The sequence below is a fragment of the Reyranella soli genome (assembly GCF_007992495.1).
Classification (GTDB): domain Bacteria; phylum Pseudomonadota; class Alphaproteobacteria; order Reyranellales; family Reyranellaceae; genus Reyranella; species Reyranella soli.
Genome location: NZ_BKAJ01000031.1, coordinates 110,785 through 167,077, shown reverse-complemented (window position 1 = coordinate 167,077; position 56,293 = coordinate 110,785). Strand labels below are relative to the sequence as shown.

Annotated in this window: 54 protein-coding genes (2 of these 54 running past the window's edge); 23 read left to right on the top strand and 31 right to left on the bottom strand. The window is 67.2% G+C overall.

Translation table 11 applies throughout. The features are described 5' to 3' along the window. Both RSO01_RS09070 and RSO01_RS09065 read right to left on the bottom strand, forming a co-directional pair. Positions 1–2,875, bottom strand: the 5' portion of a protein-coding gene (locus RSO01_RS09070) for a beta strand repeat-containing protein (protein WP_147148374.1). It extends 1,931 nt beyond the left edge of the window; 2,875 of the gene's 4,806 nt are visible here — the first part of the coding sequence; its start codon is at positions 2,873–2,875; the stop codon falls past the left edge of the window. Between the two features lie 886 nt (positions 2,876–3,761). After that, the gene (locus tag RSO01_RS09065) at positions 3,762–3,962 is read right to left on the bottom strand and encodes a cold-shock protein (protein ID WP_147148372.1); all 201 of its coding nucleotides are present in this window, start codon (positions 3,960–3,962) and stop codon (positions 3,762–3,764) included. Between the two features lie 217 nt (positions 3,963–4,179). Between RSO01_RS09065 and RSO01_RS47165 the strand changes: the two genes are divergently transcribed. Continuing rightward, positions 4,180–4,353, top strand: coding sequence for a hypothetical protein (locus tag RSO01_RS47165; protein ID WP_170302949.1), 174 nt, complete (start codon positions 4,180–4,182; stop codon positions 4,351–4,353). An 83-nt stretch (positions 4,354–4,436) separates the two neighbouring features. On the opposite strand, the gene RSO01_RS09060 is transcribed toward RSO01_RS47165, so the two are convergent. Then, positions 4,437–4,844, bottom strand: a complete 408-nt coding sequence (locus tag RSO01_RS09060) for a GFA family protein (RefSeq protein ID WP_147148370.1) — start codon at positions 4,842–4,844, stop codon at positions 4,437–4,439. 333 nt (positions 4,845–5,177) lie between these two features. Here RSO01_RS09060 and RSO01_RS09055 point away from each other — a divergent pair, with 333 nt between their 5' ends. The 7 genes from RSO01_RS09055 to RSO01_RS09025 all read left to right on the top strand — a co-directional run bounded on the left by RSO01_RS09055 (position 5,178) and on the right by RSO01_RS09025 (position 8,968). Then, a complete protein-coding gene (locus tag RSO01_RS09055; RefSeq protein ID WP_147148369.1) occupies positions 5,178–5,705 on the top strand; it encodes a YidB family protein in 528 nt (175 codons plus the stop codon). A gap of 11 nt (positions 5,706–5,716) precedes the next feature. Continuing rightward, positions 5,717–5,977 (top strand): GlsB/YeaQ/YmgE family stress response membrane protein, encoded by a 261-nt coding sequence (locus tag RSO01_RS09050; protein ID WP_147148367.1) that lies wholly within the window; start codon positions 5,717–5,719, stop codon positions 5,975–5,977. A gap of 91 nt (positions 5,978–6,068) precedes the next feature. Then, on the top strand, positions 6,069–6,488 hold the full coding sequence (locus tag RSO01_RS09045; RefSeq protein ID WP_147148365.1) for a ribbon-helix-helix domain-containing protein: 420 nt from the start codon (positions 6,069–6,071) through the stop codon (positions 6,486–6,488). 58 nt (positions 6,489–6,546) lie between these two features. Next, on the top strand, positions 6,547–7,725 hold the full coding sequence (locus tag RSO01_RS09040) for an extracellular catalytic domain type 1 short-chain-length polyhydroxyalkanoate depolymerase (RefSeq protein WP_147148363.1): 1,179 nt from the start codon (positions 6,547–6,549) through the stop codon (positions 7,723–7,725). 120 nt (positions 7,726–7,845) lie between these two features. Continuing rightward, on the top strand, positions 7,846–8,049 hold the full coding sequence (locus RSO01_RS09035; protein WP_147148361.1) for a hypothetical protein: 204 nt from the start codon (positions 7,846–7,848) through the stop codon (positions 8,047–8,049). 88 nt (positions 8,050–8,137) lie between these two features. Then, positions 8,138–8,500 carry a hypothetical protein gene (locus tag RSO01_RS09030; protein ID WP_147148359.1) on the top strand — a complete coding sequence of 121 codons (363 nt, stop codon included), beginning with the start codon at positions 8,138–8,140 and terminating at the stop codon, positions 8,498–8,500. Between the two features lie 99 nt (positions 8,501–8,599). Next, positions 8,600–8,968: a PRC-barrel domain-containing protein gene (locus RSO01_RS09025; protein ID WP_147148358.1), complete on the top strand. Its 369-nt coding sequence runs from the start codon at positions 8,600–8,602 to the stop codon at positions 8,966–8,968. Between the two features lie 79 nt (positions 8,969–9,047). Here RSO01_RS09025 and RSO01_RS09020 read toward each other — a convergent pair whose 3' ends face one another. Further along, entirely contained in the window at positions 9,048–9,284 is a 237-nt protein-coding gene (locus tag RSO01_RS09020; RefSeq protein ID WP_147148356.1) for a hypothetical protein, read from the bottom strand. A 315-nt stretch (positions 9,285–9,599) separates the two neighbouring features. On the opposite strand from RSO01_RS09020, the gene RSO01_RS09015 reads away from it, so the two are divergent. Beyond that, positions 9,600–10,550: a hypothetical protein gene (locus RSO01_RS09015; RefSeq protein WP_147148354.1), complete on the top strand. Its 951-nt coding sequence runs from the start codon at positions 9,600–9,602 to the stop codon at positions 10,548–10,550. A 41-nt stretch (positions 10,551–10,591) separates the two neighbouring features. Continuing rightward, positions 10,592–11,500 (top strand): hypothetical protein, encoded by a 909-nt coding sequence (locus RSO01_RS09010; protein WP_147148352.1) that lies wholly within the window; start codon positions 10,592–10,594, stop codon positions 11,498–11,500. A 42-nt stretch (positions 11,501–11,542) separates the two neighbouring features. On the opposite strand, the gene RSO01_RS09005 is transcribed toward RSO01_RS09010, so the two are convergent. From RSO01_RS09005 to RSO01_RS08995, 3 genes are all read right to left on the bottom strand, one after another. Further along, positions 11,543–12,025, bottom strand: a complete 483-nt coding sequence (locus RSO01_RS09005; RefSeq protein ID WP_147148350.1) for a transposase — start codon at positions 12,023–12,025, stop codon at positions 11,543–11,545. A 31-nt stretch (positions 12,026–12,056) separates the two neighbouring features. Beyond that, on the bottom strand, positions 12,057–12,329 hold the full coding sequence (locus tag RSO01_RS09000; protein ID WP_147148349.1) for a hypothetical protein: 273 nt from the start codon (positions 12,327–12,329) through the stop codon (positions 12,057–12,059). Positions 12,330–12,532: 203 nt separating this feature from the next. Beyond that, positions 12,533–12,973: a hypothetical protein gene (locus tag RSO01_RS08995; RefSeq protein ID WP_147148347.1), complete on the bottom strand. Its 441-nt coding sequence runs from the start codon at positions 12,971–12,973 to the stop codon at positions 12,533–12,535. A gap of 249 nt (positions 12,974–13,222) precedes the next feature. On the opposite strand from RSO01_RS08995, the gene RSO01_RS08990 reads away from it, so the two are divergent. Continuing rightward, on the top strand, positions 13,223–15,355 hold the full coding sequence (locus RSO01_RS08990; protein ID WP_246158230.1) for an adenylate/guanylate cyclase domain-containing protein: 2,133 nt from the start codon (positions 13,223–13,225) through the stop codon (positions 15,353–15,355). Positions 15,356–15,370: 15 nt separating this feature from the next. Here the strand turns inward: RSO01_RS08990 and RSO01_RS08985 are convergent, their stop codons facing one another. The 3 genes from RSO01_RS08985 to RSO01_RS08975 form a co-directional block, all read right to left on the bottom strand. Next, positions 15,371–16,084 carry a hypothetical protein gene (locus RSO01_RS08985; RefSeq protein WP_147148345.1) on the bottom strand — a complete coding sequence of 238 codons (714 nt, stop codon included), beginning with the start codon at positions 16,082–16,084 and terminating at the stop codon, positions 15,371–15,373. Further along, the gene (locus RSO01_RS08980) at positions 16,081–18,984 is read right to left on the bottom strand and encodes an ATP-binding protein (RefSeq protein ID WP_147148342.1); all 2,904 of its coding nucleotides are present in this window, start codon (positions 18,982–18,984) and stop codon (positions 16,081–16,083) included. Before RSO01_RS08980 ends, RSO01_RS08985 begins: the two co-directional genes overlap by 4 nt. Before the next feature lie 74 nt (positions 18,985–19,058). Then, the gene (locus tag RSO01_RS08975) at positions 19,059–19,814 is read right to left on the bottom strand and encodes a sensor histidine kinase (RefSeq protein ID WP_147148340.1); all 756 of its coding nucleotides are present in this window, start codon (positions 19,812–19,814) and stop codon (positions 19,059–19,061) included. A gap of 201 nt (positions 19,815–20,015) precedes the next feature. Here RSO01_RS08975 and RSO01_RS08970 point away from each other — a divergent pair, with 201 nt between their 5' ends. Then, positions 20,016–20,636: a cysteine hydrolase family protein gene (locus RSO01_RS08970; RefSeq protein ID WP_147148338.1), complete on the top strand. Its 621-nt coding sequence runs from the start codon at positions 20,016–20,018 to the stop codon at positions 20,634–20,636. A 3-nt stretch (positions 20,637–20,639) separates the two neighbouring features. Here RSO01_RS08970 and RSO01_RS08965 read toward each other — a convergent pair whose 3' ends face one another. Continuing rightward, a complete protein-coding gene (locus RSO01_RS08965; protein ID WP_170302948.1) occupies positions 20,640–22,082 on the bottom strand; it encodes an ATP-binding protein in 1,443 nt (480 codons plus the stop codon). 275 nt (positions 22,083–22,357) lie between these two features. On the opposite strand from RSO01_RS08965, the gene RSO01_RS08960 reads away from it, so the two are divergent. Continuing rightward, a complete protein-coding gene (locus RSO01_RS08960; protein WP_147148334.1) occupies positions 22,358–23,254 on the top strand; it encodes an adenylate/guanylate cyclase domain-containing protein in 897 nt (298 codons plus the stop codon). A 1-nt stretch (position 23,255) separates the two neighbouring features. Here the strand turns inward: RSO01_RS08960 and RSO01_RS08955 are convergent, their stop codons facing one another. Both RSO01_RS08955 and RSO01_RS08950 read right to left on the bottom strand, forming a co-directional pair. Continuing rightward, positions 23,256–24,644 carry an FAD-binding oxidoreductase gene (locus tag RSO01_RS08955; protein ID WP_147148332.1) on the bottom strand — a complete coding sequence of 463 codons (1,389 nt, stop codon included), beginning with the start codon at positions 24,642–24,644 and terminating at the stop codon, positions 23,256–23,258. Between the two features lie 13 nt (positions 24,645–24,657). Continuing rightward, positions 24,658–25,110, bottom strand: coding sequence for a cupin domain-containing protein (locus tag RSO01_RS08950; protein ID WP_147148330.1), 453 nt, complete (start codon positions 25,108–25,110; stop codon positions 24,658–24,660). Positions 25,111–25,328: 218 nt separating this feature from the next. Here RSO01_RS08950 and RSO01_RS08945 point away from each other — a divergent pair, with 218 nt between their 5' ends. The 4 genes from RSO01_RS08945 to RSO01_RS08930 all read left to right on the top strand — a co-directional run bounded on the left by RSO01_RS08945 (position 25,329) and on the right by RSO01_RS08930 (position 31,574). Next, complete coding sequence (locus RSO01_RS08945) at positions 25,329–26,300, top strand: ABC transporter substrate-binding protein (protein WP_147148522.1); 972 nt, start codon at positions 25,329–25,331, stop codon at positions 26,298–26,300. After that, positions 26,297–28,042 carry a cache domain-containing protein gene (locus tag RSO01_RS08940; RefSeq protein WP_147148328.1) on the top strand — a complete coding sequence of 582 codons (1,746 nt, stop codon included), beginning with the start codon at positions 26,297–26,299 and terminating at the stop codon, positions 28,040–28,042. The genes RSO01_RS08945 and RSO01_RS08940 overlap by 4 nt, the downstream gene beginning before the upstream one ends. Before the next feature lie 29 nt (positions 28,043–28,071). Next, entirely contained in the window at positions 28,072–28,446 is a 375-nt protein-coding gene (locus tag RSO01_RS08935; protein ID WP_147148326.1) for a hypothetical protein, read from the top strand. 86 nt (positions 28,447–28,532) lie between these two features. Then, the gene (locus RSO01_RS08930; protein ID WP_147148324.1) at positions 28,533–31,574 is read left to right on the top strand and encodes a DUF4114 domain-containing protein; all 3,042 of its coding nucleotides are present in this window, start codon (positions 28,533–28,535) and stop codon (positions 31,572–31,574) included. A gap of 34 nt (positions 31,575–31,608) precedes the next feature. On the opposite strand, the gene RSO01_RS08925 is transcribed toward RSO01_RS08930, so the two are convergent. The 6 genes from RSO01_RS08925 to RSO01_RS08900 all read right to left on the bottom strand — a co-directional run bounded on the left by RSO01_RS08925 (position 31,609) and on the right by RSO01_RS08900 (position 36,991). Then, positions 31,609–31,854, bottom strand: coding sequence for a hypothetical protein (locus RSO01_RS08925; RefSeq protein WP_147148321.1), 246 nt, complete (start codon positions 31,852–31,854; stop codon positions 31,609–31,611). Further along, entirely contained in the window at positions 31,851–32,288 is a 438-nt protein-coding gene (locus RSO01_RS08920; protein ID WP_147148319.1) for a hypothetical protein, read from the bottom strand. The genes RSO01_RS08925 and RSO01_RS08920 overlap by 4 nt, the downstream gene beginning before the upstream one ends. Positions 32,289–32,430: 142 nt before the next feature. Further along, positions 32,431–32,640, bottom strand: coding sequence for a helix-turn-helix domain-containing protein (locus tag RSO01_RS08915; RefSeq protein ID WP_147148315.1), 210 nt, complete (start codon positions 32,638–32,640; stop codon positions 32,431–32,433). Between the two features lie 458 nt (positions 32,641–33,098). After that, the gene (locus tag RSO01_RS08910; protein WP_147148313.1) at positions 33,099–34,322 is read right to left on the bottom strand and encodes an FkbM family methyltransferase; all 1,224 of its coding nucleotides are present in this window, start codon (positions 34,320–34,322) and stop codon (positions 33,099–33,101) included. Then, positions 34,319–35,494: a class I SAM-dependent methyltransferase gene (locus RSO01_RS08905; RefSeq protein ID WP_170302947.1), complete on the bottom strand. Its 1,176-nt coding sequence runs from the start codon at positions 35,492–35,494 to the stop codon at positions 34,319–34,321. The genes RSO01_RS08910 and RSO01_RS08905 overlap by 4 nt, the downstream gene beginning before the upstream one ends. Positions 35,495–35,593: 99 nt before the next feature. Then, positions 35,594–36,991 carry an alginate O-acetyltransferase AlgX-related protein gene (locus tag RSO01_RS08900; protein ID WP_147148309.1) on the bottom strand — a complete coding sequence of 466 codons (1,398 nt, stop codon included), beginning with the start codon at positions 36,989–36,991 and terminating at the stop codon, positions 35,594–35,596. A gap of 96 nt (positions 36,992–37,087) precedes the next feature. Here RSO01_RS08900 and RSO01_RS47160 point away from each other — a divergent pair, with 96 nt between their 5' ends. Both RSO01_RS47160 and RSO01_RS08890 read left to right on the top strand, forming a co-directional pair. Next, entirely contained in the window at positions 37,088–38,227 is a 1,140-nt protein-coding gene (locus tag RSO01_RS47160; protein WP_170302946.1) for a tetratricopeptide repeat protein, read from the top strand. Beyond that, positions 38,224–38,487: a hypothetical protein gene (locus RSO01_RS08890; RefSeq protein WP_147148307.1), complete on the top strand. Its 264-nt coding sequence runs from the start codon at positions 38,224–38,226 to the stop codon at positions 38,485–38,487. Before RSO01_RS47160 ends, RSO01_RS08890 begins: the two co-directional genes overlap by 4 nt. 5 nt (positions 38,488–38,492) lie before the next feature. On the opposite strand, the gene RSO01_RS08885 is transcribed toward RSO01_RS08890, so the two are convergent. Further along, on the bottom strand, positions 38,493–39,164 hold the full coding sequence (locus RSO01_RS08885) for an FkbM family methyltransferase (protein WP_170302945.1): 672 nt from the start codon (positions 39,162–39,164) through the stop codon (positions 38,493–38,495). A 62-nt stretch (positions 39,165–39,226) separates the two neighbouring features. Next, complete coding sequence (locus RSO01_RS08880; RefSeq protein ID WP_218037285.1) at positions 39,227–40,807, bottom strand: ABC transporter substrate-binding protein; 1,581 nt, start codon at positions 40,805–40,807, stop codon at positions 39,227–39,229. A gap of 119 nt (positions 40,808–40,926) precedes the next feature. Here RSO01_RS08880 and RSO01_RS08875 point away from each other — a divergent pair, with 119 nt between their 5' ends. Continuing rightward, entirely contained in the window at positions 40,927–42,072 is a 1,146-nt protein-coding gene (locus tag RSO01_RS08875; RefSeq protein ID WP_170302944.1) for a serine hydrolase domain-containing protein, read from the top strand. Positions 42,073–42,417: 345 nt separating this feature from the next. After that, positions 42,418–42,801 carry a hypothetical protein gene (locus RSO01_RS08870; RefSeq protein ID WP_147148300.1) on the top strand — a complete coding sequence of 128 codons (384 nt, stop codon included), beginning with the start codon at positions 42,418–42,420 and terminating at the stop codon, positions 42,799–42,801. A gap of 108 nt (positions 42,802–42,909) precedes the next feature. On the opposite strand, the gene RSO01_RS08865 is transcribed toward RSO01_RS08870, so the two are convergent. The 4 genes from RSO01_RS08865 to dxs all read right to left on the bottom strand — a co-directional run bounded on the left by RSO01_RS08865 (position 42,910) and on the right by dxs (position 47,375). Next, positions 42,910–43,842, bottom strand: a complete 933-nt coding sequence (locus tag RSO01_RS08865; RefSeq protein WP_246158251.1) for a Bug family tripartite tricarboxylate transporter substrate binding protein — start codon at positions 43,840–43,842, stop codon at positions 42,910–42,912. Between the two features lie 166 nt (positions 43,843–44,008). Continuing rightward, on the bottom strand, positions 44,009–44,401 hold the full coding sequence (locus RSO01_RS08860; RefSeq protein ID WP_147148297.1) for a hypothetical protein: 393 nt from the start codon (positions 44,399–44,401) through the stop codon (positions 44,009–44,011). A 94-nt stretch (positions 44,402–44,495) separates the two neighbouring features. After that, positions 44,496–45,296 (bottom strand): EipB family protein, encoded by an 801-nt coding sequence (locus tag RSO01_RS08855; protein WP_147148295.1) that lies wholly within the window; start codon positions 45,294–45,296, stop codon positions 44,496–44,498. 144 nt (positions 45,297–45,440) lie between these two features. Beyond that, a complete protein-coding gene (gene dxs / locus RSO01_RS08850; protein ID WP_147148293.1) occupies positions 45,441–47,375 on the bottom strand; it encodes a 1-deoxy-D-xylulose-5-phosphate synthase in 1,935 nt (644 codons plus the stop codon). Positions 47,376–47,768: 393 nt separating this feature from the next. Here dxs and ispH point away from each other — a divergent pair, with 393 nt between their 5' ends. Both ispH and hpnH read left to right on the top strand, forming a co-directional pair. Next, a complete protein-coding gene (gene ispH / locus RSO01_RS08845; protein WP_147148291.1) occupies positions 47,769–48,731 on the top strand; it encodes a 4-hydroxy-3-methylbut-2-enyl diphosphate reductase in 963 nt (320 codons plus the stop codon). An 8-nt stretch (positions 48,732–48,739) separates the two neighbouring features. Further along, positions 48,740–49,903: an adenosyl-hopene transferase HpnH gene (hpnH, locus tag RSO01_RS08840; protein ID WP_147148289.1), complete on the top strand. Its 1,164-nt coding sequence runs from the start codon at positions 48,740–48,742 to the stop codon at positions 49,901–49,903. Here the strand turns inward: hpnH and RSO01_RS08835 are convergent. The 6 genes in view from RSO01_RS08835 to RSO01_RS08810 are tightly spaced (each overlapping or abutting the next) and all read right to left on the bottom strand, a layout consistent with a single transcriptional unit that may run on beyond the window. Further along, on the bottom strand, positions 49,811–50,488 hold the full coding sequence (locus tag RSO01_RS08835) for a phosphorylase family protein (RefSeq protein WP_218037284.1): 678 nt from the start codon (positions 50,486–50,488) through the stop codon (positions 49,811–49,813). The two genes, hpnH and RSO01_RS08835, sit on opposite strands and share 93 nt — an antisense overlap. Then, positions 50,488–52,419: a squalene--hopene cyclase gene (gene shc, locus RSO01_RS08830; protein WP_147148286.1), complete on the bottom strand. Its 1,932-nt coding sequence runs from the start codon at positions 52,417–52,419 to the stop codon at positions 50,488–50,490. Before shc ends, RSO01_RS08835 begins: the two co-directional genes overlap by 1 nt. Continuing rightward, positions 52,416–53,663, bottom strand: a complete 1,248-nt coding sequence (gene hpnE / locus RSO01_RS08825) for a hydroxysqualene dehydroxylase HpnE (RefSeq protein WP_147148284.1) — start codon at positions 53,661–53,663, stop codon at positions 52,416–52,418. Before hpnE ends, shc begins: the two co-directional genes overlap by 4 nt. After that, the gene (hpnD, locus tag RSO01_RS08820) at positions 53,660–54,502 is read right to left on the bottom strand and encodes a presqualene diphosphate synthase HpnD (protein ID WP_147148282.1); all 843 of its coding nucleotides are present in this window, start codon (positions 54,500–54,502) and stop codon (positions 53,660–53,662) included. The genes hpnE and hpnD overlap by 4 nt, the downstream gene beginning before the upstream one ends. Beyond that, positions 54,499–55,383, bottom strand: a complete 885-nt coding sequence (gene hpnC, locus RSO01_RS08815) for a squalene synthase HpnC (protein ID WP_147148281.1) — start codon at positions 55,381–55,383, stop codon at positions 54,499–54,501. Before hpnC ends, hpnD begins: the two co-directional genes overlap by 4 nt. Further along, on the bottom strand, positions 55,380–56,293 hold the 3' portion of the coding sequence (locus RSO01_RS08810; protein ID WP_147148279.1) for a glycosyltransferase. 247 nt of this gene lie beyond the right edge of the window; the window shows 914 of its 1,161 coding nt (coding positions 248–1,161); its start codon lies off the right edge, out of view; it ends in the stop codon at positions 55,380–55,382. The genes hpnC and RSO01_RS08810 overlap by 4 nt, the downstream gene beginning before the upstream one ends.

Sequence of the window (56,293 nt, the reverse complement as noted above, 5' to 3'; positions counted from 1 at the left end):
TGATCGAGAACGCCACCGCATTGTTCGCCGCCGTGGAATCGGCGTCGGTCGCCGACAGCGCCGTGACCAGCGTCGTGTTCTCGGCCACCGCCTGCGTCGAAGACGTGAGCCACACCGGCGCGTTGTCGTTCTGGTCCACGAGGTTGACCGTGAAGGCCTGGGCGACCGGGTGAGCCCCATCGCTCGCCGTCACCTCGACCGCGAAGCTCGTCTGGCCGGCCTCGTAATCCGGCGCCGACTTGAACACCAGGTTACCGCCGACGATGTCGAACAGGGCCATGTCCGCTCCGCCGGTGATCGAGTACGTCACCGTATCATTCGCGTCGGCGTCGGGTGCCGACAGCGCCGTGACCAGCGTCACGTTCTCCGCCACCGTCTGCGTCGCTGGTGTCGTCCACGCCGGCGCGTTGTCGTTCTGGTCCGCCAGGTTGACCGTGAAGGCCTGGGCGACGGGGTGAGTTCCGTCGCTCGCCGTCACCTCGACCGCAAAGCTGGTCTGGCCGGCCTCGTAGTCGGGCGCCGACTTGAACACCAGGTTGCCACCGACGATGTCGAACAGGTCCTTGTCAGCGCCGCCCGTGATCGAGAACGCCACCGTGCTGTTCGCCACCGTGGCGTCGGCGTCGGTCGCCGACAGCGCCGTGACCAGCGTCGCGTTCTCCGCCACCGTCTGCGTCGCTTGCGTCGTCCACACCGGCGCATTGTCGTTCTGGTCCACCAAATTGACCGTGAAGGCCTGGGCAACCGGGTTTGCCCCGTCGCTCGCCGTCACCTCGACCGCGAAGCTCGTCTGGCCGGCTTCGTAGTCCGCCGCCGACTTGAATACGAGGTTGCCGCCGACGATGTCGAACAGGTCCTTGTCGGCTCCGCCAGTAATCGAGAACGCCACCGTGCTGTTCGCCGCCGTCGCGTCGGCGTCGGTCGCCGCCAGTGCCGTGACCAGCGTCGTGTTCTCCGCCACTGTCTGCGTCGCTAGCGTCGTCCACACCGGGGCGTTGTCGTTCTGGTCCACGAGGTTGACCGTGAAGGCCCGGGCGACCGGGTGCGCCCCGTCGGTCGCCGTCACCTCGACCGCAAAGTTCGTCTGGCCGGCCTCGTAGTCGGGCGCCGACTTGAACACCAGGTTGCCGCCGACGATGTCGAACAGGTCCTTGTCCGCCCCGCCGGTGATCGAGAACGCCACCGTGCTGTTCGCCGCCGTGGCATCGGCGTCGGTTGCCGCCAGCGCCGTGACCAGTGTCGTGTTCTCCGCCACCGCCTGTGTCGCTTGCGTCGTCCACACCGGGGCGTTGTCGTTCTGGTCGACGAGGTTGACCGTGAAGGCCCGGGCGACCGGGTGCGCCCCGTCGCTCGCCGTCACCTCGACCGCAAAGTTCGTCTGGCCGGCCTCGTAGTCGGGCGCCGACTTGAACACCAGGTTGCCGCCCACGATGTCGAACAGGTCCTTGTCGGCTCCGCCAGTAATCGAGAACGCCACCGCATTGTTCGCCGCCGTGGCGTCACCGTCGACTGCCGCCAGCGCCGTGACCAGTGTCGTGTTCTCGGCCACCGTCTGCGTCGCGGGTGTCGTCCATACTGGCGCGTTGTCGTTCTGATCCACGAGGTTGACCGTGAAGGCCCGGACCACCGGGTGTGCCCCGTCGCTCGCCGTCACCTCGACCGCAAAGCTCGTCTTGCCGGCCTCGTAATCCGGCGCCGCCTTGAACACCAGGTTACCGCCCACGATGTCGAACAGGGCCTTGTCCGCCCCACCGGTGATCGAGAACGCCATTGTGCTGTTCGCCGCCGTGGCATCGGCGTCGGTTGCCGACAGCGCCGAGACCAGCGTCGTGTTCTCCGCCACCGTGTGTGTGGCGGGCGTCGTCCACACCGGGGCGTTGTCGTTCTGGTCGTTGATCGCGATCGTGAACGTCTGCACCGAAGACGAACCCGACGACGTCGCCGTCACCTCGATGGTCTTGGCGGGTCCGCTGGTCTCGCGGTCGATCGCGGCCGCGGTGGTCACCACGCCGTTCGAACCTATGGCGAACAGGCCCATGCCGCTGCCGCCGGTGATCGCATAGCTCACGCTGCCGGACCCGCCCGTCGCGTGCGCCGTCACCCCGACCGCCGTGCCGACGCCGGCGTTTTCGTCCACGGCGTTCACCGTGCCGTCGATGTCCGTCACCGCGCTGAGGCCGTCAGCCAGCCCGACGATCTTGCCGGTGAGGTGAGCCGACGACGTCGCCCAGCCGGCAACGGAGCCATCGCTCTCGAGGGCCGTCTGCCTGACCTCGTAAAGGACGTCGAAGGCGACCTTCTGGCCGGCGCCGAGGGCGTCGGCGTTCAGGGCGTCGACCGTGTAGGCACCGTTCGAACCGATCGTGAGGGTGGCGCCGATCGGCGTTCCTGTCGCGTCCTTCAGAGCGATCACCACCGGATCGGCGGCGGAGAACTGGTAGATCGTGCCCTGATAGGTAACGCTGGTCAGTGTCTTCAGGCCGCCGCAACCGGTGTCGTTGGTCAGCACGTTGCCGGCGGCCGTGGAATCCTCGTCGATGGATCCCGCCGAGTCGTTGGCCGCCTTGACCGGATCGAAGGCGCCATTGAAGGCGCGCTCGGCAATCTTCGCCCCGCCGCTGCGCGCCGTGTCGATCGTGCCGTTGCCGTCGAGGTCCTGACCGACAGAGGTGAGTCGGACGCCGAAATCGACATTGACGAAATCGTCCAGCGTCAGCCCGCAGCCGTGGCTTGTCGCGAGCGTGAAGTGCAGCTCGCGGATGTCGTCCTTGCCGACGCCTTCGCTGCCGATCTGGAAGCCGACGTCGTACCCGTTTGCTTCCGCGCCCGCCGTCTTGGAGGTCTTGCTGTCCGTCGCGTTGGTCAGCCCGTTCATGTTGGCGCCGCCGCCGACATCGGTAACGCTGTCGTTGCCCAGCAGCAGGTTGCTGACCGGCGCCGACGGCGAACGGACCTGCAGCTTGCCGATCAGCGCTTCGTTGGCGACATCGAAGAAGAAGCCGCGGAGATCGCCCAGATAAGCACCGGCCGTATCGAGCTGTACGACGTCGAACTTGAGCGTTCCGTCGCCGTTTTCGGTGATGGTGACCTGGACCTTCGGATTGGTCGTTCCGGTCGCAGCGTCATTAACGATGAAGGTCATCGACGACATGGATTGCTCTCCCCCGCAATGCGGCTGGTCTCTCAGCCAGCCGTGACATCCACCAAATCAGTGCACGCACCACTCGCGCGAGGCCGCCACAGACCATGTGCAATTGGCCAGGCCCCGCGATACAAACCAGATGTGTTTGCTGAAGCGAAAAAATCCCCCGAGAGCGGTCCGCCGGCATCCCTCCGTCAGACACGCACGCCCGCAGCCTACAGCATTCGATCATAGAGGCGAAAGCGAAGGTTGCATTCGCCAGACACGATGCACGCCGATGTCAGCTTGTGACACTGCAATAAGGTGGGCGTTGGCAGGAACCAGAGGGAACTTTGGTTCGAGCAAATGCAATCACGATCGCAGGCGGCGGAGCCCCCTGCCTCAGGAGATCAGCGAGCCGCTGCGCCTCCGAGAGGCCATCAGGCACGATCCCACATACATCACCAGCTGGTGGACGCGTTATCGGGATGACGGCGTCTGAGCATCGGGAGCCGGACGCGGTCGATCCTGGTCCCCTCGCTGCCGGCGAGCCCGTCGCGCTTCTCGCCACGCGGCAACATGCGATCGGCCATCGGAGACGGAGCGGACCCTGCCGCTCCTCCCCTTCGCCGATCGATTGTCAGGCCTTGAGGTTTGCAGCCGCCTCCTTGCCGCGCTCCACCTGGACGTCGTAGCTGATCTTCTGGCCTTCCTGGAGGCCTTGCAGCCCGGCGCGCTCGACGGCGCTGATATGGACGAAGACGTCCTTGCCGCCGCTATCCGGCTGGATGAAACCGAAGCCCTTCTGGGCGTTGAACCATTTGACCGTGCCTGTAGCCATTGTTCGTTTCCTAACGAGTGGGCGCCGGAGTGCGCCTCCCCCACGCTGCCGGATTTGTCCGACGGCGGCAACGCACGACAGCAGGTTTGCCCTGAAATGGTCCTCGACCACGCCGGCCCTCCCCTTCGTTGCCGGCGCGCAACAAACGTTGCGCGCTCACGTTGGCGTGGCAGCGATCGATGCATGCAGCGCTGCAGCGGCGGCGGAGGACACGTTCATGAAGATCTGGCCGATCCTGTCGTTTCTGGCCCCCGTCGGCGTCTTCGCAGTGATGGCCATGCGCCGGCTGCGCGGCCGGCGGGTCGTCGGTCGGGAAGTGGCGGCGCTGCAGGAATTGCGCCGGCCAGAATTGCGCCGACCCGGGCGTGAACCGCGCAAGATCAGGCGTTGAGGGCAGCCACGCAACCGAACGACCGGCGAACCCTTGACGCGCGCCCGACCGGCGTCAAAGCCGGCGCGGCATCCGTCCAGCCATCAGACTGCCGGGCGCGTCGTTGCATAGGCCGGCAGCTCATCGCCGATCACCGCCCATGACAGCTTGTGACTGGTCCACACGCGATAAGCCGGCGGCAGCCGGTCAGGGTCATCCAGGCTGCAGGTCATGATGTCGAGCCTGTCCGGCTTGCCGTTGTGCTGGTACGTGAGCGGCGAACCGCAGGTCCGGCAGAAGGTGCGCACCACCTCGGGAGAGGAGCGGTAGCGCGCCGGGTAGCCGCGCGTGATGGCGAAGGCCGATGTCGCGAACTGGGCGAACGGCAGCTCAGGGGCCGACGACGCGCGGCGGCACGTCCGGCAGTGGCACGAGCCGGTGTGCAGCGCGGGTCCGCTGACGGAATAGCGGACGGCGCCGCACAGGCAGCCCCCTTCAAGGTTGGTTTCCATGTCGAGCCAAACGCCGCGTGCCGCCGCCGAGTTTCCCCGTCGCGGAGCAGGGCAATCGCATATGACCAATTTTCCCGTCATCCCGAGCGGAGCCGCCTGAAGGGCGGCGCAGCCGAGGGACCTCTTCTTGTCGATGCATCAACAAAAAAAGGTCCCTCCGCTCCGCCTCGCTACGCTCGGCTCCGGTCGGGATGACGGGACTTTGCAGTCATACGCGATCGCCCTGCGTCGCGGAGGGAGGACTCTTACGGCGGCAAGCAACGCCAGCGGCGCGCGCGTGTTGTCCAGGCACGACAACGCGACACGCCACCAATCACCAATGCGGAGGTCACAATGGGATTGCTCGATGTGCTGACGGGAATGCGCAATGGCCCGCGCGGTGGCGGCGGTGGCGGCGGCGGCATGTCGCCGATCACCATGGCCCTGCTGGGGCTGCTCGCCTACAAGGCGGTCAAGGGCTTCAGCGGCAACACCGCCAAGCCGGGATCGGGCATGGCGGCGCCCGGCGGCGGCCTCGGAGATCTCCTGAAAGGCGGCCTGGGCGGCGCCGGTGCAGGCGGGTTGGGATCGATCCTCACCGGCGGGCTGGGCGACCTCCTGAAGCAGTTCCAGGGCGCCGGAAAAGGCGACGTCGCCGAGTCCTGGGTGGGCAAGGGCGAGAACAAGCCGATCGGCGCCACCGACCTCGACAAGGTGCTGACGGCCGAGCAGATCGACTTCCTGACGGAGCGCACCGGCCTCAGCCGCGACGAATTGCTGGCCGGGCTGGCCGAGCAGCTGCCGAAGACGGTCGACGAGCTCACGCCGCAAGGCCGGCTGCCCAGCCCGAGCGACATCGATCGCGTCGCCGGCCATCCCTGAAGGAGCGTTCCATGGGCATTCTCTGGATCATCGTCATCGGGTTCGTCGCGGGGATCGTGGCGCGGCTGCTGGCGCCCGGCCCCAACCGGCCTTCCGGATTCCTGCTGACGACGGCGCTGGGGATCGCCGGCGCCTTCGTCGCCACCTTCCTCGGGCAGGCTGTCGGCTGGTACCGCCCGGACCAAGGGGCAGGGTTCATCGCGGCGACGGTGGGCGCGATCATCGTGCTGTTCGTCTGGAACAGGGTCGCCGCAGCGCGTCGGACGCCTTAGGGCATGCGGCCAGCGCAACACCATAGTCCCTTGCATAAGGCCACGGGACGCCCATATCCATCCTGCTGGATGGTATGGGGATGGTCTACGGATGGTCGAGAGGACGGACAAACGGTCGATCGGCGCTCCCGACAGCGAAAAGATCACGATCAACCTCGGGTACGTCGACCTGGGCCAGATCGACCTGCTGGTCGACGAGGGCTTCTATTCCAATCGCACGGACTTCATCCGGACGGCAATCCGCAACCGGCTCGACCGGCACACGGACACGATGAAGGAGTCGGTCGCCCGACGCCATCTCGACCTGGGGCTTCGCCGCTACGAACGCGCGGAGCTCGAGGCGGTCCGGGCGGCGGGTGAACGGATCCATATCCAGGTCCTCGGCCTGGCCGTGATCGCGCCCGATGTTTCCGTCGAGCTTGCGCGCGCAACGATCGCGTCCATCGAGGTGCTCGGCGCCCTGCAAGCCAGTCCCGAAATCAAGACGGCGCTCAGCGATCGTATCCGCTGAGCCCGAGACCGACCGCCACTGCCGTGCGCGGCCAACGCTTCACCGAATGCCCCAGGAGATGGATGTGATTCGTCCCAATGTCGACATGATGGAGGCCCTGCGATTGACGCGCCAGGGCCGGCTGCAGGAAGCGATGGCCGTGCTGCACGGCGCCTCACCCGGCGACGCGGCGGCCGGTGCGGCCAAGGAAAAGGAACAGGCGGCGACGGCGACCGTCCTCGACATGGTTGCGCCGTCGCGCGAGACCGGGAATGCCTGGACGATGCCGCGCACCGGCACGGCATCCGACACCGGCGGATGGGTCGAGCGCCTGCGCGCGCTCAACGACGAGCTCAGTGGCCTGGCCGATGGCCGGATGAAGCCGTCGCGGGTAGTCGTGGCCCCGGGGGCGAGGTTCGAGACACATGCCTATGCCAATGACGCCGGCAGCAGGAGCTACAAGCTCTACGTCCCGGCCTCGTGGAAGGGCGGTCCCTTGCCGCTCGTGGTGATGTTGCACGGCTGCACCCAGTCGCCCGACGACTTTGCGGCAGGCACGCGGATGAACGACTGCGCGGAGGAGCACACCTTCCTCGTCGCCTATCCCGCCCAACCGGCATCGGCCAACCCGTCGCGATGCTGGAACTGGTTCAACGGCAGCGAACAGCAGCGCGGCCAGGGCGAACCCTCGCTCATTGCCGGCATTGCGCAGCAGATCATGACGGAATTCCCGGTGGCGCCGGGCCGTGTCTATGTCGCCGGCCTCTCCGCGGGCGGCGCCGCGGCGGCCACGCTGGGGGCGACCTATCCCGATCTGTTCGCCGCCGTCGGCGTGCATTCCGGATTGGCGTGCGGCGCCGCGCGCGACCTTCCTTCCGCCTTCGCCGCGATGCGCCAAGGCGGCGCGGGCGCGAGGCCGGCGGGCGCGCGGGCGGCGATCGTTCCGACCATCGCGTTCCATGGCGATGCCGACACGACGGTCAATCCCGTGAACGGCGACCAGGTCATCGCCCAGGCGACACCGGCGGCCCACCTCGAGACCTCGGTGAGTCATGGCAAGGCCGATGGCGGCGTCAGCTACACCCGCACGAGCAAGTCCGACGCGGCCGGACGGCCGATGCTGGAGCACTGGATTCTTCACGGCGTCGGCCATGCGTGGTCCGGCGGCAGCCCGGCCGGATCCCATACCGATGCGCGCGGACCCGACGCCAGCCGCGAAATGGTTCGCTTCTTCCTTCAGCACGCGACAGCGACATGAGTGGCCGCGAAGCTCTCGACGTTCACTGTTGAACACACACGTGTCCGTGCCCGAAGGACGCACTTGCGCATTCGGCGCAAAGACCCAGCTATCAGTCACTCACGCTCGGGGAGGAAACGCATGGAACGCGGTCTGCTCGCCCAGCTCAGCCCCCACGAACGGACGACTTTGCGCCGGATCGCCAACGGGGATGTTCTTTCGGGCGCTCTAAATCGTCGTCACGTCACCCAACTGCTCTCGCTTGCCCTCATTGAGGAGAAGGCCTCGGCATACTTCCTGACGGTGCTGGGCCAACAAAGGATCGAACGGTTGGAGAGCTGGTAGCCGGGATCATGCAGGTCCGGCGCAACCGATCGCCGTGCCGTGCTGTTAGCCAAGTGGGACGCTTTCATTCCCTGTATCGGAGCCAGTCATGCGCGTACTCGTAGCCCTCGTCGTGCTGGGCACCATCGTCGCGGTGCCACCGGCGCTTGCCGAAGCGTGGCGGGCGAAGCCTGAACTCGAGAAGGGGGCTCCTGCCAGCTGCCGGGAGGCCGATGTCTCGAACTTGGTCTTCGACTTCTCGGACACCGGAAACGACCTGTCGTTGAAGACCAATGGCGGCGAGGCGTTCGCCGCTCCCATTGCCGCCGATGGTTTCGTCAACACGACGCTGACCGTACCGGTGGGCAGGAGGACGTTTGCCGTCGACCTTACGGGGAATGTGAAGACCCGGGAGATGGAACTCTTCAATAAGCAGTATGCGTGTCGCTTCAGGCTCACGCCGGTGCAATAGAGGCCGCAAAGGTAAATCGGCGCGGCGCCGCAACGATGCCGGAACCGCTCCGTTGGTTGGCCAGCGCCGCTTCGGCGCCCAACATCCAAGGAGCAACCCATGGCCAGCGAAGTGACCAAGATCACGTCCGGCAGCCTGATCGCCGCCGAGAAAGTCGAAGGAACCGACGTCTACAACCCGCAGGGCGACAAGCTCGGCTCGGTCGACGACATCATGATCGACAAGGTGAGCGGCAAGGCGATCTACGCCATCATGTCGTTCGGCGGCTTCCTCGGCATCGGCGAGAAGTATCATCCGCTGCCCTGGTCGACCCTGAAGTACGACGAGAGCAAGGGCGGCTATATCGTCAATCTCGACAAGAAGATGCTCGAGAACGCCCCGACCTACGACATCAACGAGGAGTTCATGTGGACGCCGGACTACGGCCGCCGGGTCGACAAGTACTACAACGCGCCGAGCTACTGGTAAGGCAACGAACAAGGAGCGTCGCGCTGCCCGAGCCGGCGCGCGACGCTGCCTCCTTGCGCCCAAGGTCAGGGAAGGAAGGTCAGTGAAGCGCCGGCCGCCGCGGTTGCGCGCCGGAGTCCGAATCGACGGCATCCCGGTAGATGATCGTGGCGGTCCATTGCGGCGTGGCGCCGCTCGGCGCATCGCCCGCCGGCAGCACCCAGCCGCTGATCCTGTCGAACCCGCTCTGGGCGTCCCACCAGTCGGCCGCCGCCTTCTCCGCCTGCGCCCGCGTGTCCGCCGTGAACGCGCGCCAGTATTTCGCCTTCTTCAACATGCCTGCCGATGTCCTCTCCCGCCGGCCAGCCTAACGGGCCGCCGATCGAGGGGACATCTGCAAAAGTCGGGCCCTACCGGCGCTCAGCCGTCCCCGAATGATCACGGAATGTGCGCTGACCCTGCGTCGAAGCGTACTGGCATACGCGGGGACCATTGGTGGCCGACTTACACCCGATACTTAAGGATGGGCGGCATCGGTACTTCCGGCTGACTCACTTGGTCCGCACTTAACGATACCATCGCGCTGCGCCAGGCGGTGCGGGGCTTCCTTGCCTGGCTGTGCCGTCGCCGCTTTCCGGAGCCGGAGGATGCGATGTCGAAGGGCCTGCCCTTGCCGCCGCCACCCAAAAAGCCGATCAGCTTCACCCCCTTGATGAAAGCGGCGCCGGCGCTGGCGGCATGGCCGCCGGGGGCCTTCCGCGATGCCTACCGGGTCGGCGACAAGCCCGGAGCGAACTGGCAGGCCGTGGCGGCGGGCTTCGGCGTCCCGAACGTGTGGGACCTCATCTGGTTCAACTTCCAGACCACCGACCCACGGGAGGTCAATTTCTACCTCCACCGCTACGTCGGCTGCTGGCAGAGCAACGACGGCAAGAACTTCAGCTTCAAGGGCGCCGAGCCCGGCATCATCTTCATCCCGCCGTTCGGCTGGAAGCGTCCCAGCCCGGACCCGCTGATGGCGCGTTTCCTCAGCATGCTCACGGCGAGCGTTTCGCGCTTTCCCTACATCACCTACAAGAACGTCCATATCAGCCGGTCGAGCTTCGAGACGGTCGGCCTGGCGGTGCGCAACGGCAGGATCGGGATCGCTTACGATCCCGACGAGCTCAAGCGTGCGAATGCGGCGGCGATGTACCTGGACTATTCGAACAGGTTCATCTTCCGCGACCCCTTCATCGACACGATCAGCCGCCGCGCGGATGTCGTCCATGAGGCGACCCATGCCGTGCTCGACATGTACAAGGGCAACGGCCTGCAGATCCTCGACAACGAATTCCTCGCCTTCCTTTCGGAGGCGATCGCGCTGAAGACGCTTGGCTACGCCTATGAAGGCAGCAATGTCTTTGGCCTGGCAGCAGAGCTGGCGACCATGGTGATCGACGAGTCGCGAACCAAGGCGCTGGTCGCGGTCGAAGAGTTCGACGAGGCCATCGAAATCGACGGCAAGGTCGAGAATCCGGTGCTGCGTCTGCGAGAGGCCATCAGGCACCATCCCAATTTCATCACCAATTGGTGGCGGCGTTATCGCGACGATAGCGTCTGAACCTCGAAGGGTCCTTGTCTCCGGTCGCCTTGTCCGTTTCAATGATCGAAGTGGTGCGGCCTGACCGCATCCCCGGCACTGCTCGCCAGTACGGCCGAGGTGACGACGACTTGGTTGACCGCGATCATCCTCCCGTGGAACGCGACCGGTCGGTCGCCGAGCCTCGCTTCGACGCCGAGGAGAGGGAGGCCAGGGGGCGAGAGCTGCGCGCCGCCCAGGACCTCGCGCGACAGCGCCGGCGTCAAACCATCCTGGCAAGCTCGGTGGCCGCCGTCATCCTGGCGCTCGGCGGCGCGACGACGTGGATGTACCGCGAGCTGGCGGCCCTGCGTGCAAGCCAGGTCGAGCAGCTCGAGGACGAGAACAGCGTCCTCTCACGATTGCTCCGCCAGGAGTACCAGCAGCGCTTCGATGCCGCGAAAGTATTCCCGGCGCGCCAGGAAGTGGTCGCGCAAAGCGTCAGGAAGATCCTGGGCAATCGCGCCCGCTACGAGCGCATCACCAAGTCGATGACGATGCCCTGGTACTTCCTGGCGATCATCCATGGCATGGAAGCCGACTTCAGGTTCGACTCCCATCTGCACAACGGGGATCCGCTGACCGGCCGGACGGTCCACGTACCGGCGGGACGGCCGACCGGGGGCAAGGCGCCGTTCAGCTGGGAAGAGAGTGCGATGGATGCCATCGCGCTCAATCGTTACGACAAGTGGAACGATTGGAGCATTGCCGGGATGCTCGTCGCCTGGGAACGCTATAACGGCCTGGGATATCGGCAGCATGGCATCCATTCGCCGTATGTCTGGGCGTGCACCGACCAGTACGCGAAGGGTCGCTATGTCGCCGACGGCCGGTTCGATGCGAATGCCGAATCCAGGCAATGCGGCGCCGTGGCTATGCTCAAGGGACTGATCGCGACCGGCTCGATATCGCCGCCGCCGGGGCCGAAATAGGCCCGTCATGACGGGTATATTGGGCCCCATGCGATCGCCCTGCTAACGCGGGAGGTTCCGGCAGATGGCGAGGGTGACAGTGGAACGGGTGGCGGGGCCCTTGTTGCCGGAACCGGACGCAGTTTGTGCGCTCGCCCGGCCAAGGCGCTTCATCATTGAAGATGCCGTCTTGAACGACACGTTCAGGATCCGATGCAGGTGATAGGGCCGCATCGGCCTGGTTCCCCCTTCGGTCAGATAGATTGCCTGCAGCCACTTGTGCGCCGGAACGTGGCTCGAGCTCATCACCGTGCCGTGCAGAGAGGAGAACGGCTTGCGGCAGGCGTAGCATTTATAGGCCGCCACACGGGTCGACGCGCCGTTCAGTTTGCGCACCCTGGCGCTGCTGCGGCAGCGTGGGCAACGCACGCCATCCGGCCAGAGCAGGCGTTCAAGGAAACGATGTGCACTGGCTTCGTCCGCGAACATCGCCATCCCGTCGCGCGCTTTGCGCAAGGGCTTTGATTCGAAACGTGAGACTTGCATGAGGGGGCAGTCGACCGGTCCGTTCGGATCGCTAGCTCTGCTTTCGGAAGCTGCCGACAGCGACGCAGTTCATGCCTGCGGTCGTCCGGACTTCACTATCCTTGGTGCGAAACGTGAAGCCGCCGTTGATGTTCTTCGGTTCGCTCACGTCTTCCCACGACATGTTGCCGCTCCCCTGGCATTTGACCGTCCACTTGCTCCATTCGACCACTGGATCGGCAACGCGCGCCGCGATTTCCGGATCTGCAGCGTGGGCCGCAGCGATGGAAGCGATGACAACGACTGCGACGATGGCCTTCTTCATGTTCCTCTTCCTCAGCTGGCTGAGAGCGATGCTGTTCGCGCTCTGACACCCCATAAACGCAAGGATTGTCGGCCTTGTTGCCCATGGGTCTCGCCAACTTCCATGGATTTCGCAGACCCACATCGAACGGCGACGCAACTCGGTGCAGTCGACATGGCAACGCTCCGTGCTCAAAACGGATGCTGGCTGCTGGACCTCAGACTTCAGCTTGCCCGCTCCGACGGCGCGCGTCTGGCCTTCTCCTGCTCTCTCAGGCAACCTCGGAAGATCGGGGCGCAGACGCCTTCCTTGCCGATCATGTCGTCGTTGTCGCCGGCATAGTTCACTGCCGCCACCCTGCCGTCCACGATCCGGACGATGGCGTGACAGTAGGAGCCGCTTCCACCAAGACTGACTCCGCCGCCGATGATAGGCAACGTAACCTGCGCGCCGCCGGTCCTCTCATACTTGTTTTCATAGGAGTACAGCGTGGTCCGCGCGTCGATTTGCTCGGTCCGCGTCGGAAGGCCCGCGCAGGACTTCAGGGTGACAGCGTCCATGCCCAGGATGGACTCGCGCGCCTTCTCCGCAACGTAGTGGGCGGGCGAGCACGCGCTGATTGCAAGCAGACCTGATCCCAGCAGCGCAAGCGAGGGCCTGAGCATGAGGACTCTCCGTGGTGACGGTCGACCAGCAACGCCGGAATCGCCGCAATGCCCACCGCGGCGATGCGGTCCCTGCCTTAAACGAGAGCCGCTTCGATCCGTTCCAAGGCGGCGAGCATATCGAGAGCCTGCGTAGCGCTGCATATCTCGGCTGCAAACGCCGGCGGGTGCGAGCGCGCCTCGCCGACCATCGCCGGACTTCGCTGACCTATCGACCCACGCCAGCGTCAAATGGGCTAAAATCCCCCCATGTCCCCGTCCGACGCGACCAAGCCGTCTCCGCCCGTGCGTTGGGGACTGGCCGTCAAGCTGTTTGCCCTTCTCGCCCTGCTCGGCGCGATCGCGGTGCTGGTCACCAGCGTGCTGGGTTACCTGCAGGCCCGCGATGCCCTGCAGGAGGCGATCTACAACCAGCTCACCTCGACCCGGAAGGCCAAGGTGCAGCAGGTCGAGACGTATTTCCGCACCATCCGCAACGAGCTCTCCCAGCTGGCCTACTCGAAGGAAGCGGTCGATGCCGCGCAGGCGTTCCGCGCCACGTTCAACGAGCTCAATCGGACCGACGTGCCGGCCGATCTCCGGCTCGAGGTCGATGCCTGGTACAGCGCCGCGTTCCTGCCCGGCCTGCGACGCCTGGCGGCCAAGGAGCCGGACATCAAGGAGTATCTGCCCATCGATGCCGCCGGCTATTATCTCCAGTACCACTACATCGTCGCCAACCCCTATCCAGCCGAGCAGCGCGAGCTGCTCAACGATGCCGGAGACGGCAGCACCTACAGCCGCGAGCACGCGATCTACCACCCGCTGCTGCGCGACGCCGCCGCAACCTTCGGCTTTTTCGACCTGATGCTGGCGGATCCGGCGGCCGGCCGCATCGTCTATGCCGTCAGGAAGGAAGTCGATTTCTCCGCCTCGCTGCGCAGCGCTCCCTTCCGGCAATCGAATGTCGCCGTCGCCGTCGCGCGCTGCGGCGCCGATGCCGAAAAGTATGCGACATGCCTGGAAGACTTCGCGCCCTATGCGCCCTCGGGCGGCGCGCCGATCGCCTTCATGGCCGCGCCGATCATCGACCAGAACACCGTGCTCGGCGTGCTGATCGCGCAATTGTCGATCGACGAAATCGACAAGGTCGTGACCAGCGGACGCCGCTGGCGCCAGGACGGCTTCGGCGCCACCGGCGAGGCCTATCTCGTCGGCGCCGACCACCTCGCGCGCTCGGGGCCACGCGCCTTCTATGAAAACCGCAACCGGTACTATGCCGATCTCAAGGAGAGCGGCGCCACGGACCAGGAGATCGACGCCATCCGCCGCTACGGAACGCCGGTGCTGCAGCAGCACATCGCCACGGAGGCCGTCCAGTCCGCGCTCGCCGGGACCGAGGGCGCCGGCGAGATCGTCGGCTATCACGGCGTCCCGACGCTCGCCTCCTGGGGTCCGCTTTCCATTCCCGGCCTCAAGTGGGTCCTCGTCGCCAAGATAGACGCATCCGAGGCGTTCGCCCCGATCGACAGGCTGCGGCGCAACCTGATCATCGTCGGCGCCATCGCCATGCTGGTGGTGGTCGTGACGTCCGCCTGGCTGGCGCGCTCACTGCTCGGGCCGCTCAGGGAACTCACCGCCGGCGTGACGCGCTTCGCCGCCGGCGACTACGGCGCCAAGGTGGCCGTGCGCAGCCACGACGAGATCGGCCGCCTGTGCTCGGCGTTCAATGGCATGGTCGACGAGCTGCACGAGAAGACCATCGTCATCGAGAACAAGAACCGCGAGAACGAGCAGTTGCTGCTCAACATGCTGCCGGGGCCGATCGCCAACCGGCTGCGCGGCGGCGAGAAGAACATCGCCGACGGCTTTGCCGAGGTCACGGTGGCCTTCGCCGACATCGTCGGCTTCACCGCCCTGTCCTCGCAGATGCCTCCGGCCAGTGTCGTGAGCCTGCTGAACGGGCTGTTCACGCGATTCGACGAGGCCGCCCAGGAGCTCGGCATCGAGAAGATCAAGACCTTGGGCGATGCCTACATGGCGGTGTGCGGCCTGCCGGTGCAGGTGCCCGACCATGCCGAACGCATGGTGCGCATGGCGATCCGGATGGTCCACATCACCCAGGAGCATGCCATGGAACATCGCGTGCCGTTGACGCTGCGGGTCGGCATCAACAGCGGCCCTGTCGTGGCCGGCGTGATCGGCAAGACGAAGTACATCTACGACCTGTGGGGCGACACGGTGAACCTGGCGAGCCGCATGGAATCGGGCGGGGTGCCCGGCACGATCCAGGTGACGCGGTCGGTGTACGACAAGCTCAAGGACCGCTTCGTCTTCGAGCCGCGTGGCCAGATCGAGATCAAAGGCAGAAGCAGCGTCGAGGCCTGGCTGCTGAAGATCTGACGGCAGGCGACATCCTCAGTCCTCGCCCGCCCAGTCGACGCGATAGCGAAACTCCCAGGCATCGGCGGCCGTGGTGCGCCGCGCCTGCTCATCGCCCGGCCGGGCGATGTAGTCGGCGCGCCGCCAGTCGGTGAAGGTCCTGGTGTGACTGGGCGTGAGGCCGAGCGACGGCGCGAACAGCACATCGGTCTTGTCGGGCAGGCGCAGCACCAGCAGGCGATGCCAGGTGCGATAGTAGAGCTCGACGCTGCCGGTCAGGACCTCGCGCCCGTCGTCGCGTCTTGTGTCGGACAGGACGGCCGGCATCGTATTCTTGGCAGTCTGCAGCTCGACCGCGTCGCGCGACGGCGGCACCGCGACGCCCGGCGGCAGGCGGATCTCGAACACCAGCCGAGGCGCGGGCCCGTTGGCGTTGACCAGCGGACGCATCAGCCAGAAAGCGCCGATTCCCGCTGCGGCGACCAGAACCACGCCAACGAACACGAGGCCGACGCGGCCGGCCACGGCGGCGCCCTTCAGCCCGGCGCGGCGCAGGACCAGCCAGGCGCCCAGCACCAGGCCCGCCAGCCCGCCGACCGGTCCGCCGATGAACACCGCGAAGTAGCCCGACGCGCCTTCGAACGAGGTGATGCCGAGCAGCGGCGCCAGCGCGGAGGCCGCAGCGGCACCCAGGGCAAACCCCAGCGCCGCACCGACCATGGCCACCAGGAGCGCCAACAGGTAGGTCATGAGGGACGCGCGCGCTTGCGGGCCGGCTGTCTACGGGGACGACCGAGCACAGCCACCGCCTCGCGATAGTCGGCGGTGTCGCGACCTTCGGTGAAGCGGTCGAGGACGGCCGCGAGCTCGGCGTGCGCGGCGGCGGCGCTGTCGGCGTCCGGGGCGAGGCGCACCGCGCTGGTCGCGATGCGCAGCGACCAGGCGAGCGCACCCTGCCGCTCCGCCCACTGGCGCGCTTCGGCGAGCACGGCCTGCGCCGGCGCGTGCTCGCCCTCGCGGTGGAGCAGCGTCGCCTTGAGGCGCAGCACCTCGGCAATGCACCAGCGCTCGTCGTTGCGCTCGGAGCGTTCGATCGCCGCCTCGATGGTGGCGCGCGCCTCGTCGTGGCGGCCGGCGAGGCCCAAGGCCTCGGCGTAGCGGCAGAGGAAGAAGAGGTAATGGACGCCGAAATCGATGCCGCGCAGGCCCTTCAGCGCGTCCTCGAGCAGCGGCAGGCCGGCTGCAACGTCGCCGCGCTGCACGGTCAGCACGCCGCGGAAGCACACGCCGAAGGCGCGCCAGAAGTGCCACTGGTAGCGCTCGGCCTTGCCGACCAGATCGTCGACGAAGCCCTGCACGGCAGCGAGGTCGCCCACCAGCAAGCCGACCGGACATGAGGCCTGCACCAGCACCTGCACCAGGGAGAGGTCGTCGCCGCGGCTGCGCTCGTCGTCGGCGAGCTGCCAGGCGATCCGCCGCGCCTGGTCGGAAAGCCCCTGCAGCCAGCAGATGCGCGCCAGGAAGGACCGCGCCAGCGAGCGCTGGTCGAAAATATAGCGCAAGGTCTGCGCGCCGGTGGCTGGGGCCACGTAGCCGGCCAGCATGCGCTCGAGATGCCGGTGCGCGGCGGGCTGGTCGCCCAGCAGGTGGAGCGAGTGGCCGATCATGCGATGGCCGACGCTGCGGTCGGTCTCGTTGGTGCTGCCGGCGACATCGAGGAACTCGCGGGCCAGGTCCAGCGAGGCGCGCAGCGCCCCGGCATTGACCCGCGTCGCCCACAACCCCCAGATCCCGCGCAGCTGATACTCGGCATCGCCGCTGGCGCGCGACAGGTCGAGGACCGTCGTCCAGGCGTCTTCCGTCTCGCGCACGAATCCCTTGAGCTGCATCAGCGACCAGGCCTTGGCGACGTGCAGGCGCAGCTGCCGCGCGGTGTCGGCCGCCGCCGCCGCCAGCGCGAGGGCGCGGCAGGTCCGCTCGTAGCATTCGTTGAGCAGCGACAGCTGGTACCACAGCGGGACTGCGGCGACGGTGAGCGCGACGGCCGTCGCGGGCTCGGCCTCGAGGCTGAAATCCAGCGCGGCACGGACGTCGTCGATGAGGCGGCGATGGCGGGCGAGCCACGCCTCGGCCGGCAAGGCGTCCCACTCCGCGCTGGCGGCCTCCATGGCGGCGAGGCATTGCCGCGCATGCCGCCGCATGCAGGCAACGTGCTCGCCGCTCTCCTCGAGCTTCTGCAGCGCATAGGCGCGCGTCATCTCGAGCAGACGGTAGGACGGCAGCCGCGTCTCGAAGTTGGGCACGATCAGCGACTTGGTGACGAGGTTGGCGATGCTCTCGGCCGCCGTCGCCGCGTCGGCCCCCTCCCCAGCCCCTTCTTCTGCCAGCACGCCGGCCGCTTCCGCGATGGTGAAGAGGCCGGCGAACACCGCGAGCCGGCACAAGGTGACGCGCTCGGCCTCGGGCAGCAGCTGGTAACTCCAATCCAGCGCGGTGGTCATGGTACGATGGCGCGCCAGGCCGGTGCGCCGGCCCTGCATGGCCAGCCGGAAGCGGTCGTCCAGCACGCGCTCGAGGCCGGCGATGCCGAAGGCGTCGACCTGCCCTGCGGCGATCTCGATCGCGAGCGCAATGCCGTCGAGATGGCGGCAGATATTGGCCACCGCGGGCGCATGCGCGTCGGTCAGGGCATATTCGCCGAGGCACATCGCCGCGCGCTCGACGAAGAGCTGGACCGCCGGATAGCCCATTGCGTCGACGGCGCTCAGCCGCGCGGCCGCCTCCGGAAGCGCCAGCGGCGCCAGGCGGAAGACCCACTCGCCCTGCACGCCCAGCGCCTCGCGGCTGGTGGCGAGGATGCGCAGCCGGGTCCCCGCATCGCGGGCAATGGTTTCCGACAGCCGCGCGGCGCTGTCGATGACATGCTCGCAATTGTCGAGGACGATCAGGGCGTCGCGCTCGCGCAGGAAGGCGACGATGCCGGGCAGCGGATCGTCCGATGCCACGCCGACGCCAAGCGCCGAAGCCAGCGCCGTGGACACCAGCCGGTCGTCGGCCAGCGGCGACAGGTCGACGAAGCAGACCCCGTGACGCAGGGTGGGGCGCAGGCGGTCGGCGACGGCGAGCGCGACCGCCGTCTTGCCGATGCCGCCGGGGCCAACGACCGTGACGAAGCGATCCTCGACAAGCCGTTGCGTCAGCGTCTCGATGACGTCGGAGCGGCCGAACAGCCGCCCTGTCGACAGAAAAGGCGACAGGGCAGGCGACGGCGCCGCCGCGGACTCCGGCAGCTCCTGCGCGGCGGCCATGGGCGCGGCGACCGCCGAGATCTCGCCGACGAAGGCGTAGCCGCGGCCGGCGATGTTGGCGATGTAGCGCCGGCCGTTCTGGCCGTCGCGTAGCGCCTTGCGCAAGGCCGCGACCTGCGCCCGCAGCGTTCCATCCTCGACGAGGACATTGGGCCAGATGCGCGCGCAGAGCGCCTCCTTGGCGACGGCGCGGCCGGGTTGCTCCAGCAGGGCGATCAGGAGATCGCGCGCGCGGCTGCCGAGGCGCACGGGCGTCTCTCCCTCGAGCAGCAGATGGCGCGCCGCAAACAAGCGGAACGGGCCAAAGGCGACCCCGGGGTCACTCGGCGCCTGGCCGGTCATCTCGCGTCGATCCCCCTTCCCGTCAATCTGCCCACGTGCAGCCGGAGGATAGGATCGCGGCGGAGACCTGCCAATCACGCCGCCGCGGCGGCCGGTATCGTGACCTCGAACGTCATGCCGGGACCGGCATTGCGGACCGCGCGCAGTTCGCCGCCGTGGGCGACAACGATCGAGCGGCAGATCGACAGCCCGACGCCCAGGCCGTGCGGCTTGGTCGTGTAGAACGGGCTGAACAGGCGACCGAGCTTTTCCGGCGCCACGCCCACGCCGACATCCTCGACCGCGAGCAACAGCCGGTCGGCGCCCCGCCGGCTGGTCCGCACGACCACGGCGCTGTTGCGATCGGGCGCCAGCGGCGTCGCCTGCAGGCCGTTGCGCACCAGGTTGACCACGACCTGCTGAAGCTGCGTGCGGTTGCCATGCACCGGCGGCAGGTCCGACGCCAGCACGGGCTGCAGCGCGACGTGGCGGTCCTCTGCCTCGTGCCGAACCAGCGCCAGCGCCTCGTCGACCATCTCGTTGACGTCGACCGGCGACTTCTCAAGCGCGACCTTCTCGGCCAGCGCCCGGACACTGTCGATCAGCCGCCGCGCGCGGTCGGACGAAGCGGCGACACGCGCCATGGTCGCGAGCGCCCGGTCGATATCGGGCGTTTCCCGATCCAGCCAGCGCTGGCTGGCCGCCGTGTCGATGGCGATGGCCGCCAGCGGCTGGCTGATCTCGTGCACAATAGACGCGCTCATCTCGGCCAACCAGACGAGGCGGTCGGCATGGCCGTCGTCCGGATCGGACCTTCCGCGATCTGCTTCGTGCAGGATGGACTGGGTCACTACTCTCTCCACATACGGGAACCGGCGCATCTGCGTGATGGGTGAGAGTTTGTCGCGCCGCAGCGACGGCGGCGAGTTAATCGTCGTGAAAAAAAGTGCAGTCCCGGCAGCTCCGGCCGGCGGACAACACCGCTTCACATCTCTTAAGACCCGCCGCCGCGGGGCGCGGGTGCATATTCGACTTTAGTACAAGAGGTAGATGTGCTCGCCAGGAAATATGCCGAGGATCGGACCGGGCTGCTGCTCATCGATGCCTTCAACGACTTTCTCAGCGAGGGCGGCAAGCTGTGGCCGCGCGTCCAGCCGGCCGCGGAGACCGCCGACCTGCTGGGCCATCTGCGCACGCTGCTGGGCATCGTGCGCCGCGCCGGCCTCGCCGTGTTCCACGTGCCGCACCGGCGCTGGCGCGAGGGCGACTTCGACCGCTGGAAGCATCCGACCCCATGGCAGCTCGAGATCGACCGCGAAGGGCTGTTCGCGCACGGCACCTGGGGCGGAGACTGGCATGCCGACCTGGCCCCCCAGCCGGGCGACGTGATCGTCCAGGAACATTGGGGCCATGACGGCTTCCACAGCACCGACCTCGACCTCCAGCTGCGGCAGCGCGGCATCGAGAACATCATCGTGGCCGGCATGGCCCTCGACAGGTGCGTCGCGGCGACCGCCCGCATCGGCGTCGAGCTCGGCTATCACGTGACGCTGGTGCGCGATGCCACGGCGATGCTGGCACCCGAGGATGCCGAACCCGGGAGCGAAGGACCGCCCATCGCGCATGTCATCGTGACGACGCAGGAGCTCGCCGCGGCGCTGGGTCAGCCGTAACAGTCAGCGGCCGGCGAGCGATTCGACGTAGGCGGCATGGCGCCGGTTGGCGTCGGCCTCCTCGCCGGCGGCGCGCAGCTTCTCCAGCGCGTAGAGGCGCGTCGTCGTGAGCAGCCGGTAACGCGCGCCCTCGTCGGCGAGGTCGGCGACGACCAGCGATTTCTGGATCAGGCTGACGAGCTGGTCGGTGAGCGCGAGGCCCGCAATGTCGCCGGCCACGGCCTGCGCGGCGTCGAGGGAGAAATCATCGGCAAACACGGCAAGGCGGCGCAACACGGCCGCCTCGGTGGGCGACAAGAGATCGTAGCTCCAGTCGAGCAGAGCGCTCAGCGTCTGGTGACGCGGCTGGGCCGTGCGGCGGCCGCGCGCCGCCAGCAGCAGGCGATCGTTGATCAGCGTCGCGAGGCCTCTCAGCCCATAGACGTCGATCCGCGCGGCGGCGAGCTCGATGGCGAACGGAATGCCATCGAGGCGCCGGCAAATGTCGACCGCCACGGGCACATCCTCGTCGGCGAGGGTGAAGCCATGCATGCTGGCCGCGGCGCGCTCGCTGAAGAGCTGGACTGCGGCGAAGGCGAGCGCTTCGGCAGCGCCGAGGCTCGCGGATTTCGGCGGCACGGCCAGCGACGGCAGGCGCTGGACCCATTCGCCTTCGGCGCGCAGCGCCTCGCGGCTGGTCGAGAGGATGGCCACGCCCGGCGCCGCCTGCAGCAGGGTCACCGCCAGCGCGGCGGCCGCCTGGACGACATGCTCGCAGCTGTCCAGCACGATCAGGACGCGCTTGTCGCGCAGCGCTGCGGCGAGCGACGCCAGGGCGTCCGCATCGGCGGGCGCTTCGCCGAATGCGGCCCGTACCGTCGCCGCAACGAGGTCGGGATCCAACAGCGAGCCCAGCCCGACGAACCGGACGCCGTCGGCGTAGCTGCCGGAGAGCTGGTCGGCGATGGCCACCGCGACAGTCGTCTTGCCGACGCCGCCGGGCCCGAGAATGGTGAGAAACCGGCGGGCACGCAGCTGGGCCGCCAGGGCCGCGATGATCTCATCGCGGCCGATGACGTGGGTGAGCGAGACCGGGAGATTGTGGGCCGGCCGGTCGGCCGTCGACCGGGCGTCCGACGCATCGCCCTGCTCGCGCGACACCGGCGCCGCGAAGCTGTAGCCACGGCCGGGCTCGTTGGCGATGTAGTGGTTGCCGCCCGGGCCGTCGCCCAGCGCCCGACGCAAGGCCGCGACGTGGACGCGCAACGTGTTGTCGTCGACATGGACGCCAGACCAGACCGCGGCCATCAGCTCGTCGTTGCCGATCGTTTCGCCCGCGCGCTGCACCAGGAAAGCCAGGAGGTCGAACGCGCGGCTGCCGAGCCGCAAGGGCCGATCGTCCCGCAGCAGCACCCGATGGGCGACAAGCAACCGGAACGGCCCAAAAACGAAGCTCCCGTCAGCCACGGCAGCCAGGACGGCACAGGACGCACATGGCGTGCAGCCTAAGGTGCTGTCGAGTCGAAGCGAAGCCTATTCCGAAGGACAGGAACCCGGGTCGCTGTCGCCAGAACGGCCGCGCATCAGCGCCTCCGCGCCCGCCCAGCCGCTCGGTCCGGCCAGGCACCGGCCTTCACGCAAGCCGGTCGATGACTCATTTTTGACACGCCCGTCGTCGCCGCGGTCGGACAAGCTTCAGGGCGATTGAGCAGAAGGGTTTCACTCTCCCTTCGTCGGAAACCATGGCACGTACCGAACGGCGACTGTCTGCCATCCTGCATGCCGACCTGGCCGGCTTCGTCCGGCTGGTGGAGAGCCAGGAAGAGCTGACGTTCGAGCATCTTCGGTCGGCGCGCGACAAGATCTGGCAGCCGGTCATCGAACATGGCGGCGGTTCGCTGGTCCACAGTGCCGGCGATGCCATGCTCGCCGAGTTCGGCTCGGCCGCCGCCGCCGTGCAGGCGGCGATCGAGATCCAGGAGCGCATGGCGCGGTTCAATGAGACGATCGACGAGGACCAGCGGCTGATGTTCCGCATCGGCGTCCATCTCGGCGAGATCATCATCGACGAGGCGGGTCACGATATCTTCGGCGACGGCGTGAACCTGGCCGAACGCATCCAGGTGTTGGCCGAGCCGGGCGGAATCGCCGTCTCGCGCGCGGTGCGCGACGTGGCCAGGCTGCGCGACGACTATGCCTATGTCGACGCCGGCGAGCATCGGGCCAAGCACGTCAGCCTTCCGCTCCACATCTACAGGGTGCGCGCCCGCGAACACGCCGCCACCGTGCCCACCAGGGCAGCGCCCGTGCGCGGGGTCTTCCATTTCCATGGCGCCGACGACACCGGGCGCAAGTTCGGCTTCGACCTGGAAATGGACGAACTGGCGAAGCGCAAGCAAAGCGTCTTGATCGGCCGGGATTCCAGCCAATGCGACGTCGTGCTGCTGAACACGTCGGTTTCCCGGTGTCACGCGCGACTGAGCGTCGGCCGGGACAACACCCTGCAGATCGAGGACGTCGGATCGACCAACGGCATCTCGATCGACGGCGAGCGCATCACACCCAGGCAGCCGCACCCCCTGGCGCCGGGGTCGACGCTCAAGCTGGGGGATGTCGAACTCGTCGTCCGTTACGACTAACCTAAGCCGCCGGTTGAATGTTCTGGTTGATGCTGAAGAAGTTCGTCGGGTCGTACTTCTTCTTCACCTGGGCTAGGCGCGGATAGTTGGCGCCGAACGCCGCCTTGATCGTGTCGGCGTCCTCTTCGCTCAGGAAGTTCAGAAGGTAGGCGCCGCTCGAATGGGGCTTCATCGCCTCCGCCATGGTGCGCGCCCAGGCCATGTGCTTTTCGTTCTCGGCCGGGTCCGTCCACTGCGCCATGAAGCCCACGTCGTACTCCGCCTTGCGGGCGGCAAACGCGCTCTCGCCGGCGCCCGTACGACCCGCCGCGCCGGCGTAGTACTCTATCACTACGGCCGACAGCGGCGATTGCATCTTGTTGGCGTGATCGACGATGACGTCGATCGCGTCGTTGCTCAGCGCCTTGAGGAACGTGGACTTCCAGTAGTTCTGCGTGCCGTCCGGAAAGGCATCATCGAGGATCTTCTGCATCGCCGGGAACGGCATCGGCTGGACGGCGTCCATCACCGGCGCGCCGAACTGGCGAAGCGGCTTCAGCACCCGCTCGCCCTCGGCAAGGTCGCCGCACCAGCAGACGATGACTCCGACAACGGGCGAGCCATCGGGGCCCGTGATCAGCCCGACATAGGCGGTCAATTCCTCAGGCGCCGAAGCCATGAAGTCGCGATAGTGGCGAATGACATCGCCGGCCCGATCGCGCGGGTAGACGATCAGTCCGCCCAGCACGGTCGATACGGGATGTGTCTTGTAGAGGAACGACGTCACGATCCCGAAATTTCCGCCGCCGCCGCGCAATGCCCAGAACAGGTCGGCATTCTCATCGGCGCTTGCCGTCACGATCTCGCCTTCGGCCGTCACCACCTCGCAGGACAAGAGGTTGTCGCAGGTGAGGCCGTACTTGCGGACCAGCCAGCCGACGCCGCCGCCCAAGGTCAGGCCGGCAATGCCGGTGCGGGACACCACGCCAACCGGGACAGCGCGGCCAAAGGCATGGGTTTCGCGGTCGACATCGCCCAGGGTCGCGCCGCCCTGGACACGCGCCGTTGCCTTTGCCGGATCGACGAACACCGCTTTCATGCCCGACAGATCGATCACGATGCCGTCGTCACAGAGCGCGCGGCCGGCGACGTTGTGGCCGCCGCCGCGGATGGCGACCAGCACGTTGTGTGCCCGCGCGAACTTCACCGCCTGCACGACATCGGCCGTACCAGCGCAACGGACGATCAAGCCGGGATGCTTGTGGACGTGGGCGTTCCAGATGCGACGCGCCTGCTCATAGTCCGCATCGCCGGACCGAATTGCCTTTCCGGCAAGGGCCGATGCAAAGCTGTCGATGGCTTCCTTGGCGACCGGCAAGCCCTTCCGATCCTTCAATGTCGACGTCGTCATGGGGGTACTCCAGTTACTTCTTGCGCGGATCGTCGGCGGGATTGACGTAGATGACCCCTTGAGGTCCGGTGCCATGCAATTGAAGGACGGTTTCCTCGGTGAACCACGCATAGTGGGTCATGCCCTTGGCCACGTATGAATAGCCGCCGGCCTTCACCTGCACGCCCTTCGTCTCGTCGAGCTTGTCTCCGGTGCCGATGTTGAAGCTGCCGGAAAGAACCGTGACGTTCTCGTCGTTCGGATGAGTGTGGGCAGCGATCTTGAACCCTGCCGGAACCTTCAGGCGAACGACGTACTGGCCTTCCTTGGTCGGGTCGCCTTTCACCACGGCGAGCTGCGCGCCGGGCGCGTAGGCGGCGGGGGCGATCCACGTCAAACCGTCGGCCTGCACGGTCGCGTGATGATCCATGGCCATGGCGGGTACGGCGAGTGCCGAAAACAAGGTCAGCAGGATTGTCGTTCTCATGCTTCCACTCTCGCGCAAGCGCCCGGAACATGTCATTGGCCGGCCTGCCGGGAGGCTTGATCGAGAAGCCGCCTCACATGACGGAACTGGCTTGCGTCGGAACAGGTGGGTCTTAGTCGTCCGGTTCCGCAAGCCATGCGGGAAGGCTATGCTGCAGTGGGGCAGGAGAGACGACGTTGCGTTTCCTACGCGGCACCTTTGCCGACACCACCCGTCGCCTGGGGCGTCGTGGCTTCATCGCGCTCGCCGGCGGTGCGAGCTGGACGGCGTCGGTCCGCGCTCAGGGCCTGCCGGTCATCGGCTATCTCGGCTCGGAATCGCCGGAGCGTTACGCCAGTCGCCTCGCTGCCTTCCGCGAAGGCTTGGCCGACGCGGGCTACGCCGAAGGGCGCACGGTCGCCATCGACTACCGTTGGGCCGATGGCCAGTACAACCGACTGCCGGCGCTGGCCAAGGAACTGGGGAGCCTTCCGCTGACCGTCATCGTGGCGCCCGGCGGCGCCGAGGTCGCGCTGGCGGCAAAATCGGCGACGGCGAAGATCCCCATCGTGTTCGAGATGGGCGGCGATCCCGTCGCGCTCGGCGTCGTGGAGAGCCTGTCGCGGCCCGGCGGCAATCTCACCGGCGTGTCTAGCCTCAGCGTCGAGGTCTCGCGCAAGCGGCTGGAGTTCATGCGCGAGGTGCGGCCGACCGCCGGCCGGTTCGCCGTCGCCCTCAATCCAAGGAGTCCGACCTCCGATACGCAACTGAAGAACCTGCAGGCCGCGGCGCTAAGCCTCGGCGTGGAGCTGATCGTGCTGAAGGCCAGCGCCGAAGCGGAGTTCGACGCCATGTTCACCGCGACGCGGGACGAAGGCGCCGGCGGACTGGTCTTCAGCTCCGATCCCTACTTCGCCTACCGCAGCCAGCAGCTTGCCGCGCTCGCTGTGCGCCACAAGGTGGCGGCGATCACGCAATCGCGCGACTTCCCGCTCGCCGGCGGACTGATGAGCTACGGCGGCGACTTCAGCCAGTCGCACCGCCAGGCCGGACGCCAGGCCGGCCGCATCCTGAAGGGCGAGAAGGCCTCGGAGCTGCCGGTGCAGCGGGTCACCAAGGTCGAGCTGTTCATCAACCTCAAGGCCGCCGCCGACCTCGGCATCACGGTCCCGCTCTCGCTGCTGACCAGCGCCGACCAGGTCATCGAATGAAGCGGGGCGCCGGCCCGCGCCGCACGTCGCTGTTCCGGAAATACTTCGCCACGCTTTTCGCGGCGGTCGTGGCGCCGCTGCTGATCGCCGGTGGCAGCGAGGCCTGGCTGGGCTATCGCGACGAGCGGGCGCGTCTGAACGACATCCTGAACGCGGAAGCCCGCCTGGCGGCGGTGAAGATCGACGACTTCCTCGACGGCATCCGCGAGCAGCTCGGCTGGACCGTGCAGCTGCCGTGGTCGGAGGAGAGCGGCGAGCGGCACCGGCTCGACGCGCTCGGCCTACTGCGCCAGGTCCCCGCCGTCGAGAGCCTGACCCTGGTCGACGCCCAGGGCCGCGAACGGCTGTTCGTGTCGCGCATCGGGCTGAACCGGATCGACAGCCGCGCCGATCTCTCGCTCAGGCCGGCGGTGCAGGGCGCGCGGGCCAACGGCGCGTGGTTCGGGCCGGTCAGGTTCCAGGACGGCTCGGAGCCTTTCATGATGATCGCGGTCGCCGGCAATCGCTCGTCGGTCGGCGTGGCGATCGCCGAGGTCAACCTCAAGCTCATCTGGGAGGTGATCTCCGGGATCAAGGTGGGGCGCACCGGCGACGCCTTCGTCCTGGACGGCCCGGGACGCCTGATTGCCCATCCCGACATCAACCTGGTGCTGCGCGCCGACGAAGCGGGCCAGCGACCGTTCCAAGCCCTGCGCGGCGCCATCCTCGACCGGCCCGGCGAGGCTGCGACCGGCCGCGACGTCGCGGGCGAGACGGTGCTGGCGGCGATGGCGCCGATCCCGAGCGTCGACTGGAGCGTCATCGTCAAGCAGCCGCTGGCCGAGGCCTTCGGGCCGCTCTACGGGGCGCTGCTGCGCACCGCGGCGCTACTCGTGGGCGGCGCCCTGCTGGCCGCCGGGCTGGCGTGGTGGCTGGCCCAGCGCATGATCGGCCCCATCCGTTTGCTGGAAGACGGCGTCACGCGCATCGGCGCCGGGCAGTTCGACCATCGCATCGAGCTCAAGACCGGCGACGAGTTCGAGCGGCTGGCGAGCCGCTTCAACGAGATGGCGGCCGAACTGTCGCTTTCGCAGGAACGCTCGCAGCGCATCGACCGGCTGAAGCGCTTCCTGGCGCCGCAGGTGGCCGAGCTGGTCGACCGCACCGGCGACGACAGCGTGCTCGACGGAAGGCGCGTCGAGCTCGTCGTCGTGTTCTGCGACCTCCGCGGGTTCACCGCCTTCTCGGTGCGCGCCGACACCGACACCGTCATCATGGTGCTGCGCCGCTACTACGAGGTGCTGGAAAGGGCCGTGAATGCCTACGAGGGAACGCTGATCCGCTTCTCCGGCGACGGCGCCATGGTGCTGCTGAACGCACCGGTCTCGATTCCCGATCCGGCGCTGCGCGCCGTCGCCATGGCGGGCGACATGCAGAGGGACGTGCAGGAGCTCTTGGCCGGCTGGCGCGCGCTGGAGGGCCGGCTGGGATTCGGCGTCGGTATCGCCATGGGGCCCGCGACAGTCGGGGGCATCGGCTCGGAAGGACGACTCGACTACACCGCCGTCGGCAATGTGGTGAACCTCGCCTCGCGCCTGTGCGACAGCGCACAGGACAACCAGATCCTGGTGGACATCGTCGCCGCCCAGGCGATCGGTGCAGCGATTCCCCTCGTCGCGCTCGAGGCACTGGACATCAAGGGACTCGACCAGCCGGTTCCCGTGTTTGCCGTTGGCACACACGGGACGCAGCCGGCAAAATGAAGCGGCACGGCCACAGGAGCGGAGACCGCATGCCCATACACTTCACGATCGACCACAAGGCCCGCTATGTCGAAGCCAAGTTCGATGGCCACCTCGTCCTGAAGGACATCGAGGACTTCTGCGATGCCGTGGTCGGGCAGAACGGGCTGTCTTATCGCAAGCTGATCGACGGCCGTACCGCCTACGGCACCTATAACGACGCCGACGTCATGGCTCTGGGTGCCCGCCTTTCCGCCTATGAGACGTACGGCCCGCGCGGCGCCCTGGCGCTCGTTCCCGCCCCCGAGTTTTCCCTGGAACTGGTCGACCGGCTCATGAACCTCGGCAAGGGTGGCCGGCCGGCCAAGGGCTTCCTGTCGATCGACGCCGCCCGCAAGTGGCTCGCCGAGCAGCCCGAGGCCTAGACCGAGAAACACAGATTATTGCAGTGGCAACGCATTGATCGTGCGCCTGCCGCCGGGCTACCAGAGATGATCAGAGGTGCGCCGCCATGCCCACGGTCATCAACAATTCGACCTTTCTCGATTCCTACGGCGCGGGACAGTACACGGACCAGCAGTACCAGACGGTGGCTGCTGCGACCTTGTCCACGGACCTCCGGGTCATAAAGGCCGCCGACCAGGTCATTCTCGACCTTTTCCAGTACGGCGCGACCGCCTCGACCCTCTCCGTGGCGAGGGCCGACACGCAGATCACCGTCGGGCTGATGCTCGACCGCGCCGCGCCGCCGTTCCAGCTGGACGACCTGCTGGGCGGCACCTGGGGGCAGCGGCAGGCGGCGCAGGCAGCGTTCCCCGACCAGGCGGCGCTATGGGCGACCTACGGCGCCGACGTTGCGACCTACAATACGGTCAAAGGCCAGATCCAGACCGCGCTGGGCGTCGTCCCCGGCAGCATCGATCCTCTCGCGACGGCCACTGCGGCCGGCTACATCTCCACGCCCGAAGATCGCACCATCTGGCTGACCCTCGATCGCGACCAGTTCACTGCGCTGTTCAACGCGGTGCCAGTCGAGATCTCGAATCCCGATACGGAGGGCACGACCCTCGCCTGGATCGGCAACCTCGCCTTCAACGACGCCATCTCGGCTTCCTCGGCCGCGGCGATCAAGGGCCTGTGGATCGAGCGCGGCGCCGCGCTGACCAATCCGCTGGTCACGGCCAGCACCCTCGTCGCGCCGCAGCTGGGTCCGCAGGGCATCGGCAATGCCGCCGACCAGGCCAAGGTGGTGGCGACGCCGGCCGCGATCGCGGCGAGCTACAATTTCCCGCTGCCGACCAACGTCGCCACTGATCCGGTGGCGCTGGTCGAGACCGTCTATGGCGACACGGCGAAGCTGACGAGCAGCTACAACGAGTACCGTCACGCGGTGAACCTGGCCCCGGGGACGCTGCAATACGTCTCGGGCGCCAACCTCGGCGGTTCCGCCAGCGGCGAGCTCACCCTCGACATCTCGGTGGTCGCGGGCGCCGTGCCCAACAGCACCATCCGGATGTACTCCGACCTGAAGGGCACGCCGTACAACGCCTATCAGCAGATCTTCTTCGACGCCGACCGACCCGGCGTGCTGTCCTCGTCGTTCCCCATCATCGGCCAGTCGACGGCCGGCTCGCCGTTCCGGTGGGCGTTCCAGCAGCTCATGATCGACGGCGTGCTGGCCAACGTCACGGTGCACATGGCCGGCGGCGACGAGGGCGCCAGCGCCGCCATCGCCAACGGCAACGCGAACGTCACCAGCGGCCACTCCTCGCCCTACACCATCCTGGTCGGCGGCACCTCCATCGCGACGCTGTCGAGTGCGCTCGCCGATCCCACCTTGAACACGCCGGTCAGCCCCGAGGTCCAGAGCCTGGTGCAGCTGGCGCTGCACAACGATCGGGGGACCGTCTACGGCATGGTCGCGGCCGGCCTGAAGACGCTGCCCAGCCACCTTTCGGCGGCGGCACCGGGACCCGAAGGCGCCGCCAAGCAGCTGACCAAGATGTTCGAGACGGTGTGGCAGGCGCTGACCGTCACGCCGGGCGAGGCGCACGATGTGCCGACGACGTCGGGGAAAGTGAAGAAAGTCCCCGTCCTCGAAGCCGACTATGGCGCGCATCTCACCGGTTCAGGCGGCGTCAGCGATATCATGGCCCCGCCCAACTATCAGACGGCCTTCGGGCTCGGCTTGAGCGGCCGCGCCATCCCCGACGTCACGGCGCTTTCCTCCGGCGACGCCAAGTACGCCACGCTGAACCACGATTATGTAAACGGAGACCACCACGCCGGCCTTATCGCTTCCAACGGCGGCACCAGCGCCGCCTCGCCGCTCTGGGCCTCGCTCACGACGCAGTTCAACGTCATCTTCAAGGACCAGGGCCTGCCCAAGCTCGGCTATTACACCGACCTGCTCTACATCGCCGACGTGATCGCGCCCGCCTCGTTCAACGACATCCTGCTCGGCAACAACATCAACGGCTTCTACACCACGGCCTACCAGACCGATTACTTCAACCCCGGGCTCGGGCTCTTCGAGGTGCCGACGGGCCTTGGATATACCGCCCATCCGGGCTTCGACCTGACGAGTGGGCTCGGTTCGCCCAATGGCCTGTTGCTGGCGCGGGCGCTGACGGCGATCGCCCACCAGCAGGTCTCGTACAGCACCAGCCCGGCGATGCTCGACAGCGACGGCAGCGGCGGCTGGCTTGCCGGGACGAACGAAGCGCTGCTCTTCCAGACCTTCTCGCATGACGGCGATGCCACGGTCGGCATGCATGTCGGAAACGGCACGACCCTGCTGTCGAGCGCGATGACCGCGCCCTATGCCTGGACGGCGCGGCTGGCCCAGCAGTCGTTGCAGTCCGATTTCGATCCCGGCCTGGTACTGCTGTTCGACAAGCAGGGCCAGGGCTCGGTGGGTTACCACAGCGCCGCGGCTGGCCAGTCGGTCGGCGTCAGCATCGACGGCCTGACCGGCCACGCCCTGCAGGCGAGCATGAGCAATCCGTTCGGATTCGTCGATTTCTTCGCCGGCGGCGATGCCGTGCATGTCTCGCGCGCCGTCTCGATCGCCGAGACCGTGGGCGGCGCCAACAACGAGCTCGCCGTCGTGCGCATGCGCCAGGGCGGCGAGAATTCCCTGCAGCTCACCTTATACAGGGTCGACGACTACAGCGGCACGATCGACGGCAAGGCGCCGGGCCATGCCGACTATGCCGCGCTGGTGGCCAGCCGCGCCTACCAGACCACCGACGGCCGCACCGCCATCTCGGGGCCGGGCTACGGCCAGTTCGGCGAGGTGCTGTTGAAGGGCGTCGACGCCAACGACATCATCGCCATGCGCCTGGACAACGTCACCACCGGCGCCTTCTTCTGGGCGTTCGCCCATGCCAACGAGCAGGTCAACGGCCAGCCCGCGGTCCATATGATCAACCAGGGTCTCAACACCTGGGCTTGGGAGGACACTTTCGGGCTGGGCGACCACGACTACAACGACCTGATAGTGCAGCTCGACTTCACGAGCGCTCACGGGCAGGGCTGGCTGATGCGATAACAGCCGCATCGCGCAGCGCAGAGTTCGTGGCGAACTACCAGCGCAGCACGGCCAGCAAGTAGCGGATGCCCCAGCCCAGGACGAGGGCGACGATCGCCGGCGCCACCAGCAACATCACCTTAACGAGGATGTAGTCTGCGCCGCTTGCGTCGACATCGATCGGCAGGAAGAGCGCCGCGCCGATCAACGCCACTGCAATGCCGGTGCCGAGCCATGAGCACAGGAAGCCGAAGCGGATCGGCGTAGGCGTCCACGGCGATCGGGGCTGCCGATCGGTCACGAAGGCGACGCGCCGTTGACCAATGCCGGCTCGGTTCTCGGGCCTGTCGTCTCCGATGGCGGCGGCGTGACGGCGACCTTCCTGGGCGGCGCAGCGGAAGGCGCCGGCGCCGGCGTCACTTTCGGCGGCTGGCTGGAGACAGCCAGATGTCCGCGGATACCATCGATCTGAAGCATCAGCGGGCCCAACAGCTGGCGGAATTCCTCCCTGGCCTCCTGCGCGTCCGTAACGCTGTGCAAGTCGCGCGCCGCCATGACGGCCAGCAGGCCGACGACCGGGCTGAAGAAGAACGCAATGGCAAAAAAGGCGATCCGATGCTGGCCTTTGGCGTGCGCCAGCCACGCAACGACGCCGCAGAGCGCCAGCCACCAGATCGCGGTCCAGAAAATGTCGGAGGAAGAAAAGTGCGACCAGAAAGAGTCCCAAAGCGTCATCGTCGGCCCCCGTCTGCTGACGACTGGTCGGAGCGCACGCAAGCGCCGTCACACTTGCGAGCGCGAACTTTGGCCGACCGAACCAACGGATACACTGGGTTTTCCGCGACCAGACGCGACGTTCCGTGAGCCCAGCTGTCCGTCATCGGCTGCGTTGCAGATCTTCGGCGTGCCGAGCGGAGTTCACCAGCATCCTCTTGATTTCATCGACAGGCACGCGGATCGCCTTGCCGACCATGACGGCGCGGATCATCCCGCGGCCGATCGCATCCTGCACAGCCGCCAGTGGCACATCGAGGACGAGTGCCGCCTCGGCAATGCTGTAGGTGGTACGACGCTCGCGAGTCGTCATGTCTCATTGCGCGTGGAGCACTCGATGGCCGGGGACGCGAATCCGGAAAGGGCGATGCAGACCTTCTTTTCCGCATCGCCCCCCGGAAGATTCGGCCGTTCAAGTCCCCTAGACCCTTGATACCCCTAACGGCCCCAATCCTCACGCACACGATAAGAAGGCGCCGTCGTTGCGGCGACAAGAGTTGCGGGACCCATCGTGGGTCGTCGAAATCATACGGGCGGTCAGCCTTGTTATGATTTCACCCAATTTGGAGATAGCTAGAAATGTCGACCCGTTCGTCGTCCCCAAAGCCCAAGACCCTGCGGCGGACGGTCAGGCCCTGCCCTCCACCCCCAAATGGCGGGCAGGGCCGCTGAGGGTCACCCTTCGCTTCGATTGCGCCCGACGAAGTTAGAATGGCGGTACGACCGCAACCAGCCATCAAGCCCTCTATCGCAGGTGATGACGGCGATGCGTCAGGTACCCAGTCGCGCCGCGATACTCACGACCTTGAACCGGGTCCGGACGCCATCCGGCGCGGCGTTGCGGAAAACGAGGTGACGCAGATCGGCGCTCCTTGCCGCGACGACGATGCGCTGGCTGAGAGGCATGGCGGCGAGCGTGCGCTCCGGTGCACAGAAGCTCGACAGGTCGGCGCCGGCGAGGGCGATACCGAGCTTGCCGTCCACGACCTCGACGCCGACTTCGACGGTAACGACGCCCGACGCCGTGTCCGGAGCGAGGCCGAGAACGAGCGCGTAGCTCCAGGCCACCGCGCGCGTCTCCAGGACCACATCGACAATGTCGCGGAAGCCGAGGCCGCCCTCCCGCCGCAGCAGGCCCATCGCCCGGGAGATGAGCGTGCTCCCGCCTTCGCGCCGGGCGACAACGACGCCCTCCTGAACCTCGGCCTTGACGATGAAGGAGCCTGCCAGCGGCTCTCCGGCCGAGGGCCGCATGGCTTCGTCGAAGCGGAGCGGCGGCGGAAAGACCAACTTCAGGTCGGCCGCGCCGCCGCTGTCCGCCCGGCCGCCGGATGCGCCGTTGGCCACTCGCTGCAGCACGAAATTGTCGTTGTCCAGGACCAGGGCCTGGCGATAGCCGCGGCGGGCCAGCCACGCCAGCGCCTCGCCGACGCCCTGGTTGCGCAGGCCCAGCGCATGATTGAGCTCGACGACAACGACGGGATTGCGCTCGGCCAGGGTGCGCTCGGCGCCCCGCAGGACCTCGAAGTCGAAGCTGTCGACGTCGATCTTCAGGCAGTCGACGCGTTCTATGCCATGCTTCGCGATGAAATCATCGAGCGCGTAGAAGGGGTAGGTCCTGACCTCGCCCTCCGTCCCCCACAGGCGAAAGATCCGGTCCTCGCGCTCGCCCGTCGTCGCCGCCAGGGCGACCTCGTGGACCTCGGCATTGCCAACCCGGTTGTGCCGAAGATTTTTGCGCAGCATCTCCGCCGTGGCAGTCGGCTCGAAGGCGAGCACGCGGCCTGCCGGCGCCAGCTGCGAAAACAGGACCGTGTAGTAGCCGACATTGGCGCCGATATCGAAGATCCACCAGTCGGCGCGCACGTGCTCGACGAACCACCGCTTCGTCTCCAGCTCACAGTAGGGATAGTAGTCGCGGAATTCCTCGTAGTACGCGACCAGCTCGATCGGATCCCGGCCGGGAATCATCGTTTCAACGCGATCGCGCTTCATCTGGGTTTCCGTTCGCCAACGAGGATCCAGCTCTTGCGGATCCAATACAGGCGGTCGAACAGCGGCCGCCAGCGTTCGAAATTCTCAACGAGCGCCTGCACGACGCCGAGCGGCGCCAGGTTGCGCGACAGCGCCTCCGGGTCTGGACAGAAGTCGTGCCAGACGCAGAGGCCTCCGGGACGGAGCACGCTCAGCGCCTTGTCGGTGTCGTTCGCGACGAGATCCGGCGTGTGTCCGCCGTCGATCAGGACCGTGTCGAAGAAATCGCCGGCGAAGTCGCCGGTCCTGAAGTCACGACTGTCGCACAGAAGCTGATGCACGCGCGACCCGAGACCCACCGACCTATAGCGCCAGCCAATGCTGCTGCCTGCATCCGACTGGGCGTAGAGCGATTCGCCGTCACCGCCGGCTTCTCCCTGCGGCAGGTTGATGGTCCAGATCTCGGCGTCGGTGCTTTGGCCGACCAGCGCCGCGCCAAAACCTTCCCAAGTACCGAACTCGAGGTGTCGGCGAGGCCGTCGCAGCCGCCACAAGAATTCGAAAATCGGCGCGTCGTCGGTCTCCATCTTCCAACGGTCGAGCGGCTTGTCCTGGCCGGGCGGCCAGGCCGGGGGCAAGGGTTGGCCGTAGAGCGCGGGCAGATCCGCCACGTCGACGATGTCGATCGAGCCCGCCTGACCGCCGTTGATCGCAGCTGCGGGGAAAGGATCGTCCCATGCATGGCGCGCCCAGACGACAAGGCGGCCGAGCTCCCGCACGTCGATAGCCCTGGCCGACGGTTGCGACCACGAGGCGGTGAAACTGCCTTCACCCGGCAGCCGATCGGCCAGGAGATCGAAGACGTCGAAGCGGGTGGGCCGTCCCTCGGGATCGACATTGCGAAACACCAGAAAGCGGGCGTCCGACGGCTCATCGACCCAGATGCGCGGATGCTGGATCCCCGGATCGGCCGGAAGCGTCCGTTCCCGGGAGGCGTAGGTCGAGCCGTCCTCCTTCGTCAAACCGATGCCAAGCCGCCCCTCACGAACGCGGACCCGGCACGCCACCAGCAGGCCGTCATCGGCCGCCCAGTTGCGCAGCCGGTCCCCCTCCAGTTCCAGCGCGACGGCGTTGTTCCAGCGTCCGCGGGGCGTCGTCACCGTGAGCAAAGGGCGTCGGCCGGTCCACGGCATGACCGCCTGCAGAAACCGACTGGGCAACGGTAGGCGTTCGCACGAGGCTCCCTCGAAGAGCCGTGGCGGATCCCGGATGAGCCCTTTCATGCGCATCGTTCACCGGGCGAGAGGGCGGACCGGCGCAGGTCCGGCAATCAGCCGCTCCCGCGCAGACAGCAGCGCGTCCGCGATTCTCCCGGCGGACGACTGCGTGCCGCGGTCGGTCCAATGGCCGTCGGTCAGACGATAGGTTCCACGCGCACCGTCAAGGACCTCGCGCAAGTCCACGACCTGCAGCCCGCTCTGTCGCAGCGCCTCCGCCAGCCGGCGATGACGCGCATCGGCGCTCAACGAATACGAATAGTAGCGCGGCCACGGGCGCCAGAACTCGACATAGTCCGGGTCGACAGTGCCGACAGGGATCAGGGCGACCAGCAGTCGCTTGCCGTTGGCGGCGACCAGCCGATCCATCGCCTGCAGCCAGCTGAGCGTCTCGCCCACCCTCGTGTCGCCGGCCATCTGCCGAGCCTCGTCGGCATTGCGCGGGACTGGCCAGTCGCCCGTCTCCCAATCGATGATGCCGGACAGCAGCCAGCCGCCGAGAAACTCCCGATCGTGCCGGCGATTGCGCGCTGCATCGTGCAGGCGGCCATCGCCGCGCAGGAGGATTTCGCTGATCGTCTTTTCACTGAGCTTCGGGAAGTAGTTCAGCCGCATATGTCGCGCGACATTGGCAACAGGCTCGGCCGCCGGCTGATGCATCCATTCGCTGAGCAGAGCCTCCTCGCCCGGTATGTCCTTGTTTGCCCGGCCGATCTCGGAAAGGCGCAGACGGTTGGCGAGCAGCCAGGTCGTGCGCGGTGCGACAGAGCCCAGGACCGATGGCGTCGGCAATTCGTCGATCAGGGGCGGCAGCGAGAAGGGATCGAACGGCCGGTCCATCATGTCGTTGCCGGCGTAGACGAAAACCGCAACGACATCGGGGCCGAGGGCAAGCGCCACCTTCCTGATCCGCCCATAGTACTGCCGGGGACCGGTCGCAGCGACCGCCAGGTTGATCGCTTCCATGCCGGCCAGACCTCTGGCAACCCAGCGGCGCTCGACGAGCTCGGCCAGCGGCGCCGGTATGTAGTAGCCCTCGAGGAAGCTGTCTCCCACCAGCGCGGCGCGGAATTGCACGTCGGGCGGACGGGCGATCGAACGCGGACGGTCGCGCATCGCCCAATCGTTGTAGGCCGGAACCAGTTCGGGAGTGTCGGCAAACACCGTCTTCACGTTGACCGTCAGCGCATCGAGGGGAATGGGCCTCAGCTCGCGGGCCGGCCAGGACGGAGCGGACCAGGAAGCAACGTACTCCGCCCCAACCACAACCAGCCCCAGCAACGCCAACCCGTAGATCGGCCAGAACCAGAACCGCTTCGTCATGGTGTGCGTTGCAATAGTCGCCGGGTTCAGTGTCAACGGCACAATTATACCACGGTTTGGGAACAAACTTGCTGCATCGACGTAATGCACTCAGCCAGGTGCTTGGACGTGTCGAGGCTTCAGACGCTAACGAATGCCATAGCGGCCTCTCAGGCGGCCTTGGACGCTTGGCATAAGATAATCGCGATGGTGGGCGGCAACTGGCGCCCGAGCCCCGAGCGGGGAACCGATCCCGAGCTCCGGTACCTGCGGACAATCGTACGAGTCCGTACCGATCCGCTCGAAGCATCCGAGCGGCGGCTCGCCGAACTCGTGGCGGCGCAGCCCACAGCTTTCCACGCCGTGGAAGAGCACGGCAGCATCCTGGATCGCCTGGGACAGCGGGACGCCGCCCGCGCCGAATATGAGTCGGCAAGACGGAGGCGCCAGCTGATCAGGCGCGGAATGCCGGACCGCCCCTTCTTCACGCGCCATCGAACCACGTCCGTGGCCGAAATCGATGGATATACCAAGGTACTGAGGGCCGGAGCGTCTAACAAAGGAATCTTTCCTTATGTGGCGCGCGGTCATGCCTACCTGACGACCCGACGCCCCCGGCTTGCGCTTCTCGACTATGACGAAGCCCTGAAACGGGCGCCGCAGGAAAGCGGCCTTCTCGTCGCACGAGGCGAAGCCCTGGCTGCGTTGGGTCGTCATCGCGAGGCTTTGCAGACCCTCGACCAGGCCGTCGCCAGCCGCCCACAAGATCCCGAAGCACTCAGCAGCCGCGCCTTCGTGCTCTTGGCACTGGATCGCGTCGCGGAGGCCGATGCCGACTGGTTGCGGCAGCTGGAGCTGTTGCCGCGGGAGCGCCATGACGTGCGCGCCTGCGTGGCTCTGCGGCTGGCAAACTACGACATGGCGCTGGTCGAGCTGGAGAGTGCCATCGGAAGAAATCCCGCCGATCCCTACATGCAGCTCTATTTCCTGACGTCGCTGCGGCGGCTCGGTCGCTCCGTCCAACCGAGAGTCGATCCTGTGACCGTCTGGCCAGGTCCTTTGATCGCGCTTCACGATGGCAAGCTGTGCCCGAGTGAGGTCCTGGCGGCTGCGGACAATCCCGAGCGTCGCGCCGAAGCGCTGTTCCAGCTCGGCATATGGTCATACGACCACGACCGTGCCGAGGCCGGCCGATTGTGGAGGCAAGCGGCCGAGATCGCCGCCCCCGACACGATCGAGCATGCAGCGGCGCGGCACGAAATCGAAAGGCTTCGCATTGATCCACCGCCCATCAGCCTCGGTCGTGCGACAGAGAGGGAGACGAACAAGATGGCAATCTCGAAATGATCGGCGCCATCGTCACGCTGGCGGCGTGCGCGCTGATGTGCTCCGGCCTTGCCACTCTCGGCAACCACGCCATTGCCCGCGAATTCCGCGACTTCGATCTCCGCAAGAACACGGAGATCCTCATGGATCCGGCGATAGCGGTGCGCTACGCCGAATACCGGCTGGCCACGAACATCTTCTATCGCCAGGGGCTGGTGCTATGGACCGTCCTCGGCCTGATGATCGCCTACATGGTCATTGTGACAGTTCTGGAACGCTGATGTGCCTAGAGAGCGAGAAGCCTCGGGGCCACGAACACGGCATCGGCCCAGCGCAGCACGGCGTGATTGACTGCATGGTGTCGCTGGTCGTGGATACCCTGGAGCGCATAGCCTCGCGAGCGGAGATGGTCGGCGATGTCCCAGAAGGTCGGCTGGTTGCGGTATAGCGGCTGGAAGAGAACTTCCAGCGCAATCAGGCCTATCGCCTGACGAGCAAGGAGGCTGCTGGCGCCGCGCAATGCCAACAGCTCCGCGCCCTGGATGTCCATTTTGAGGATATCCAGCCGGTCGAGCCGGTGGGCGGCGCAAAGCGAATCGAGCGAGACCGCCTGAACCTCGATCGGCGCCAGCGCCTCGACCGGTGCATCGTAGTAGCGCATGTCGCCGACCTCGAGCAGCGAGTGCGCGCCGCTATGCGAGGTGCGGCGGAGGGAGACGCTGCCGTCGGTCTCCGCCAGCGCGCAGGACAGGAGTTCAACGCGATCGCCGAACGGCGCCAGGATCTGCCGAGCGATGGCAAAATTCTCCGGGTCGGGCTCGAGGGCGATGACATGACTGCCCGGGAAGTATCTTAGGTACTCGGCCGTCGTTTGACCGTGGTGCGCTCCGGCATCGACCACGGACAATGAAGGTGCGTTGGCGAATATGCGAAACTGTGCCCCCAGCAGGCCGGGCAACTCGGGGCGTGCCGGCTCCCGCTCGTTCGGCGCAGGGGGTGTGGCTCGCCTCCACCGGAACATCAGCCCTCCTTCGCGACCTCCCAGAACACCGGCACCGTCGTCTCGCCCAGGCCCGAGACATTCGTCCGCACGGCCGTGAATTGCTTCCACTGACCGCCGTTGATGTAGGGCACGACCTGATACGCCCGCGCCTGTATCCGGTCGGCGAGCTTGGCGCGTTCGGCTTCGTCGGTGCTCTCCCACCAGCTGCGACGCAGGCGCTGAAGCTCCTCGTCGCAGGGGAAGCCCGCGACGTCGTTGGGGCACGGCGTGGCGAGATAGGGATTGGTGAGCGGCGTCGAGGCATCGAGCGCCGTGGCGATGGTGATGAACAGGTTCCAGCCACCTTTGTCGACCGGGCCCTTGTTGTTGCGGCGCTGCGAGAGCGTGCCCCAGTCCAGGGGCTGGACGTCGACCTTGAAGCCCGCCTTGCGCATCCCGTCGGCGACCACGACCGTGGCGTTGAAGTTGGCGCTGAGATCGCTCGGCTGCATGAAGATGACCGGCCGTCCGTCGTAGCCCGACTCCTTCAGGAGGGCCTTGGCCTTCTCGAAGTCCGGCTTCTCGAGGCCGGCCGTGCCGGCAGACGTCTCCATCGGCGTGCCGCACATGAAGAACGACCCGCAGAACGGCCGGGCGTTCTCGGCTGGCGTGCCGATCGCCTGCAGGATCGCCGTCTGGTCGATCGTGTGCAGCAGCGCCAGGCGCGCCTTGGGATTGTCGAAAGGCGGCTGCAGGTGATTGGGCCGGATCCACGCCATGCTGCCAGTGGGATCCACCGTGACGAAGCGGACCTTCGGGTTCGCCTTCATCACCGGATAGGTGTCCATCGCCGGGTTCTGCAGGTAGTCGATCTCGCCCGCGCCCAGCGCCGAGATGGCGGTGGTGGGATCGGGCATCGACAGCCACTCGACCCGGTCGACCTTGGCCACCTTGCCGCCGGCCAGGCCGTCGGGCTTCTCCTTGCGCGGCACGTAGTTGGGATTGCGGACGTAGACCGCCTTCTCGCCGGGCCGCCATTCCTCCCTCACGAAGATGAAGGGCCCCGACCCGACGGCGCTGGAGATCTGCGCCGTCGCCGGAGTCTTGGCGATCGCCTCCGGCATGACGAACAGTGCGTTCGCCGTCGGCTTGCTGAGCGCCTCCAGCACCAGGCCGAACGGATCGCGGAGCGCCAAGGTGAAGGTGAGATCGTCCACCGCCTCGAGCTGGGCGCCGGCCGAGAACAAGGCCTTGCCGACGACATCGCGGTCCTTCCAGCGCAGGATCGAGGCGACGGCGTCGGCGGCGCGCACCGGGCTGCCGTCATGGAATTTCAGGCCACTGCGCAGCCGGAACTTGTAGGTCTTGCGGTCAGGGGAGACCTCCCAGGTATCGACCATCTGGGGCTGCGGCTTGCCGCGCGAATCGAGCGCGAAGAGCTGATCGTAAACGAGGTAGCCGTGATAGGCGGCGTAGGTCGCGGTGTTGAACACCGGGTCGATGCCTTTGAGGTCACTGACGAGGACGACCTTGAGCACCTTGTCGGCCGAACGTGCGCCGGTGGCCATGAGCGCCGGCGCCGCGCCCGCGAGGGCGATCATGGTGCGTCGTGTGAGCATCTGTCTCTACCTGCGAACAAGAGGAAGAAGGGATATTGCCCTCTAAGGGACAGCAGGTGAAATAGCTTATGACCCAGCCGAAGCCTTTGCCCATGCCGTCGTCCGCAGATCGAACGGCAATGCCGCGTCCCGCGGACCAGTTCCTGTGGAACGACGAGCAGAAGCTGGTGGCGCACCGCAACATGCATCACCTCTTTCCAACGCATGCGGTGAAGGCGGGAGCGCCTGTTCGAGAGCTGCCGCGAGAGGACGAAAGCGACGCGCTGCCCGACGTCGCCGCCTACATGGCCAAGGCCGAGGTCACGGGCCTGCTGGCCATCCGGCACGGAAAGATCGTGCTCGAGCGATACGCGCGCGGAAACGACGAGCGGACGGTGTGGGCGTCGCGCTCGATGGCGAAATCGATCACGTCGCTGATGATCGGCACGGCCGTGCGGTCGCAGCACATCCGGTCGGTGGACGACCCGGTCGTGCAGTACGTCCCGGAGCTGAAGGGCACGCACTACGACGCCGTCACGTTGCGCCACTGCCTGCAGATGACGTCCGGCGTCGCCTACTCCGAGGACTACCTGGACCGATCGAGCGACGTCGCCCGACTCCAGCTCTGTACGGTGCAAGGCAAGAAAGGCGCGTTCCTGGAGTTCCTGAAGGATCTCGGCGGCCGGCGCGACCGCAAAGGCAACACGCCCGGCTCGGTGTTCAACTACTGCAGCGCCGACTCCGTGCTGCTCGGCCTGGTGCTGGAGCGCGCGGTCGGCAGCATCGCGCCGGTCCAGCTCGAGCACGAGCTGTGGAGCCGGGCCGGCATGGAGGGCGACGCGTACTGGAACCTCGAAGCGGAAGGAGGCAGCGCGTTCACGGCGTCGGGCTTCGGCGCGACGCTGCGCGACTATGGGCGCCTGGCGCTGTTCGTCCTGGGCGGCGGCGCTTTGCCGGACGGGACCCGGATCGTTCCGGATGGGTGGATGCAGGAATCGGTGATCCCGTCGCGCGCGTCGATCGAGGCCGGCTCGCCCTATGGCTTCCAATGGTGGCTGCATGAGCATCAGGGTGTGGTGTCGAGCAAGGTCGGCGCCGGCGCCACCCGGCTGCGCGGCGGCAACAGGGTCTTCTATGCACTCGGCAATGCGGGCCAGGTCATCCTGGTGAACCCGGCCGAGGACACGGTCGTCGTCAAATGGGCGATCTGGGGTGCGCCGTCGCAATTCGAGGAACGCCGTCGCCAGGACCGTGCATTCTTCGCCGCGCTGTTCGACGCCTATTAGTCCTTGACCGGCTTTCGGCCCGGCGCGAGGTGCTTCATCTGCTCGCGCTTGAGCCGGAATATCGCCGCACACTTCGGACAGTGAATAGGCCGGTTCTTGTCCAGCTCCGCCTTCGGCACCGCAAAGGCATGGTGGCAACTATGACAAGTGAACGGCAGCTGTAGAATCTCACGCATCGCTCGGCCCCCGACGGCCATTCGGGCAACGCCGCATGTTTTGTCAATCCTGCGTGGGAAATGTCACAGCATGGTGCCGTGGAAGCGGCGTTAATCGGCCTTGTCGATGCCGAAATCCCCGGCGAAGACCACTTCCGTCATCCGTGGGGATTTGTGGGAGATCTCGTCAATGCGCCGCGCGTTCATCTTGCTTGTGCTGCTTGTCACTGCCTGTGAAGGCAGCTTCGTCCGCCCGGAGGATTACGGGCGCAAGGTCGAGATCAACAAGAGCTACGAGGCGCGCGACACCTGCCTGAAGCAGCACGCCGTCGATGGAACGGCCGGCATCGATGCGACTACGGTGGCGTCCACCGCCGCGCACGCCTGCCAGAGCGAGACCGACCGGCTGATCACGGCCGCAAATCCCGACCGCGACAGCAAGGTGACGGCCTCGATTCGGCAGGACACCGAGTTCCGGGCCATGAAGTACGTCCTGCAGGCCCGCGGTCTGCGATCCAATGAGACTGGCTCGGATCAGGTCTCGCAGTCGACCGTAACCCGTCCCGCTGATTGAACTGCCTCGCTCTCAAGCGCCTTCCGCGCGACGACTCCGATAGCGTTTCCGTAAGGCGCACCCCTTGGCGGCAATGCGCCGGGCCGCGCGACCTTGCCGCCCTTCAGGTCACTGCGGCTTCAGCAGCCCCTTGGCTGCGAGATCGGCGAGCGCCGCCTCGTCGGCCTTCTGGAAGGTAGCGAATTCCTCGGGCGTCGAGGGCCGCACGGTGGCGCCGAGCTCGGTGAATTTCTGGCGCACCGCGGTCTCATTCAGCACGGTGACGGTGGCGGCATTCAGCGTATCGACGATCGCTTTCGGCGTGCCGGCACGGACGTAGAGGCCGAGCGTCGTGCCGCCATCGAAGGGTATCGCGCCGACCTCGGCCAGGGTCGGCACGTCGGGCAGCTCGGGCACGCGCTTGTCGCCGACGACGACCAGGGCGCGCAGCTTGCCCGACTGGAGATGCGGCAGCGAGCTCGAGAGCTGGTCGACATAGGCGTCGATCTGCCCGGCCAGCACATCGTTCAGGCCGACGCCCGACCCGCGATAGGGCACGATGTTGAAGGAGACCTTCTCGTTCTCCTGCAGGCGCAGGATGTCAGTGTGATTGGGCGTGCCGTTGCCGGCATGGCCGACGCTGATCGTGCCGGGCGCGGCTTTGGCCGCGGCCAGAAGCTCGGCCCAGCTCTTGAAGCGGCTGTTGGCCGGCACGTCGACGATCATCGGCACGGTGCTGAGCAGGCTGACCGGCGCGAAGTCGGTCAGCATCGAAGGCTTGCCCGCCATCAGCGGCGAAACATAGAGCGTGCCGGGCGTGCCGATTACCAGCGTGTAACCGTCGGCCGGCGCCTGCAGCACCAGCTCCTGCCCGACCACGCCGCCGGCGCCGGGGCGGTTATCGACGATGACCGACTGGCCGAAGCGGCGCTGCAGCCCCTCGCCCAGCAGCCGCGCGGTGATGTCGGCATTGCCGCCGGCGGCGAAGGGAACGATGAAGCGGATCTGTTTGGTCGGCCAGGCTTGGGCTTGAGCTTGCGCTCCATCGCCGGCCGCCGTCATCGCCAAGGGAAACGCAACTCCCGTCAAAAGAACCGACCGACGCCGAACCACTACCATGCTCCTCCACGCTACGCGCGCGGGGAGCATCGGGCCGCGTTACGGGCCTGTCATGCCGAATGCGACAGCGCTTCCGCGGCTCGGCATCCGGCGTCGCTGAGCGGGACTATTAGCGGTCTTCCGCTCCGCAATAGGCGAGGTTCAGCACGACGCCGCGTGCGGCGGTCGCCGACATCTCGCCGTCGTGGCTGGCGTAATCATCGAAGGCCAGCTCGTTTTCAGGTACCTGCAACGATGCCTTTCGCTTCACGATGGATCGACGCCAACCGTCGCCCGCCGTGCTGAACACGTGGAGCACCAGCCAAAAGCTCTGGAGGCCCACGGCAGGGAGGTCGAGCTCCAGCTTCTCGCCATGGCCGGGCCGCAATTCACGATCGTCGAACCACCAGACCTTCGACATCTTGCTGGGGACTTCGGCGGCGGAGATGCGCACGAGTTGGCGCCGGCCCGACGTCGCACGGGCGGTTACCCGCAAGGAACGCCTGCCGTCAGTCACCTTCACATAGACTGGCTCGACTGCCATGCCGCCTCAGATGGTGTCGTCATTGACGGGGAACAAGACTCGTTGGCATGCATCCATGGTTCGCATCCCCTTCCTATTTGGCGGCCGGACAAGCCGGCGCCTCATGCATCTGCAGGTCGCGCAGATGCGCCGCCACCGTAATCACGCCTGCATCGGCGACCACACCGTCCATGACGCCCGAATCGTAGAGGCGGCCGCGCAAGGTGACGATGGGCTTGGCGTCGGTCCGGCCCGCCCGCGTAACGGCCAGGCTGAACGGCCATGATTGCCCGGCCGGCACGTCGACACGGCGCTGCGACGGGGGCCTCGCGTCGGCGGCACCCGCAGCGGCGCGCTTCACGTCGAGCAGGAAGGCGCCGCCTTCGGCCTCGGGGACGAACACGAGCAGCGGGAACTGCTCGCTTCCCACCGCCAGCCGGCGCAGCAGCCAGTCGACCGCCGCGACGGGCATGCGGGTGAACGAGGGCAGGACCGATGGCTGGGCGCCGTCGGGCGTGGTCCTGTCGATCTGCCAGACGCCGTGCCCTCTCTCCGCCGTGCCCCGCACCTCGCGGTCGGCGCCATTCAGGACCTGGACGGCGCGCCAGGCAAAGTCGTTGCCGCGCGGCTCCTCGCCCACAAGGCGCGAGGTGAAGCTCACCTTGAACGAGGGCGTGAGCGAGGCGTCGACGGTGAGTTCGCGCCGGATACGCCAGCCGTCGCACTCCTGCGCAAAGTCCTGGACGATGGTGCCGATGCGCGTGGCGTTGAGCGCGGTGCCGAGGCGCAGCGTGTACTCCGCGCGATGGGGTCGCATCTGCGCAGCGGCGGATCCGGCAACCAGCAACGCGGCGGCGGCGGCCAATAAAGAGGCAATCCCAGCGACCTTCTTCACCGCGGTGCCTCCCGCGGCGGAACGGCAAGCAGCGCCGGTCGGAACGGCAAGGTCACCGGCAGCTCCCAGGCCAGCAAGCGTAGAGCACGACGAAGGCACGCTGCGCAGCAGGCGCGACGACACGACCGACCCACGAGGTCACCATCAGCTGGTGCGAGCAAGCGCGGGTTTACGCAGCGTTTCGGATCTGTCGAGCGCACCCAGGACCGCAGCAACGATCTGCGGCGCGTTGAGCCCCGCCGCCTCGTACTGTTTCGGCTGGCTGTCGTGGTCGATGAGACGGTCGGGCAGCGTCATGGGGCGTATCTTCAGTCGACCGTCGAGCAGGCCGCGCCAGGCGAGATGCTGCATCACCATCGACCCGAAACCGCCCGCGGCGCCCTCCTCCACCGTCACCAGCACCTCGTGCTCGCGGGCGAGGCGCTCGATTAGCGCGGTGTCGAGTGGCTTGGCAAAGCGGGCATCCGCCACGGTACACAGGATGCCGAGGCCAGCCAGATCCTCGGCTGCAGCCAGGCATTCGCCAAGACGCGCTCCATAGGACAGGATGGCGGTTCCCAGCCCCTGCCGCAGGACCCGCCCGCGCCCGATCTCGAGCGGCGTGCCGCGCGCCGGCAGCGCGAGCCCGCGTCCCTCGCCGCGCGGATAACGGAAAGCGGACGGCCGATCGTCGATCGCCGCCGCCGTGGCCACCATATGCATCAACTCCAGCTCGTCGGCCGCGGCCATCAGGACCATGTTGGGAAGGCAGCCGAGATAGGCGATGTCGAAGGCGCCGGCGTGCGTCGCGCCGTCAGCCCCGACCAGGCCCGCGCGATCCAGGGCAAAGCGCACCGGCAGGCCCTGCAGGGCCACGTCGTGTACCACCTGGTCGTAGGCACGCTGGAGGAACGTCGAGTAGATCGCGCAGAACGGCTTCATGCCCTCGGCCGCCATGCCGGCGGCGAAGGTGACGGCATGCTGCTCGGCGATGCCAACATCGAAGGTCCGGGCCGGGAAACGCTTGGCAAAAAGATCGAGGCCGGTGCCCGACGGCATCGCCGCCGTCACGGCAACGATCCGCTGATCCGCTGCGGCTTCAGCGATCAGCGCTTCGGCGAAGACTTTCGTGTAGGACGGCGGACCGGGCGGGCCCTTGGACTGCTCGCCGGTGACGACATTGAACTTGGCGACGCCATGGTACTTGTCGGCGCTGCGCTCGGCGGGCGGGTAGCCCCTGCCCTTCTGGGTCACGACATGAAGCAGGATTGGCCCCTGATGATCCGTGTCCCTCAGGTTGCGCAGCACCGGCATGAGGTGATCGAGGTCGTGGCCGTCGATCGGACCGACATAGTAGAAGCCCAGCTCCTCGAACAAGGTCCCACCGGTCAGCAGCCCGCGCGTGAACTCGTCGGCGCGGCGGGCCACCTGTTCGATTGGCCGCGGGAAACGGCGCGCCATCTTGGCCATCAGCTCGCGCAGGGACAGGAAAGGCCGTGAGGAAATGAGCCGCGACAGGTAGGCGCTCATGGCGCCGACCGGCGGCGCGATCGACATGTCGTTGTCGTTGAGCACCACGATCATGTTGGCCCGGCTCGCACCGGCGTTGTTCATGGCCTCATAGGCCATGCCGGCGCTGAGCGCGCCATCGCCGATGACGGCGATGACCTGACGGTCCTCGCCCTTCAGCCCGCGCGCCACCGCCATGCCCAGTCCGGCCGAGATCGAGGTCGAGGAATGAGCAGCGCCGAACGGGTCGTACTCGCTCTCGGCGCGGCGCGTGAACCCGGAAAGGCCGCCGCCTTGGCGAATGGTGCGGATGCGATCGCGGCGACCGGTCAGGATCTTGTGCGGATAGGCCTGATGGCCGACATCCCAGATCAACCGGTCGCGCGGCGTGTCGAACACCGCGTGCAGGGCCACCGTAAGCTCAACAACGCCGAGCGAGGCGCCGAGGTGACCGCCGGTGACTGACACAGCATCGATCGTCTCGGCGCGCAGTTCGGCGGCGAGTTCCTTCAGTTGATCGGTCGACAGGTTGCGCAGATCGGCCGGGTGTCGCACCCGGTCGAGGAACGGTGTCTTGGACGGTACGCTCATGGACGATCCTTCACTGCGCCCCCTCACTGGCCCCCTTTGACTGCGCCAAGTGCTTCTGCTTCTTCACCGCGCATTTGAAGCAGCAATCGCGCGACATCTTGCCGCCACCACCGGCTGCATGCGCCGTGGCGAACAACTCAACGTCCGAGTTCCTGTCGAGTTCGATCGAGACGAATCCGCGCTCGGAAACGCACGATCCTTGCATGCAATGTCGACGACTTGCGCTCACGGTCACAGTAGCGGACAATCTAAGGCGTCTGCAAATGTGTTCAATCTTAGACACGGGCAGATTTGCCCATGCGTTCGTTTGTCAGACGTAGGTCGTGTTGCCTCCCTGGCAATACCGCCCGCGAATGCCGACATACGCTAGTGGCTTCGAGGAGTAGATCTGGAATGCGCGTTATCTTGGCTCAGCCTCGAGGCTTCTGTGCTGGCGTCGTGCGTGCGATCGAGATCGTCGAACGCTCCCTCGAGAAGTTCGGTGCGCCGGTCTATGTGCGGCACGAAATCGTGCACAACCGTCATGTCGTCGAGCGCCTCGAGCGCATGGGCGCTGTTTTCGTCGAGGAGCTGGACGAGATCCCCGACGGCGCCGTCACGATCTTCAGCGCCCATGGCGTGGCCCAGTCGATCATCGACGAGGCGAAGACGCGCGGCCTGCCGGTGCTGGATGCCACCTGCCCGCTGGTGTCGAAGGTCCATCTCCAGGGCAAGCGCTACGTGTCCCGCGGCCGCGAGCTGATCCTGATCGGCCATGCCGGGCATCCCGAGGTCGAGGGGACGAAGGGACAGGTCGGCGCTCCCGTTCACCTCGTTTCGACGATCGAGGACGTCGCCCGCCTCGAGCTGCCGGACGATGCGCCCGTCGCCTATGTCACCCAGACGACGCTCAGCGTCGACGACACGCGTGGCGTGATCGCGGCCCTTCAGGCGCGGTTCAGCGACCTCGAAGGGCCCAACATTACCGACATCTGCTACGCCACGCAGCACCGCCAGTCGGCGGTCCGCGATCTCTGTGCAGTGGCGGACCTGCTGCTGGTCGTCGGCAGCCGCAACAGCTCGAACTCCAACCGGCTGTGCGAGATCGGGGTCGAACAGGGGCTCCCCAGCTACCTGATCTCCGACGGCCGCGAGCTCGATCCGGCGTGGCTGAAGGGTGTGAAGACCGTGGGCCTCACCGCCGGCGCCTCGGCGCCCGAGGAACTGGTGCTCGACGTCATCGAAGCGCTGCGCCGGCACGGCGGGGTCGAGGTCGAGACGATGGATGGCGTGCGCGAGAACATCGAGTTCCGCCTGCCCGTCGAGCTCAGGGCGGACGAGACACCGCGCAAGACAACGGCAACGACGGTTCGGTAATCAACGCCATGGGAATTCCTCTCCACCAGGCCGCCCGCATCGGCACCTACCTGTTGCGCCAGCATCTCAGCGGCCGCGAGCGCTATCCGCTGGTGCTGATGCTCGAGCCCTTGTTCCGCTGCAACCTGGCCTGCGCCGGCTGCGGCAAGATCGACTATCCGGCGGAGATCCTCGACCAGCGACTGTCGTACGATGACTGCATGGCGGCGATTGACGAATGCGGCGCACCGGTCGTGTCGATTGCCGGCGGCGAGCCGCTGCTGCATCGCGAGATGCCGCAGATCGTGAAGGGTTATCTCGAACGCAAGAAGTTCGTGATCCTGTGCACCAACGCGCTGCTGCTGGCCAAGAAGATCGACGACTACCGGCCGCATCCCTCGTTCACCTGGTCGATCCATCTCGACGGCAACCGGGCGATGCACGACAAGTCGGTGTGCCAGAAGGGCACGTACGACAAGGCGGTCGAAGCCATCAAGCTCGCCAAGTCGAAGGGTTTCCGCGTCAGCATCAACTGCACGCTGTTCAACGATGCCGATCCCGCCGAGGTCGCGAGCTTCCTCGACGACATGACGGCGCTCGGGCTGGACGGCATCACGGTGTCGCCGGGCTATGCCTACGAGCGGGCGCCCGACCAGCAGCACTTCCTCAATCGCAACAAGACCAAGGAATTGTTCCGCGGCATCCTGGCCCGCGGCCGCGGCGGCAAGGCCTGGGCGTTCAGCCAGTCGATCAACTTCCTGAACTTCCTCGCCGGCAACGAGAGCTACCAGTGCACGCCGTGGGGCAATCCCACGCGCACCGTGTTCGGCTGGCAGAAGCCCTGCTACCTGCTGGGCGAAGGCTACGCCAAGACCTTCCGCGAGCTGATGGACACCACCGAGTGGGACAAGTACGGCGTCGGCAAGTACGAGAAGTGCGCCGACTGCATGGTCCATTGCGGCTTCGAGGCCTCGGCGGTGAAGGACATGGTGCGGCGTCCGCTCAGGGCGGCAACCGTCGCGCTGCGCGGCGTGCGCACCCAAGGCGCGATGGCCAAGGACATCCCGCTCGAGGGCCAGCGGCGGGCGGAGTTCGTCTTCTCAGACCACGTCGGGCGGAAGCTCACCGAGATACGAGCCGGGAAGAATGGGGCCGCCAAGTCCGGAACCCAGCGTCCGGTGGCCGCGGAGTAGCGCGCGAAACGCCGTCTCGGCCTCGAGGCCGGTGCGGATCAGCGCCGGCAATTGCCAGGGCGCCAGCAGAAGCGACCACAGGACAGCCGGCAGATCGACGTTGCCGTCGCTTTTCATACCGACGCGCGCCGCCGGCGGCAGCGTGCGGTCGGCGGCATCGGAGATGACGCGGGCCGCTGCGAAAGGCAGGCCGTGTCGCTGCGCGGCGCGTGCGGCCCGGTGAGATTCCGTGTCGACGGCGATGGCGCCGGTGGCGCGATGCAGCTCCGCCTTCTGTGCCGCCGTCGCCGCGATCGTGTCGCCGCCGAAGAAAACGCCGCGTTGCGGGGCCGACAGGCGCGACGCTAATCGCGCGGTCCAGTCACGATCGGTCGGCAGGAGTTCATCGCGATCGCGCACGGCATCGGCGACCACCCAGTCGCCCGGCTTCAACCCAGGCGCCAGGGCGCCCGCAATGCCGATGCTGATGACGCCCTGCTTGCCCGCGGCGCGGAGATCGAGGTCGCCGCCGCCCGCCGCCACCTCGATGCCGGGACCGGCGAGAATGCGCGCCTCGCGCTGCAGCCCGGTGACGGCGAGGATCATCACATGCCGTAGGCGACGCGCCGGCTGTTGGTGCGGCGCAGGTTGCGATAGCGGGCGAGCGCCCACAGCGGGAAGTAGGCCGGATAGCCGTGGTAGCGCAGGTAGAAGACGCGCGGGAAGCCGCCGCCGGTATAGGCGTCCTGCTTCCACAATCCACTCTCGTCCTGGTGCTTCCGCAGCCAGGCGATGCCGCGCTCGACGGCGGGATGATCGATCTCGCCTGCCGCCATCAGGCCGAGCAGCGCCCAGGCGGTCTGCGACGCGGTGGAGGGTGCGGACTCGTAACCGCGATAGTCGAGCTTGTAGCTGGTGCAGTCCTCGCCCCAGCCGCCGTCCGCATTCTGGATCGCGATCAACCAATCTGCGGCCTTGCGCACGCTCGGCCTCGTCCCGTTGAAGCCCACGGCGCCGAGGGCGCAGAGCGCCGACCAGGTGCCGTAGATGTAGTTGACGCCCCAACGGCCGAACCAGCTGCCGTCGGGCATCTGGTCACGCTCGAGGTAGTCGAGGCCGGCGCGCATGACGGGCTCGGCCGCCGTCTCACCGAGCTGGGCCAGCATGCTGATGCAGCGCGCGCTGACATCCGCGGTCGGCGGATCGAGCAGCGCGCCGTGATCGGCGAAGGGAATATTGTTGAGGTAATGATCGACATTGTCGGCATCGAAGGCAGCCCAGCCGCCGTTGCCGCTTTGCAGGCCGTCGATCCATTCGACGCCGCGGGCGATGGCCTCGTCATAGACAGGGCCTGCCCCGCTTTGGCGGCGCGCGCGGTCCATCGCCATGACGACGACGGCCGTGTCGTCGAGATCGGGATAATGGGCGTTGCGGTACTGGAACGCCCAGCCGCCGGGACGCACCTCGGGCCGCCGCTCGCTCCAGTCGCCTTTCACCTCCAGCTCCTGCAACGGCTTCAGCCAGCGCAGCCCTCGCAGCGCGGCGTCGGATGCTTCGCCCTCCTGGACCTCCAGCATCGCCTGGGCGGCAAGCGCGGTGTCCCAGACCGGGGAGACGCACGGCTGGCAGTAGGCTTCGTCGTCACCGACCACCAGCAGCTTCTCGAGTGACCCTCGAGCCGTCGCGTAGTCCGGATGATCCGGCGGATAGCCCAGCGCGTCGTACATCATCACCGAGTTCGCCATGGCGGGGTAGATCGCGCCAAGGCCGTCCTCGCCGTTCAGCCTCTCTGTGACGAAGGCGACACAGCGCTCTACGCTGCGCTGGCGCATCTTCTTCGGCCACAGCGGCTCTACCGCCTTCAGCACCCGGTCGAGCGTATTGAAGAAGAAGGCCCAGCCGCGATGAGCATGCGCGGCGCGCCGCGGTGGCGACCGATCCGCCGTCGCGAACAGCTCCTGGATGCCGATGCCGCGCGGATTGCGCGCGCGCTTGCGCAATGCCGCCAGCACCAGCAGCGGCACGATGACGGTGCGCGCCCAATAGGACATGCGCGACAGATGGATCGGGAACCAGCGCGGCAGCAGGATGATCTCGACCGGCATGGTGGGCACGTGTGCCCAGGAGAGCTGGCCGAACTGCGCCAGCATGATGCGGGTGAAGACGTTGGCCCGCTCGGCGCCGCCGTAGGCCAGGATGGCGTTGCGCGCCTTCACCATGTGCGGCGCGTCGGTACTGTCGCCGATCATCTTCAGGCAGAAATAGGCCTTCACCGACGCGCTGATGTCGAAGGCGCCGCCGTGGAACAGCGGCCAGCCGCCATGCTCGCCCTGGATGCGCCGCAGATAGACGGCGATCTTGCGCTCGAGCTCCAGGTCCTCGGGCTCGCCGAGATAATGGCGCAGCAGGATGTATTCCGACGGGATCGTGGCGTCGGCTTCGAGCTCGAACACCCAGTGCCCGTCGGGACGCTGCCGGCGTATCAGCGCCTGCACGGCGCGATCGATATCGGCCTCGAGCCCGGCGAGATCGTTCATGCCGAGGCGCCACCCAGCGCCAGCGCGGCCGCCCGATTGCCCGACCGCAGCGCGCCCTCGATCGTCGCCGGCAGGCCGGTGTCGGTCCAGTCGCCGGCAAGGAACAGGTTGGCCCACTCGGTCCGCGCCGGCGGGCGCCGCGCATCCTCGGCCGGCGTCGCAGCGAAGGTGGCGCGTTTCTCCTTGACGATCCGGCAGGGCGGCACCGGTCCCGTCAGGTCGTGGACCACGGCGACATCGCGCCACAAGAGCAGGGTCAGGGGATCGGTGTCGACGTCCATGAGATGATCGGCGGCACTGACGGTGACGGACAGCCGATCCTCGAAGGCGAAGACCCATTCTGCCGTGCCGCCGATCACGCCGACCATGGCCAGCGCCTGCGGCGGCGGCACGATCTGGAAATGCGCGTTCAGGATGGCGTGGAACGTCTGCGGAGCGCTCACGCCGGGCAACAGCTTCTCGGCCGCCCAGGGCGGCACCGCGACGATCACGCGATCCTCGGGCTGCACGGCTTGCTCCTCGCCATCGAAAGCCAGCGCCGCTGCCCTGCCATCGGCGAACCGGACGGCGCGCAGCGAACGGCCCAGCCGGACCTCCGCACCCTGGCGCTGCAGGCGATCGATGGCGGGGTCGACGAAGGCGGCAGCGAGATTGGGCGTGCTGATGAGAGGCCGCATGTGGCGTCCGCCCTTGGCAAAGGTTTCGCGCACGATGGCACCGGCAAGGTCGGCCGAGGCGGCTTCGGGCGCGGTGTTCAGGGCGGACAGGAGGACAGGCCGCAGGAACTTCTCCCACAGGACGGTGTCGCGGCGAACGATTTCGTCGATGCGGCGTCCGGGATGGCGCCGCATCAGGACGAGCAAGGCGAGATAGTCGCGGACGCGCGTCCCCGGCACGCGGCGGTCGGCATGGAGGATCCACCAGGGCACGGGACCGTCGTCGGGCCGGAGCGTCCATCGATTGCCGAGCTGGAAATCGAAGAAGTGGAACTCGGGCCGCTCGGGCCCGGTCACGCGCCCTTCCGCTCCGATGTCGCGCAGGTAGCGATCGACCGCCATGTTGCCCGACAGGACGAGATGGTTGCCGTTGTCGATCGTCATGTCGAGCATGCCGTCGTGATAGGAACGGCACCTGCCGCCGGCGTGCCGTGCTGCCTCGGAAAGGATGACGCGCTCGCCGCGGCCCGCCACGGCAATCGCCGCCGACAAGCCGGCCAGCCCGCCGCCGATGACGTGAACGGTCATCCGAACACGCTGCAGCGGACGACGAGGTAGAGCAGGTACGGCTTGCCGATGCGCACCCGCTGCCGCGGCGGCTTCCAGCCCTCGGCCAGCATGCGATCGAGCAGAGCGCGATAGACGGCTCCCATCAGCCGCGGCGCCAGAAGGCTGCCGCGTGGCCTCGATCGCATCAGCCGGTCCGCCGCCGCGAAGTACTCGAGCGCCTGTGCCGCGAGCGCCCGGCAGGCGCCATCGACCCGCGAATCGGCGATGACGGCATCGGGTTCGGTGCTCTCGATTCCAGCCTGCGCCAACAGCTCGCGCGGCAGGTAGAGTCGGCCGATCTCGGCATCCTCGTCGAGGTCGCGCAGGATATTGGTAAGCTGCAGCGCGCGACCGAGCTGGTGCGCCAACTCAGCGCCAGGCGCCTCCTCCATGCCGAAGACACGGGTCGACAGGCGGCCGACGGCGACGGCGACACGATCGCAATAGAGGGCGAGCGTCGCCGCGTCGGGCGCACGGATATCGGTGACGACATCCATCTCCATGCCGTCGATCACCGCGAGGAAATCGGCGTGTTGCAGGCCAAAGGCCTGCATCGGCTCGCGAAGGAAGCTCGCCCGGCCGGCCGGCCGGCCGGCATAGAGCGCTTCGAGGTCACGGCGCCATTCCGCCAGTGCCGCGGCGCGGGCCGGCCGCGGTCGCGTGCCGTCGTCGGCGATATCGTCGACCAGCCGACAGAACATGTAGATCGCGAACATCGCCTCGCGCTCGACCTTCGGCATGAGGCGCATGGCGGTGTAGAACGAGCTGCCGGAAACGCGCGCGCGGATCGCGTCGACATCGGACGGCGCGACGGTCATCGTTGGCCGTGCAGGCTGGGTTGACGCAAGCCGACCAGGCGGCCGAGGCGCTTCACGGCGACGCCTAGGCCGCCGCGCAGGGCGAGCACCGCGGCTTCGGCCGGATGATGGTGAACGCGCTCAGACAGAGGATCGCGCCGCTCGAGGCGATGCACGAGGTTCTCGGCAAGCGCATGGATGACACCGACCTCCAGCGCCAGCCGTCGATCGGCGACGCGATCGGCGAACGGCCGCGATTGATCGAGCAGCGCGCCAGTGCGTCGGGCCAGGCCCGCGATCACCGTGCGAAGCGAAGGCGAGGCTTGCCGATCGGCGAGCGCTTCCACCGCCAGGCCGTGCGTGCCGAGCGCATCGAGCGGCACATAGACCCGATCGAGCTCGCGATAGTCCTTGGCGCAATCCTGGAGATGGTTGATGACCTGGAGCGCTGCGCACAACGCGTCATTCTGCGGCCACAACGCCTGCGATTCGCCGTGCAGGTCGAGCACGAAGCGGCCGACCGGCGCCGCCGAATAGCGGCAGTAGTCCATGAGCTCGGCCCAGTCGGCGTAGCGCCGCTTGGTGACGTCGCGCCGGAAGGCTTCCAGGAGATCGAGCGCATGGCGGTCCGTGAGATCCCTCGCCTGCAGGGCAGACCGCAGCCTTTCGCCCTCCTCGGAAGCGCCTGTCTCACCGCGCAGTCCTGCTTCCAGCCGATCGAGCTCGGCAAGCTTCTGCCCGGCATCGGCCGTCGGGTGGTCGGCGACGTCGTCGGCCGCGCGCGCGAAACGATAGAAGGCGAGGATCGTCGGGCGTAGCTCGGCGCGCACGAGCCGCGAGGCCACCGGAAAATTCTCGTCGCGGTGCCCCTTGCCGGAGGCGAAGTCGGCCGCGCCGGTCACGCGTCGCCCGCCATGGCCTGGACCCGCCCTTTCCACAGGCCGCCGCGGCCACGCCAGAAGTCGATCGCCGACTGAACGGTGAAGACCGTGTAGGCGGCGCCGATGGCGGGGAGCGCCAGGCCCCAGAGCGTCGACCGGCGATAGAAGCGCAGTATCGGCTGGAAGGTGATGGCCATCACCAGCCAGGCGCACAAGCCGAGCCAGCGCGCCGGTCCCTCGCCCAGCAGCGCCAGCAGCGGCGGCGCAAGGTAGACGAGCCCCATGGCGGCGACAGTGCCCGTCAGCACCAGTGGCGAGTAGCCGAGCTGGGCATAGGCCGAACGCGAGATCATGCCACCGATCTTCAGGAAGCCGCCGTAGGGACGCAAGCTCACGGCGCGCCGCGTCAGGCCGAGCCAGATCGGCCCCTCGGCCTTGAGGCGACGCGCCAGCGCGCAATCGTCGATTATCTCGGACCTGATGGCGGCGATGCCGCCGGCCCGCTCCAGCGCATCACGGCGCACCAGCGTGCAACCGCCGGCGGCGGCCGCCGCCTTGTGATCGCGCCGTGCGACCCAGGCAAAGGGATAGAGCATCTGGAAGAAATAGACGAAGGCGGGAATAAGGAAACGCTCGGCTGCGCTTACGCAGGAGAGCTCGGCCATCAGCGAGACCAGGACAAAGCCGTCGCGCTCGGCACGCGCAACGAGCTGGCTGAGATTGTCGGCCGCATGGCCGATGTCGGCGTCGGTCAGCAGGAGATAGTCGACGGCGTCGCCCGCGGCCGTGGCATGACGGATCCCCTGTTCCAGCGCCCACAGCTTGCCCGTCCAGCCTGCGGGCAATGCCGTTCCAGCAAGCACGTCGACGCGTCGCCGTCCTTCGACGCCCCTTTCGATGCTCCGGGCAACGGCGGCCGTGCCGTCACTGC

Coding starts and splice junctions, on each gene's coding strand:
- RSO01_RS09065 (WP_147148372.1), bottom strand. CDS start 3,962: ATGGCTACAGGCACGGTCAAATGGTTCAACGCCCAGAAGGGCTTCGGT.
- RSO01_RS47165 (WP_170302949.1), top strand. CDS start 4,180: ATGAAGATCTGGCCGATCCTGTCGTTTCTGGCCCCCGTCGGCGTCTTC.
- RSO01_RS09060 (WP_147148370.1), bottom strand. CDS start 4,844: ATGGAAACCAACCTTGAAGGGGGCTGCCTGTGCGGCGCCGTCCGCTAT.
- RSO01_RS09055 (WP_147148369.1), top strand. CDS start 5,178: ATGGGATTGCTCGATGTGCTGACGGGAATGCGCAATGGCCCGCGCGGT.
- RSO01_RS09050 (WP_147148367.1), top strand. CDS start 5,717: ATGGGCATTCTCTGGATCATCGTCATCGGGTTCGTCGCGGGGATCGTG.
- RSO01_RS09045 (WP_147148365.1), top strand. CDS start 6,069: ATGGTCGAGAGGACGGACAAACGGTCGATCGGCGCTCCCGACAGCGAA.
- RSO01_RS09040 (WP_147148363.1), top strand. CDS start 6,547: ATGGATGTGATTCGTCCCAATGTCGACATGATGGAGGCCCTGCGATTG.
- RSO01_RS09035 (WP_147148361.1), top strand. CDS start 7,846: ATGGAACGCGGTCTGCTCGCCCAGCTCAGCCCCCACGAACGGACGACT.
- RSO01_RS09030 (WP_147148359.1), top strand. CDS start 8,138: ATGCGCGTACTCGTAGCCCTCGTCGTGCTGGGCACCATCGTCGCGGTG.
- RSO01_RS09025 (WP_147148358.1), top strand. CDS start 8,600: ATGGCCAGCGAAGTGACCAAGATCACGTCCGGCAGCCTGATCGCCGCC.
- RSO01_RS09020 (WP_147148356.1), bottom strand. CDS start 9,284: ATGTTGAAGAAGGCGAAATACTGGCGCGCGTTCACGGCGGACACGCGG.
- RSO01_RS09015 (WP_147148354.1), top strand. CDS start 9,600: ATGTCGAAGGGCCTGCCCTTGCCGCCGCCACCCAAAAAGCCGATCAGC.
- RSO01_RS09010 (WP_147148352.1), top strand. CDS start 10,592: ATGATCGAAGTGGTGCGGCCTGACCGCATCCCCGGCACTGCTCGCCAG.
- RSO01_RS09005 (WP_147148350.1), bottom strand. CDS start 12,025: ATGCAAGTCTCACGTTTCGAATCAAAGCCCTTGCGCAAAGCGCGCGAC.
- RSO01_RS09000 (WP_147148349.1), bottom strand. CDS start 12,329: ATGAAGAAGGCCATCGTCGCAGTCGTTGTCATCGCTTCCATCGCTGCG.
- RSO01_RS08995 (WP_147148347.1), bottom strand. CDS start 12,973: ATGCTCAGGCCCTCGCTTGCGCTGCTGGGATCAGGTCTGCTTGCAATC.
- RSO01_RS08990 (WP_246158230.1), top strand. CDS start 13,223: ATGTCCCCGTCCGACGCGACCAAGCCGTCTCCGCCCGTGCGTTGGGGA.
- RSO01_RS08985 (WP_147148345.1), bottom strand. CDS start 16,084: ATGACCTACCTGTTGGCGCTCCTGGTGGCCATGGTCGGTGCGGCGCTG.
- RSO01_RS08980 (WP_147148342.1), bottom strand. CDS start 18,984: ATGACCGGCCAGGCGCCGAGTGACCCCGGGGTCGCCTTTGGCCCGTTC.
- RSO01_RS08960 (WP_147148334.1), top strand. CDS start 22,358: ATGGCACGTACCGAACGGCGACTGTCTGCCATCCTGCATGCCGACCTG.
- RSO01_RS08955 (WP_147148332.1), bottom strand. CDS start 24,644: ATGACGACGTCGACATTGAAGGATCGGAAGGGCTTGCCGGTCGCCAAG.
- RSO01_RS08950 (WP_147148330.1), bottom strand. CDS start 25,110: ATGAGAACGACAATCCTGCTGACCTTGTTTTCGGCACTCGCCGTACCC.
- RSO01_RS08940 (WP_147148328.1), top strand. CDS start 26,297: ATGAAGCGGGGCGCCGGCCCGCGCCGCACGTCGCTGTTCCGGAAATAC.
- RSO01_RS08935 (WP_147148326.1), top strand. CDS start 28,072: ATGCCCATACACTTCACGATCGACCACAAGGCCCGCTATGTCGAAGCC.
- RSO01_RS08930 (WP_147148324.1), top strand. CDS start 28,533: ATGCCCACGGTCATCAACAATTCGACCTTTCTCGATTCCTACGGCGCG.
- RSO01_RS08920 (WP_147148319.1), bottom strand. CDS start 32,288: ATGACGCTTTGGGACTCTTTCTGGTCGCACTTTTCTTCCTCCGACATT.
- RSO01_RS08915 (WP_147148315.1), bottom strand. CDS start 32,640: ATGACGACTCGCGAGCGTCGTACCACCTACAGCATTGCCGAGGCGGCA.
- RSO01_RS08910 (WP_147148313.1), bottom strand. CDS start 34,322: ATGAAGCGCGATCGCGTTGAAACGATGATTCCCGGCCGGGATCCGATC.
- RSO01_RS08905 (WP_170302947.1), bottom strand. CDS start 35,494: ATGCCGTGGACCGGCCGACGCCCTTTGCTCACGGTGACGACGCCCCGC.
- RSO01_RS47160 (WP_170302946.1), top strand. CDS start 37,088: ATGGTGGGCGGCAACTGGCGCCCGAGCCCCGAGCGGGGAACCGATCCC.
- RSO01_RS08890 (WP_147148307.1), top strand. CDS start 38,224: ATGATCGGCGCCATCGTCACGCTGGCGGCGTGCGCGCTGATGTGCTCC.
- RSO01_RS08880 (WP_218037285.1), bottom strand. CDS start 40,807: ATGCTCACACGACGCACCATGATCGCCCTCGCGGGCGCGGCGCCGGCG.
- RSO01_RS08875 (WP_170302944.1), top strand. CDS start 40,927: ATGCCGCGTCCCGCGGACCAGTTCCTGTGGAACGACGAGCAGAAGCTG.
- RSO01_RS08870 (WP_147148300.1), top strand. CDS start 42,418: ATGCGCCGCGCGTTCATCTTGCTTGTGCTGCTTGTCACTGCCTGTGAA.
- RSO01_RS08865 (WP_246158251.1), bottom strand. CDS start 43,842: ATGACGGCGGCCGGCGATGGAGCGCAAGCTCAAGCCCAAGCCTGGCCG.
- dxs (WP_147148293.1), bottom strand. CDS start 47,375: ATGAGCGTACCGTCCAAGACACCGTTCCTCGACCGGGTGCGACACCCG.
- ispH (WP_147148291.1), top strand. CDS start 47,769: ATGCGCGTTATCTTGGCTCAGCCTCGAGGCTTCTGTGCTGGCGTCGTG.
- hpnH (WP_147148289.1), top strand. CDS start 48,740: ATGGGAATTCCTCTCCACCAGGCCGCCCGCATCGGCACCTACCTGTTG.
- RSO01_RS08835 (WP_218037284.1), bottom strand. CDS start 50,488: ATGATCCTCGCCGTCACCGGGCTGCAGCGCGAGGCGCGCATTCTCGCC.
- shc (WP_147148286.1), bottom strand. CDS start 52,419: ATGAACGATCTCGCCGGGCTCGAGGCCGATATCGATCGCGCCGTGCAG.
- hpnE (WP_147148284.1), bottom strand. CDS start 53,663: ATGACCGTTCACGTCATCGGCGGCGGGCTGGCCGGCTTGTCGGCGGCG.
- hpnD (WP_147148282.1), bottom strand. CDS start 54,502: ATGACCGTCGCGCCGTCCGATGTCGACGCGATCCGCGCGCGCGTTTCC.